56 protein-coding genes (1 of these 56 cut by a window edge) are annotated in these 57,523 nt (G+C 41.5%); 22 read left to right on the forward strand and 34 right to left on the reverse strand.

Annotated elements, in window-relative coordinates:
- Window positions 1–485: 485 nt before the first annotated feature.
- The 5 genes from artP (at window position 486) to ACTG7X_RS06165 (ending at window position 4,123) form a co-directional block, all read left to right on the forward strand.
- Window positions 486–1,214 carry an arginine ABC transporter ATP-binding protein ArtP gene (gene artP / locus ACTG7X_RS06145; protein WP_439257656.1) on the forward strand — a complete coding sequence of 243 codons (729 nt, stop codon included), beginning with the start codon at window positions 486–488 and terminating at the stop codon, window positions 1,212–1,214.
- A 30-nt stretch (window positions 1,215–1,244) separates the two neighbouring features.
- On the forward strand, window positions 1,245–1,961 hold the full coding sequence (locus ACTG7X_RS06150; protein WP_439257657.1) for a transporter substrate-binding domain-containing protein: 717 nt from the start codon (window positions 1,245–1,247) through the stop codon (window positions 1,959–1,961).
- Window positions 1,961–2,632: an arginine ABC transporter permease ArtQ gene (gene artQ / locus ACTG7X_RS06155; RefSeq protein ID WP_439242184.1), complete on the forward strand. Its 672-nt coding sequence runs from the start codon at window positions 1,961–1,963 to the stop codon at window positions 2,630–2,632. The genes ACTG7X_RS06150 and artQ overlap by 1 nt, the downstream gene beginning before the upstream one ends.
- Window positions 2,632–3,315 carry an arginine ABC transporter permease ArtM gene (artM, locus tag ACTG7X_RS06160; RefSeq protein ID WP_439257658.1) on the forward strand — a complete coding sequence of 228 codons (684 nt, stop codon included), beginning with the start codon at window positions 2,632–2,634 and terminating at the stop codon, window positions 3,313–3,315. The genes artQ and artM overlap by 1 nt, the downstream gene beginning before the upstream one ends.
- 382 nt (window positions 3,316–3,697) lie before the next feature.
- The gene (locus tag ACTG7X_RS06165) at window positions 3,698–4,123 is read left to right on the forward strand and encodes an EamA family transporter (protein WP_439242187.1); all 426 of its coding nucleotides are present in this window, start codon (window positions 3,698–3,700) and stop codon (window positions 4,121–4,123) included.
- Here ACTG7X_RS06165 and ACTG7X_RS06170 read toward each other — a convergent pair.
- The 3 genes from ACTG7X_RS06170 to ACTG7X_RS06180 are packed head-to-tail and all read right to left on the reverse strand — an operon-like array spanning window position 4,112 to window position 6,414.
- A complete protein-coding gene (locus ACTG7X_RS06170; RefSeq protein WP_439257659.1) occupies window positions 4,112–4,825 on the reverse strand; it encodes an HAD-IA family hydrolase in 714 nt (237 codons plus the stop codon). The genes ACTG7X_RS06165 and ACTG7X_RS06170 overlap by 12 nt on opposite strands.
- A 9-nt stretch (window positions 4,826–4,834) precedes the next feature.
- Entirely contained in the window at window positions 4,835–5,719 is an 885-nt protein-coding gene (gene xerC, locus ACTG7X_RS06175; protein ID WP_439257660.1) for a tyrosine recombinase XerC, read from the reverse strand.
- Window positions 5,719–6,414, reverse strand: a complete 696-nt coding sequence (locus tag ACTG7X_RS06180; RefSeq protein WP_439257661.1) for a DUF484 family protein — start codon at window positions 6,412–6,414, stop codon at window positions 5,719–5,721. Before ACTG7X_RS06180 ends, xerC begins: the two co-directional genes overlap by 1 nt.
- Before the next feature lie 211 nt (window positions 6,415–6,625).
- Here ACTG7X_RS06180 and ACTG7X_RS06185 point away from each other — a divergent pair, with 211 nt between their 5' ends.
- From ACTG7X_RS06185 to ACTG7X_RS06195, 3 genes are all read left to right on the forward strand, one after another.
- On the forward strand, window positions 6,626–6,922 hold the full coding sequence (locus ACTG7X_RS06185) for a 5-fold beta-flower protein (RefSeq protein WP_439242195.1): 297 nt from the start codon (window positions 6,626–6,628) through the stop codon (window positions 6,920–6,922).
- 63 nt (window positions 6,923–6,985) lie between these two features.
- Complete coding sequence (locus ACTG7X_RS06190; protein ID WP_439257662.1) at window positions 6,986–7,687, forward strand: hypothetical protein; 702 nt, start codon at window positions 6,986–6,988, stop codon at window positions 7,685–7,687.
- Window positions 7,680–8,456, forward strand: coding sequence for an ion transporter (locus tag ACTG7X_RS06195; protein ID WP_439242199.1), 777 nt, complete (start codon window positions 7,680–7,682; stop codon window positions 8,454–8,456). The genes ACTG7X_RS06190 and ACTG7X_RS06195 overlap by 8 nt, the downstream gene beginning before the upstream one ends.
- An 82-nt stretch (window positions 8,457–8,538) precedes the next feature.
- Here the strand turns inward: ACTG7X_RS06195 and dapF are convergent, their stop codons facing one another.
- On the reverse strand, window positions 8,539–9,363 hold the full coding sequence (gene dapF / locus ACTG7X_RS06200; protein ID WP_439257663.1) for a diaminopimelate epimerase: 825 nt from the start codon (window positions 9,361–9,363) through the stop codon (window positions 8,539–8,541).
- A 193-nt stretch (window positions 9,364–9,556) separates the two neighbouring features.
- On the opposite strand from dapF, the gene clpB reads away from it, so the two are divergent.
- From clpB to ACTG7X_RS06225, 5 genes are all read left to right on the forward strand, one after another.
- Window positions 9,557–12,127 (forward strand): ATP-dependent chaperone ClpB, encoded by a 2,571-nt coding sequence (gene clpB / locus ACTG7X_RS06205; RefSeq protein WP_439257664.1) that lies wholly within the window; start codon window positions 9,557–9,559, stop codon window positions 12,125–12,127.
- A gap of 494 nt (window positions 12,128–12,621) precedes the next feature.
- Window positions 12,622–13,077 carry a TonB-system energizer ExbB gene (gene exbB / locus ACTG7X_RS06210; RefSeq protein ID WP_439242205.1) on the forward strand — a complete coding sequence of 152 codons (456 nt, stop codon included), beginning with the start codon at window positions 12,622–12,624 and terminating at the stop codon, window positions 13,075–13,077.
- A gap of 18 nt (window positions 13,078–13,095) precedes the next feature.
- Window positions 13,096–13,482 (forward strand): TonB system transport protein ExbD, encoded by a 387-nt coding sequence (gene exbD / locus ACTG7X_RS06215; protein ID WP_439242207.1) that lies wholly within the window; start codon window positions 13,096–13,098, stop codon window positions 13,480–13,482.
- Between the two features lies 1 nt (window position 13,483).
- Window positions 13,484–14,272, forward strand: a complete 789-nt coding sequence (locus tag ACTG7X_RS06220) for a cell envelope integrity protein TolA (RefSeq protein ID WP_439257665.1) — start codon at window positions 13,484–13,486, stop codon at window positions 14,270–14,272.
- A gap of 109 nt (window positions 14,273–14,381) precedes the next feature.
- Window positions 14,382–15,005 carry a DUF1919 domain-containing protein gene (locus ACTG7X_RS06225; RefSeq protein WP_439257666.1) on the forward strand — a complete coding sequence of 208 codons (624 nt, stop codon included), beginning with the start codon at window positions 14,382–14,384 and terminating at the stop codon, window positions 15,003–15,005.
- A gap of 13 nt (window positions 15,006–15,018) precedes the next feature.
- Here ACTG7X_RS06225 and recR read toward each other — a convergent pair whose 3' ends face one another.
- The 5 genes from recR to serC form a co-directional block, all read right to left on the reverse strand.
- A complete protein-coding gene (gene recR / locus ACTG7X_RS06230) occupies window positions 15,019–15,618 on the reverse strand; it encodes a recombination mediator RecR (protein WP_439257667.1) in 600 nt (199 codons plus the stop codon).
- Between the two features lie 80 nt (window positions 15,619–15,698).
- Complete coding sequence (locus ACTG7X_RS06235) at window positions 15,699–16,028, reverse strand: YbaB/EbfC family nucleoid-associated protein (protein WP_439242215.1); 330 nt, start codon at window positions 16,026–16,028, stop codon at window positions 15,699–15,701.
- Between the two features lie 110 nt (window positions 16,029–16,138).
- Complete coding sequence (aroA, locus tag ACTG7X_RS06240; RefSeq protein WP_439257668.1) at window positions 16,139–17,443, reverse strand: 3-phosphoshikimate 1-carboxyvinyltransferase; 1,305 nt, start codon at window positions 17,441–17,443, stop codon at window positions 16,139–16,141.
- 125 nt (window positions 17,444–17,568) lie between these two features.
- Complete coding sequence (hisC, locus tag ACTG7X_RS06245; protein ID WP_439257669.1) at window positions 17,569–18,669, reverse strand: histidinol-phosphate transaminase; 1,101 nt, start codon at window positions 18,667–18,669, stop codon at window positions 17,569–17,571.
- Window positions 18,670–18,729: 60 nt separating this feature from the next.
- Window positions 18,730–19,812, reverse strand: a complete 1,083-nt coding sequence (gene serC, locus ACTG7X_RS06250; protein WP_439257670.1) for a 3-phosphoserine/phosphohydroxythreonine transaminase — start codon at window positions 19,810–19,812, stop codon at window positions 18,730–18,732.
- A gap of 200 nt (window positions 19,813–20,012) precedes the next feature.
- Between serC and ACTG7X_RS06255 the strand changes: the two genes are divergently transcribed.
- Window positions 20,013–20,357 carry a DUF496 family protein gene (locus ACTG7X_RS06255; protein ID WP_439257671.1) on the forward strand — a complete coding sequence of 115 codons (345 nt, stop codon included), beginning with the start codon at window positions 20,013–20,015 and terminating at the stop codon, window positions 20,355–20,357.
- A gap of 63 nt (window positions 20,358–20,420) precedes the next feature.
- On the opposite strand, the gene cobB is transcribed toward ACTG7X_RS06255, so the two are convergent.
- The 12 genes from cobB to metF all read right to left on the reverse strand — a co-directional run bounded on the left by cobB (window position 20,421) and on the right by metF (window position 34,098).
- On the reverse strand, window positions 20,421–21,125 hold the full coding sequence (cobB, locus tag ACTG7X_RS06260) for a Sir2 family NAD+-dependent deacetylase (RefSeq protein ID WP_439257672.1): 705 nt from the start codon (window positions 21,123–21,125) through the stop codon (window positions 20,421–20,423).
- Between the two features lie 35 nt (window positions 21,126–21,160).
- Window positions 21,161–22,570, reverse strand: coding sequence for a basic amino acid/polyamine antiporter (locus ACTG7X_RS06265; protein WP_439257673.1), 1,410 nt, complete (start codon window positions 22,568–22,570; stop codon window positions 21,161–21,163).
- Window positions 22,571–22,593: 23 nt separating this feature from the next.
- Window positions 22,594–23,139, reverse strand: a complete 546-nt coding sequence (gene fic, locus ACTG7X_RS06270) for a protein adenylyltransferase Fic (protein ID WP_439257674.1) — start codon at window positions 23,137–23,139, stop codon at window positions 22,594–22,596.
- A 12-nt stretch (window positions 23,140–23,151) separates the two neighbouring features.
- Complete coding sequence (locus tag ACTG7X_RS06275) at window positions 23,152–24,372, reverse strand: DUF711 family protein (protein ID WP_439257675.1); 1,221 nt, start codon at window positions 24,370–24,372, stop codon at window positions 23,152–23,154.
- 1 nt (window position 24,373) lies between these two features.
- Window positions 24,374–25,276 (reverse strand): homocysteine S-methyltransferase family protein, encoded by a 903-nt coding sequence (locus tag ACTG7X_RS06280; RefSeq protein WP_439257676.1) that lies wholly within the window; start codon window positions 25,274–25,276, stop codon window positions 24,374–24,376.
- Window positions 25,277–25,596: 320 nt separating this feature from the next.
- Window positions 25,597–26,688: a redox-regulated ATPase YchF gene (gene ychF, locus ACTG7X_RS06285; RefSeq protein ID WP_439257677.1), complete on the reverse strand. Its 1,092-nt coding sequence runs from the start codon at window positions 26,686–26,688 to the stop codon at window positions 25,597–25,599.
- Window positions 26,689–26,697: 9 nt separating this feature from the next.
- Window positions 26,698–27,285 (reverse strand): aminoacyl-tRNA hydrolase, encoded by a 588-nt coding sequence (gene pth, locus ACTG7X_RS06290; protein WP_439257678.1) that lies wholly within the window; start codon window positions 27,283–27,285, stop codon window positions 26,698–26,700.
- A 153-nt stretch (window positions 27,286–27,438) separates the two neighbouring features.
- Window positions 27,439–29,490: a TonB-dependent siderophore receptor gene (locus ACTG7X_RS06295; protein WP_439257679.1), complete on the reverse strand. Its 2,052-nt coding sequence runs from the start codon at window positions 29,488–29,490 to the stop codon at window positions 27,439–27,441.
- A 23-nt stretch (window positions 29,491–29,513) separates the two neighbouring features.
- On the reverse strand, window positions 29,514–31,436 hold the full coding sequence (fhuB, locus tag ACTG7X_RS06300) for a Fe(3+)-hydroxamate ABC transporter permease FhuB (RefSeq protein WP_439257680.1): 1,923 nt from the start codon (window positions 31,434–31,436) through the stop codon (window positions 29,514–29,516).
- The gene (locus ACTG7X_RS06305) at window positions 31,430–32,284 is read right to left on the reverse strand and encodes an iron-siderophore ABC transporter substrate-binding protein (RefSeq protein WP_439257681.1); all 855 of its coding nucleotides are present in this window, start codon (window positions 32,282–32,284) and stop codon (window positions 31,430–31,432) included. The genes fhuB and ACTG7X_RS06305 overlap by 7 nt, the downstream gene beginning before the upstream one ends.
- 11 nt (window positions 32,285–32,295) lie before the next feature.
- Window positions 32,296–33,072 (reverse strand): ABC transporter ATP-binding protein, encoded by a 777-nt coding sequence (locus tag ACTG7X_RS06310; protein WP_439257682.1) that lies wholly within the window; start codon window positions 33,070–33,072, stop codon window positions 32,296–32,298.
- 147 nt (window positions 33,073–33,219) lie between these two features.
- Window positions 33,220–34,098: a methylenetetrahydrofolate reductase gene (gene metF / locus ACTG7X_RS06315; RefSeq protein ID WP_439242239.1), complete on the reverse strand. Its 879-nt coding sequence runs from the start codon at window positions 34,096–34,098 to the stop codon at window positions 33,220–33,222.
- A 186-nt stretch (window positions 34,099–34,284) separates the two neighbouring features.
- Between metF and ACTG7X_RS06320 the strand changes: the two genes are divergently transcribed.
- Entirely contained in the window at window positions 34,285–36,207 is a 1,923-nt protein-coding gene (locus ACTG7X_RS06320) for a hypothetical protein (protein WP_439257683.1), read from the forward strand.
- 55 nt (window positions 36,208–36,262) lie between these two features.
- Here ACTG7X_RS06320 and ruvB read toward each other — a convergent pair whose 3' ends face one another.
- From ruvB to aspS, 8 genes are all read right to left on the reverse strand, one after another.
- Window positions 36,263–37,270, reverse strand: a complete 1,008-nt coding sequence (gene ruvB / locus ACTG7X_RS06325; protein ID WP_439242243.1) for a Holliday junction branch migration DNA helicase RuvB — start codon at window positions 37,268–37,270, stop codon at window positions 36,263–36,265.
- A gap of 12 nt (window positions 37,271–37,282) precedes the next feature.
- Window positions 37,283–37,897 (reverse strand): Holliday junction branch migration protein RuvA, encoded by a 615-nt coding sequence (ruvA, locus tag ACTG7X_RS06330; RefSeq protein ID WP_439257684.1) that lies wholly within the window; start codon window positions 37,895–37,897, stop codon window positions 37,283–37,285.
- Window positions 37,898–37,958: 61 nt separating this feature from the next.
- On the reverse strand, window positions 37,959–38,531 hold the full coding sequence (ruvC, locus tag ACTG7X_RS06335) for a crossover junction endodeoxyribonuclease RuvC (RefSeq protein ID WP_439257685.1): 573 nt from the start codon (window positions 38,529–38,531) through the stop codon (window positions 37,959–37,961).
- Between the two features lie 63 nt (window positions 38,532–38,594).
- On the reverse strand, window positions 38,595–39,137 hold the full coding sequence (locus tag ACTG7X_RS06340; protein ID WP_439242249.1) for an ACP-like domain-containing protein: 543 nt from the start codon (window positions 39,135–39,137) through the stop codon (window positions 38,595–38,597).
- Between the two features lie 88 nt (window positions 39,138–39,225).
- Window positions 39,226–39,966: a YebC/PmpR family DNA-binding transcriptional regulator gene (locus tag ACTG7X_RS06345; protein ID WP_439242251.1), complete on the reverse strand. Its 741-nt coding sequence runs from the start codon at window positions 39,964–39,966 to the stop codon at window positions 39,226–39,228.
- A gap of 319 nt (window positions 39,967–40,285) precedes the next feature.
- On the reverse strand, window positions 40,286–40,723 hold the full coding sequence (nudB, locus tag ACTG7X_RS06350) for a dihydroneopterin triphosphate diphosphatase (RefSeq protein ID WP_439257686.1): 438 nt from the start codon (window positions 40,721–40,723) through the stop codon (window positions 40,286–40,288).
- 7 nt (window positions 40,724–40,730) lie between these two features.
- Window positions 40,731–41,243, reverse strand: a complete 513-nt coding sequence (locus ACTG7X_RS06355) for a hypothetical protein (RefSeq protein WP_439257687.1) — start codon at window positions 41,241–41,243, stop codon at window positions 40,731–40,733.
- 67 nt (window positions 41,244–41,310) lie between these two features.
- Window positions 41,311–43,077: an aspartate--tRNA ligase gene (gene aspS, locus ACTG7X_RS06360; protein ID WP_439257688.1), complete on the reverse strand. Its 1,767-nt coding sequence runs from the start codon at window positions 43,075–43,077 to the stop codon at window positions 41,311–41,313.
- A gap of 231 nt (window positions 43,078–43,308) precedes the next feature.
- Here aspS and ACTG7X_RS06365 point away from each other — a divergent pair, with 231 nt between their 5' ends.
- Together ACTG7X_RS06365 and cmoA are read left to right on the forward strand one after the other, a co-directional pair.
- Window positions 43,309–43,548: a hypothetical protein gene (locus tag ACTG7X_RS06365; protein WP_439242259.1), complete on the forward strand. Its 240-nt coding sequence runs from the start codon at window positions 43,309–43,311 to the stop codon at window positions 43,546–43,548.
- Between the two features lie 111 nt (window positions 43,549–43,659).
- Entirely contained in the window at window positions 43,660–44,385 is a 726-nt protein-coding gene (gene cmoA / locus ACTG7X_RS06370) for a carboxy-S-adenosyl-L-methionine synthase CmoA (RefSeq protein WP_439257689.1), read from the forward strand.
- A gap of 272 nt (window positions 44,386–44,657) precedes the next feature.
- Here the strand turns inward: cmoA and cydB are convergent, their stop codons facing one another.
- Together cydB and ACTG7X_RS06380 are read right to left on the reverse strand one after the other, a co-directional pair.
- A complete protein-coding gene (gene cydB / locus ACTG7X_RS06375; protein WP_439242263.1) occupies window positions 44,658–45,794 on the reverse strand; it encodes a cytochrome d ubiquinol oxidase subunit II in 1,137 nt (378 codons plus the stop codon).
- Between the two features lie 14 nt (window positions 45,795–45,808).
- Window positions 45,809–47,371: a cytochrome ubiquinol oxidase subunit I gene (locus tag ACTG7X_RS06380; protein ID WP_439257690.1), complete on the reverse strand. Its 1,563-nt coding sequence runs from the start codon at window positions 47,369–47,371 to the stop codon at window positions 45,809–45,811.
- A 500-nt stretch (window positions 47,372–47,871) separates the two neighbouring features.
- Here ACTG7X_RS06380 and ACTG7X_RS06385 point away from each other — a divergent pair, with 500 nt between their 5' ends.
- From ACTG7X_RS06385 to ACTG7X_RS06405, 5 genes are all read left to right on the forward strand, one after another.
- On the forward strand, window positions 47,872–48,192 hold the full coding sequence (locus ACTG7X_RS06385) for a DUF5339 domain-containing protein (RefSeq protein ID WP_439257691.1): 321 nt from the start codon (window positions 47,872–47,874) through the stop codon (window positions 48,190–48,192).
- Window positions 48,193–48,312: 120 nt separating this feature from the next.
- Window positions 48,313–51,210, forward strand: coding sequence for a bifunctional [glutamate--ammonia ligase]-adenylyl-L-tyrosine phosphorylase/[glutamate--ammonia-ligase] adenylyltransferase (glnE, locus tag ACTG7X_RS06390; protein ID WP_439257692.1), 2,898 nt, complete (start codon window positions 48,313–48,315; stop codon window positions 51,208–51,210).
- The gene (locus ACTG7X_RS06395; protein WP_439257693.1) at window positions 51,197–51,529 is read left to right on the forward strand and encodes an RnfH family protein; all 333 of its coding nucleotides are present in this window, start codon (window positions 51,197–51,199) and stop codon (window positions 51,527–51,529) included. The genes glnE and ACTG7X_RS06395 overlap by 14 nt, the downstream gene beginning before the upstream one ends.
- A gap of 137 nt (window positions 51,530–51,666) precedes the next feature.
- A complete protein-coding gene (locus tag ACTG7X_RS06400) occupies window positions 51,667–52,596 on the forward strand; it encodes an Rpn family recombination-promoting nuclease/putative transposase (protein ID WP_439257694.1) in 930 nt (309 codons plus the stop codon).
- Window positions 52,597–52,698: 102 nt separating this feature from the next.
- Entirely contained in the window at window positions 52,699–53,889 is a 1,191-nt protein-coding gene (locus tag ACTG7X_RS06405; protein ID WP_439257695.1) for a ribosomal protein uL16 3-hydroxylase, read from the forward strand.
- A 56-nt stretch (window positions 53,890–53,945) separates the two neighbouring features.
- Here the strand turns inward: ACTG7X_RS06405 and guaA are convergent, their stop codons facing one another.
- The 3 genes from guaA to guaB all read right to left on the reverse strand — a co-directional run.
- Complete coding sequence (guaA, locus tag ACTG7X_RS06410) at window positions 53,946–55,517, reverse strand: glutamine-hydrolyzing GMP synthase (RefSeq protein ID WP_439257696.1); 1,572 nt, start codon at window positions 55,515–55,517, stop codon at window positions 53,946–53,948.
- Between the two features lie 24 nt (window positions 55,518–55,541).
- A complete protein-coding gene (locus ACTG7X_RS06415) occupies window positions 55,542–56,102 on the reverse strand; it encodes a hypothetical protein (protein WP_439257697.1) in 561 nt (186 codons plus the stop codon).
- Between the two features lie 66 nt (window positions 56,103–56,168).
- On the reverse strand, window positions 56,169–57,523 hold the 3' portion of the coding sequence (gene guaB / locus ACTG7X_RS06420; RefSeq protein ID WP_439257698.1) for an IMP dehydrogenase. 109 nt of this gene lie beyond the right edge of the window; the window shows 1,355 of its 1,464 coding nt (coding positions 110–1,464); its start codon lies off the right edge, out of view — the gene reads right to left on this strand; its stop codon occupies window positions 56,169–56,171.

The following is a 57,523-nucleotide window of genomic DNA, read 5'->3' on the forward strand; positions in this document are numbered from 1 at the left end:
ATGATTACACAGGAATGTAAACGATGTCTTTAGGGATTATGTAAACTATGTTATCAGGTTGTACCCTCACCCTAGCCCTCTCCCAAAGGGAGAGGGGACTTTTTTGTTATTATTATAGATTTAATTTTTTCCTCAATCTGCCCCCTCTCCCTTTGGGAGAGGGTTGGGGTGAGGGTAAAAATAAATTAGATTTCAGACAAACACATCATTCCTCCCCTACGCACCATCTAAATGGGGCCCCGTCTAAACCGCCTGAGTGTTTTGGTATTTTTAGCTAAATTTTGCCTGTCTGAGCGTAGCGAGTAAAGAAAAAGTAAGTCGCCCATCGGGCGAAACCCGCTCTCAATAAACCTTAAATTATCAATAAAACCACCACACTTCCCCCCAAACAATAAATTTTTATTCAAATTCAACATTTCATATTGCATACTTATGCAAAAATAAGTAATATATTTTCACTCAACCAATAAAGAGAATATCCACCAATGACCATTAGTGTTCAAAATCTCAATTTTTTCTACGGCTCAAGCCAAGCACTGTTCGACATAAACCTCAGTGCAGAAGATGGCGATACCGTGGTATTACTCGGCCCCAGTGGGGCGGGTAAAAGTACGTTAATTCGTACCTTGAATTTATTAGAAGCCCCAACATCGGGGCAATTAAGTATTGCCAATAATCAATTTGATTTATCCCAAAAAAGCGATCCAAAACAAATTTTACAATTACGTAAAAATGTCGGCATGGTGTTCCAACAATATAATTTATGGCCACACTTTACGGTATTAGAAAATTTAATCGAAGCCCCAATGAAGATCTTGGGGTTAGACAAGGAAACGGCAAAAAGCCAAGCACTCGAATTATTAACACGTTTACGTTTAGCAGAACATGCGGATCGCTTTCCATTACAGCTTTCAGGCGGTCAGCAACAACGTGTGGCCATTGCTCGGGCGTTGATGATGAAACCGCAAGTGTTGCTGTTTGATGAACCAACGGCAGCACTGGATCCTGAAATCACGGCTCAAATCGTGTCGATTATTCAGGAATTACAGGAAACAGGGATTACCCAAGTGATCGTCACCCACGAAGTGGCCATGGCTCGTAAAGTCGCCACCAAAGTGGTGTATATGGAACAAGGGCATATTGTGGAAATGGGCGACGCCAGTTGCTTTGAACATCCACAAACAGAACAGTTTAAACAGTATCTCTCTCACTAACTTTTATATTAATCACAAGGACATAACATTATGAAAAAATTACTTTTAACGGCAATTCTCGCTGGCACCGCATTTGCTGCACAAGCACAAGATATTAGTTTCGCCATGGAAGCGAGCTATCCTCCTTTTGAAATGACCAATGAAAAAGGTGAAATTATTGGTTTGGATGTGGATGTGGCCAATGCCATTTGTAAAGAAATTCAAGCCAACTGTACTTTCCAAAATCAAGCCTTTGATGCTCTAATTCAAGGGTTAAAACAAAAACGTTTTGATGCGGCGATTTCGGCTATTGATATTACGGAAGCTCGTGCTAAACAAGTGTTATTCAGTGATGCTTACTTTGCCAGTGCGGCGACCTTTATTGCCAAAAAAGGCGTGGATTTTAACACCATTAAAACAGTGGGCGTACAAAATGGTTCGACTTTCCAAAGCTATATTGTGAAAGAAACCCAATATACCCCGAAACCTTATGCCTCTTTGCAAGAAGCGGTATTAGACATTAAAAATGGTCGTATTGATGCGATCTTCGGCGATATGCCAGTGTTGTTAGATATGATTAACAACAACGAGGGCTTGGCCTTTTCTGGTGAAAAAGTGGAAAATTCAAGCTACTTCGGTAATGGCTTAGGCATTGCGGTGAATTTGAAAAACAAAGACTTAGTCGATCAACTCAACAAAGGTCTTGCTGCCGTGAAAGCCAGTGGCGAATATCAAAAAATCTATGATAAATGGATGACGGCGAAATAATGTTTTTCGATTACTTGCCCTTAATGTACGCCGCAACCCTAATGACCTTAGGGTTAGCGGTGTGTTCGCTGATTGTGGGGTTATTTTTTTCGCTGATTTTCACCGCACTTGAAATGAATAAAGCCAGTTGTGTGCGAAAACCCACCGCTGTATTCGTTAGTTTGTTGCGTGGGCTACCCGAAATTATTGTGGTCTTGCTGATTTATTTCGGCTCAACGGAATTAGTCGAGAAAATCACCGGTGAATATGTAGAATTTAGTGCCTTTAGTTGCGGTGTGTTAGCCCTTTCTCTGATTTTTGCCGCTTATGCCTCGCAATCCTTGCGTGGGGCTATTCAGGCGATTCCAGTGGGGCAATGGGAAAGTGGGGCCGCACTGGGGTTAAGCCGGCCTTATACCTTTATTCGCTTGGTGTTACCGCAAGTTTGGCGACATGCTTTACCGGGGTTAAGCAACCAATGGCTTGTGCTGTTAAAAGATACCGCCTTGGTGTCGTTAATTGGTGTCAGTGATTTAATGCGTCAGGCGGAATTAATTAATACTCGCACCCATCAGCCGTTTACATGGTATGCACTCGCTGGGTTAATTTATTTAGCAATTACCTTGATTAGCCAAGTGTTTATTCGCAAACTGGAAGTGCGTTTTACCCAATTTGAACGAGGGGTGAGATAATGTGGCAAGATTATTTATCGGTGATTGTACAAGGGATCCCAACCAGTTTGTTATTAACCGCCGTGTCGTTGACGATTGCTTTTTTATTGGCCGTGGTGCTGACATTTTTGCTTTCCTTGGGGAATAAATGGGTAAAAAGTGCGGTGAATTTTTACTTAGTTTTATTCACTGGCACACCATTATTGGTACAATTTTTTCTGATTTATTCGGGACCGGGGCAATTTCAATGGATTGTGGATAGCCCGTTATGGTTGTGTTTATCTGACGCTTGGTTTTGTGCCATGTTAACCTTGGCATTAAACAGTGCCGCCTATTCAACTCAACTGTTTCATGGTGCGGTGAAAGCGATTTCCAAAGGCCAATGGGAAAGCTGTTCTGCCTTGGGGTTAAGCCGTTGGCAAACGCTGAAAATTTTGGTACCTTATGGCTTAAAACGAGCTTTACCGTCTTATACTAATGAGATTATTTTAGTCTTTAAAGGGACATCACTGGCGTCCACGATTACGATTATGGATATTATGGGGTATGCGAAACAGTTGTATGGCACGGAATATGATGCGATTACCATTTATGGGTTGGCGGGGTTGATTTATCTTGTGATTACGGGGATTGCGACTTATTTTTTACGCCGTTTGGAAAGACGAGTGTTGCGGTTTGAGCGGTTGGAAGTGACAAAAGCGTAAATATTTTTTGTTGTTTTGTCATGATTTTGGCTGTTTATTAAGATCGGATTTCGCCGATGGCGACTTACTTTTTCTTTACTCGCTACGCTCGCCCTTCGGGCCGTTGGCATAGCCAACGTTCAAAATCCTTTGGATTTTGTGCTCGTGCAAAGCAAAAGTAAGCAAAAAGAAAGGTAACCCCGATTTTTCCTTGTTTCCTGAAAAGGATTCAATTTGCTTAACGGAAAAGTTGTAAACTCGCTACGCTCAGACAGTACAACTTTCCCTACAAATTAAATCCTTTTCAGGCGGCAAAGACGGGGACTTGCAGGGGCGGATCTCTGTATCCGCCCTTGTAACAATCCCCTCCCCCTTTGGGAGAGGGCTAGGGTGAGGGTAAAAAATGTTTCAAACAAATTGGCTTTGGTTCGCTATCGGTTCTGCTTTTTTCGCAGGATTAACGGCTATTTTCGGCAAGCTCGGTGTAGAGGGCATGAATAGCAATTTGGCGACGTTCATCCGTACTATCGTCATTTTCTTTGTAGTAGCTGGCATTATCACCATGCGAAACGAATGGCAACTGCCCCAACATATTGCGGCTCGTCCGTTCACCTTTCTTATTCTATCGGGTATTGCCACTGGGCTTTCATGGCTTTGTTATTATCGAGCCTTACAACTTGCCCCCGCCTCTTGGGTGGCACCTATTGATAAACTCAGCGTGGTAATTGCGATTATTTTAGGCATTGTGGTGCTTGGTGAACCCTTTAGCCTGAAACTTTTAATGGGATCGATTTTGATTTTATCTGGGGTATTAGTCTTAGCTTTGTAATAAAAGCAGCTCGGCTAAATCCGTTATTTCCACCGTTGGCAATAACGTTGCATCACTAAACTGAGTAATCCCTTTGCCCGATAAATTCAACCACGTTGCCTGACAGCCTGCTTGAATTGCCCCTTTTACGTCTGTATCCAAATTATCCCCCACGTGCAAAATCTCGCTCGGTTTTATACCGAAATGTTGAGCCGTTTGCTGAAATAACTCGGGTTCGGGTTTCGCTCGTCCTTGTACGCCAGCGGTTAAAACCAGATCAAATTGATTTAACCTAATGCGTTCAGGCACCACATTGCCGTTAGTAATGACAACCAAAGGAACCTGTTGTTTCAGTTGATTGAGAACATCAAGGCTTTGTTGTGACACATCAATTTGATGTCGCCAATGGAGAAAATGTGCAATACAATCTTGCGAAATTCGCTCAATTTCCACCGCACTTTTACCGTATTTTTGCAGTAACCTATGGATCGTTTTAATTCGCCATTGGGTCACATTTTCACAAAAAATGGGATCTTGTTGGAAAATCTGTTTTTTACAGTCAAACCACATTTCATTGCTAAATTCCGCAATTTGGCTGGCATTTCGCAGAAATTCAATACATTTTTGTTCAGCCTGATGAATCACTGGCACATTATCATAAAGCGTATCGTCAAGATCAAAACTGATCACTTTAAATGGGGTCAAAGTGCGGTAAAAAATCATGCTATTTTCCTATTTTCTTTTGGCTCGAGGATGTGCTTGATCATACACATCAGCTAAATGTTTAAAATCCAAATGGGTGTAAATTTGCGTGGTGGCTAAATTGCTATGCCCAAGTAATTCTTGCACCGCACGTAGATCGGAGCTGGCCTCCAACATGTGAGTGGCAAAAGAATGGCGTAGTTTGTGCGGATTTAAATGTGCGTTTAGTCCTTGCCGAATTCCCCAAATTTCCATGCGTTTTTGAATGGAGCGGTGCGACATGCGATTGCCGAGCGAACTCACAAACAAGGCATCGTCTTTCGGGTTAAATAATAACCGCACTTTGAGCCAATCTTGAATGGCGGTTGACGCATGACGACCAAAGGGCAAAATGCGTTCTTTGTTGCCTTTCCCCAACACTCGCACTTCTCGAGTGCGTAAATTCAAACTGCTTAAATCCAAACCTTGCAATTCCGATAAACGTAAGCCCGAACTGTACATCAATTCCAACATTGCCCGATCTCGCACATCAATGGGTTCTTTACTTTGATTATTCAACAGTTTAGCCACTTGCTCATTATCAATATTTTTCGGCAAATGCTTGCCTTGTTTCGGGGCAGAAATGCCGACCGCAGGATTGACTTTAAGTTGTTCTTGCACCACTAAATAACTTAAAAATTGACGCAAAGCGGAAAGACGGAGAGCGAGGCTTTTTTCATGTAAGCCTGCTTTTTTGCTACTGGCTAACACAAATCGCACCACACTTGGGGTGACCTGTTGCCATGTTTGAATGCCTTGTTCATTGAGCAACGTCAACACGGCAGTTAATTGCCGTTGGTAATTTTCCAAAGTATGCGGGCTAAGTTGGCGTTCAATCCGCAAAAAATCATAGTATTTTTGTAGCCATTGTTCCATTATTCTTTCTCACAAGCGAACAGCCAACGGTGTAAATGCAATTCCACGATATTGACTAAATGGGACAAAAAGGCGGTATCTTGCCCATTGTAAAAATGTTGTGTATCTCGTGCCGAAAACAGCAAAATGCCGTTGGCTTGATGTTGATTCGGTTTCACGCCCAATAAACAGCACGCCACCGATCCCACTGGCAATTCGTCTAGGAAAAACAGCAAGGATTTTTCCCGATTGCTTAATTCGCCCAAATAAAAACGGCGTAACCCAAAGCGTTCAAGGCGGATCCATTCAAAGCCTTTACGATCCAACCAATAATTTTCGCCGATCTGCTCCCCTTGCCATTTATCCCTAAATAACAATAACTTAACCTGTTGCAAATCAAATTTTTTCGCCCATTGATTTAGCACCTCCACCCCTTGTTCAAGGGTTTCCGTACAGGCTAATTTTTTCTGTAACGGCATTAAAGCAAAGAAAATATCCTGTTCTTGATGGGCTAAATTTTGAAAAATCGCCAACTCCGCTTGCAAAGTTTTAATCTGTTCACGCTGGCGTTCTAATTGCATTTCCACTAAGGACAGCGACCCTTTTTGAGCGTGGGGAATAACCAGATTGTCTAATAAATCCAAATGTTGGGCAAAAAAGTGCGGTGTTTTTTGCAGAAAGTTGACCACTTGTTGTTCCAATTCATTTTCGTTCACAACGGTATTCCTTAAGGTTTCAGCCCAAAATGCGATAGCAATAAAGATACATCATTCAACCATTATTGACAATCCCAATATCCACATCAAATAACCTAATTTTAATTTTTAAAAAAATTCCAATTGTGCAAAAAAAAAACGATTGTAGAATATTGTTTGTTCAATAGAACAAATTACTTAAATTTACATTTTCACATAATAGGAGTTAAAAATGGCAGGTGAATATTTTAAAGATGGTTATATTTTCGACTCTCGTCATACACGTTTAGGACGAATTAATGGGGATTATGTTGAAGATTCTCGCTTTTCTCGACTAGGGCGAATTAATGGTAACTATATTGAAGATGCTCGTTTTTCACGACTAGGGCGAGTTGATGGTCAATATGTACAAAATTCACGCTATTCTAATATTGGCAAAGTTTCAGATTTTACCATTAAAGGCATTGAGCGAGAAAAAGATGCAATGATTGCCGCCGTTTATCATTTTCTAATTAAAAAAATTTTCTAACCCTAACACGTCAATGTGTTGCACCTTTTAGCACATTGGCGTGTTTTTTAAGGATATATTAAAATGCCCAAGCAAGACGATTTTTTAAGCACCATCAATGCGTTAGTTGATGAAAGTACATTAATGACACATCGTTACTATTCTTTTGATTTTTGTTATGCCCATTTTCACCCAAGCAATACCACATCACGTCATGATGTAAAATTAGGCTGCTATATTTTATGGGGCTATTTATCCAGTTGGGGCATGTTGCGAGCCAGTTTTTTATTGCAAAAAAATCCACTTTATTTAAAAGAGTTGGTGGACTTTATTCTTAAACAAGATAACGCACTTTGGGATACAGAAATTAAACCCGAGAATTTTGAGCGTATTTTGCAACTATATAAAGAGGTGAAAAAACGGATTATTGAAAATAATGAACGTGATATTGTGTTAGTCACCAAAATCTTATTAGGCGTATTTGCCATTGCGCCTGCTTACGACTTTTATTTCAGTCAAACGTTCAAAAAACTTGCCAAAACTTATTCAGACAAAAATTGTAGTTTTGGCGCATTTAATCAACATTCTTTAGAAATTATCTATCAATTTTCCCTTGAACATCAGGAAGAAATTCAAGCCTTGAAAACAAAATTAAAGGTCAAGGATTTTGCAGGCACACAAACACCTTTGACTTATAGCACGGCTAAAATTGTTGATATGTATGGATTTTACCATTCATTTAAAGATAAATTAACCCCCAACAATAAGGAACATCATCATGAATAAGGTGAATGAAAAAATTGCTTCTTTCGTCTATGGAAAGGTATTTAATCAATTTATTTTGTTGATTATTATCATCAATGCCGTTGTTTTAGGCCTAGATACTAATCCTAAATTCAGTGCCATATTTTCCGATTTAATCTATTGGAGCAATGAAATTTGTTTGGGCATATTTACCGTTGAGCTTATTCTCAAACTCTATGTTAGCAAACTCAAATTTTTCAAAAATGGCTGGAATCTCTTTGATTTTCTGATTGTATCCGCCTCGTTATTTGCTGAATCTAGCATTCTTTCCGTATTCCGTATTTTCCGTTTATTGAGAGTGTTACGGATTATTTCCGTCGTACCCAAAATGCAACGTATTTCTACGGCATTGATTAATAGCATTAAACCCATGCTCGGCGTCGCCGTTTTATTAGGCATTGTTTACTATGTCTATGCGGTTTTAATTACCAATTTATACGGTGCTGATTTTCCAGAATGGTTTGGTTCATTTAGTGAAACTTGCTATACCCTATTCCAAATTATGACTTTTGAAAGTTGGTCAATGGGAATTGTACGCCCGATTATGGAAAAAGACCCTAATGCTTGGGCGGTATTTATTAGTTTTATTATTATTGCCACCTATGTGGTTTTAAATTTAGTGATTGGTATTATCGTTGATTCCCTGAATGAAATTAAATCTGACAACAGTGAAGAACAATTACATCATCAGATTCACAATTTAGAAAAACAACTTGCTGAAATCAAAGCATTGTTACTTAAGCAAAAATAAGTAGAGAACAAACAATAAAATGCGTGATGGGGTTAATTTCATCACGCATTTTTTACTTGGCAAAATTCAGAAAAAACGTCCCCTAAAGTTTAATCACGCCATCATAAATATGGGTTGCCGATCCTGTCATATACAGTGGCTGTCCCTCCCCTTGCCATTCAATTTGCAAACTGCCACCGGGTAAATCCACTTGCACATTGTTATCTAGCAAGCCTTGCATTATGCCGACAGCCGCTGCGGCACAAGCCCCACTGCCACAAGCCTGCGTTTCGCCAGCTCCCCGTTCATACACTCGCAATTTAATGTGTTGGCGATTCACCACTTGCATAAAGCCCACATTCACTCGTTCGGGAAAACGTTCGTGATTCTCGAGCAAGGGGCCGAGTTGTTCAACATTAGCGGTTTGTACATCGTCCACTTGCACCACGCAGTGCGGATTGCCCATAGATACGGCACCGGCAAACACGGTTTGAATATCGGTTCGCAGGATATAATTTTTCTCAAATTTATTGGCAATAAACGGAATTTTTGCAGGTTGCCAAATAGGTTCGCCCATATTGACTCGCACATTTTCATCGTCCAATACGGACAGAATCATTTTGCCTTTTGCCGTGCTGACCGCAATGTCTTTTTTATTGGTTAATCCCTTGAGCGTAACAAAACGAGCAAAACATCTTGCCCCATTGCCACATTGCGATACTTCGCTCCCATCGGCGTTGAAAATGCGATAATGAAAATCCAATTCTGGATCGTAAGGTGGCTCCACGATTAATAACTGATCAAAGCCAATCCCCCGATGGCGGTCGGCGAGTTTTTTAATCAATTCTTCGGGAAAATACGCATTTTGCGTGACCGCATCTACCACCACAAAATCATTACCCAAGCCGTGCATTTTTGAAAACTGCATTGTTTTCGTCCTTAAAATTCGTTTATGTTGTTAGGCATTATAATGGGCAATGGGCGTTGAGTAAATCTCGGTACTTGTTTTTAGTAGAAAGGCGATAAAAATCACAATTTAATTTAACATAATCCTTGAAATTGCCAAAATTGGGAGCATATTGATCTTGACAGTAACAACAACCTAATTTTAAGGAAATGCTATGAATATTGAAAAATTTACCACTAAATTCCAACAAGCCCTTGCCGATGCACAATCTTTGGCGTTGGGTAAAGATAATCAGTTTATTGAACCTGTGCATTTATTGACTGCACTGTTAAATCAGCAAGACGGTTCTATCGCGCCGATTTTAACTGCATCTGGGGTGAATTTGAGTTTATTACGCAATGAATTAAATAATGAACTCAATAAGTTACCTCGAGTATCAGGTAATGGCGGAGATGTGCAGATTTCTCGGCAGTTGGTGAATATCTTAAATCTTTGCGACAAAATCGCTCAACAGCAACAAGACAAATTTATTTCATCTGAAATTTTCTTGTTAGCCGCATTAGAAGATAACGGCAGCTTGAGCCAGATTTTACGCAAGTGCGGTGCAAAAAAAGAGAGTTTACAACAGGCGATTAAACAAATTCGTGGGGGGCAGAAAGTGGACGATCAAAATGCAGAAGAAAGCCGTCAAGCATTGCAAAAATACACCATTGATTTAACCGAACGGGCAGAGTCAGGCAAGCTCGATCCTGTGATTGGGCGTGATGAAGAAATTCGCCGTGCTATTCAGGTGTTGCAACGCCGTACCAAAAACAACCCAGTGTTAATTGGTGAACCAGGGGTGGGGAAAACTGCCATTGTGGAAGGCTTGGCACAACGCATTGTCAACGGCGAAGTGCCTGAGGGTTTGAAAAATAAACGGGTTTTGTCGCTCGATATGGGGGCGTTGATCGCCGGGGCGAAATACCGCGGTGAATTTGAAGAGCGTTTAAAAGCCGTGCTTAAAGAGTTGGCTGCCGAAGAAGGGCGAGTGATTTTATTTATTGATGAAATTCATACCATGGTCGGGGCTGGCAAAACAGACGGGGCGATGGACGCTGGCAATTTGCTCAAACCGTCCTTGGCTCGGGGTGAATTGCATTGCGTGGGGGCGACTACGTTGGACGAATATCGTCAATATATTGAAAAAGATGCTGCTTTGGAACGCCGTTTCCAAAAAGTGTTTGTGGACGAGCCGACTGTTGAAGATACCATTGCAATTTTGCGTGGTTTGAAAGAGCGTTATGAGTTGCATCACCACGTACAGATTACTGACCCTGCCATTGTGGCAGCGGCAACGCTTTCCCATCGTTATATATCGGATCGTCAGTTGCCTGACAAAGCCATTGATTTAATTGATGAAGCGGCAAGTTCCATTCGCATGGAAATTGATTCTAAACCGCAACCATTGGATAGACTCGATCGCCGTATTATCCAATTAAAATTGGAACAACAGGCGTTGAAAAAAGAAGAAGACGATGCCAGCCGTAAACGCTTGGCAACCTTGGAAACGGAATTAGCAGAAAAAGAACGGGAATATGCGGAGCTGGAAGAAGTCTGGAAAAGCGAAAAAGCCGCCCTTTCTGGCACACAACATATTAAAGCAGAGTTAGAAAATGCTCGTACCCAAATGGAGCAAGCTCGCCGTGCTGGCGATTTGAATAAAATGTCCGAATTGCAATATGGCGTGATCCCAAGCCTTGAAAAACAATTGAAAGATGCCGAATTGTCCGAAGGCAAAGAAATGACCTTGTTGCGTAATCGGGTCACAGACGAAGAAATTGCTGAAGTGCTTTCTCGTGCCACAGGGATTCCTGTTTCTCGCATGATGGAGGGCGAAAAAGAAAAATTGTTGCGAATGGAAGACGAGTTGCATAAACGGGTGATCGGGCAAGGTGAAGCGGTGGAAGCCGTGGCGAACGCCATTCGCCGTAGCCGAGCAGGGCTTTCTGACCCTAATCGTCCGATTGGCTCATTCTTGTTCCTAGGTCCAACTGGGGTGGGTAAAACTGAGCTTTGCAAGACCTTGGCGAACTTCTTATTTGATGATGAAGATGCGATGGTGCGGATCGATATGTCCGAATTTATGGAAAAACACAGCGTATCGCGTTTGGTTGGGGCTCCCCCTGGATACGTTGGCTATGAAGAAGGCGGTTATTTAACCGAAGCCGTTCGCCGCCGTCCGTATTCCGTCATTTTATTAGACGAAGTGGAAAAAGCACACCACGATGTGTTTAACATTTTATTGCAAGTATTGGACGATGGACGATTAACCGATGGACAAGGTCGTACTGTGGATTTCCGTAATACGGTGGTGATTATGACCTCTAATCTTGGTTCAGATTTAATTCAAGAGAACAAAGATTTGGGTTATGACGGCATGAAAGAAATTGTGATGTCCGTAGTGGGTTCACACTTCCGCCCTGAATTTATCAACCGTATTGATGAAACCGTGGTGTTCCATCCTCTTGCCAGAGAAAACATTAAAGCCATTGCTCAAATTCAATTAGTACGCTTAACTAAACGTATGGCTTATCACGGCTATCAATTACAATTTAGTGATGCCTTGTTAGATTTCATTGGTGAAGTGGGTTACGATCCAATTTATGGGGCAAGACCATTGAAACGGGCGATTCAACAAGAAATCGAAAATCCATTGGCACAACAAATCTTGTCGGGTAAATTGTTGCCTGATCAGGTGATTACGGTGGATTATGTGAATGGTCAAGTGGTGGCTGCTCAGTAAATGAAAAATCAAATGGTTGAAATTTGAAATGAAAGGCTTATAATTAGAAAAGGTCGTAGGCAGGTAGCGAACCTGCCTACTTCCTAGCCGTTTAGGCTAGTTTAGTGATCACATCAATCAGTATCTCTAGAATCGCTAAAACTTTGATACTGATTGCCACTGCTAGCAAGAAAACTAGCATTAGGATCAGAACGATTTCTGATGCTTTCACATAAATCACCTCCTTAGTGCTATATTGCTAAGGCGGTTCTTGGTAACAAATAGGGCAAAGTGCTATTGGCGTAGCACTTTGCTTGCCCCATAGCACGAAAGGAATTATACACAAACCCCTGTCTATATGTCTAGGGGTTTGTTATTTTCTTCTCATAATATCTTGTTATTTTCTTGAAAATAAAAAATATTCTTTATCTCATTGGATGAATTTGCTACAATTCGCCATTCAATTGAAATTAATTATCAATTAGTTTTTTATTATTTAGACAAGGAAAGTGGCTATGCCAGCATTATTTGATTTTTTAAAAAGTTACAGTGATTTTATTATCATCGGATTACTCTGCTTAATGAGCTTTGTTATGGTTTGGTTTGTGATTGAACGTTATATTTTCCTGAGCAAAATCAAAGTCAGCAGTTACAGCAATATTCATGCTTTAGATATCGATCTTAATCGTCATTTAACCATTATTTCTACCATTGGGGCCAACGCACCTTATATTGGTTTATTAGGGACAGTAATTGGTATTTTATTAACTTTCTATGACTTAGGTAATTCCGCTGGGGATATTGATGCGGCCGCCATTATGTTACATCTTTCTTTAGCCTTAAAAGCCACTGCTATCGGTATTTTAGTGGCGATTCCGTCCATGGTATTTTACAGTGCGTTAGGACGCAAAGTGGAAGTCAGCCGTTTAAAATGGAAAGCATTAAATAGCTCAAAACATATTGAACAATAATGACGGAGTTATGGTTAAATGAAAAAATTTGATGAAATTAACATTATTCCGTTCATTGATATTATGCTGGTCTTGCTGGCGATTGTATTGATTACTGCGTCTTTTATTTCACAAGGGAAAATTCAGGTTAACGTGCCTAAAGCCTCACAAACCGTGGCTTTTAAGTCTGATGATTTGGCCAAATTATTAACCGTCACAGAACAGGGTGAAATCTTTTTTAACGATAAGCCCATTACACAAGAGGCCTTAGAACAAGAAGTGGCCAGTTGGGATAAAACCCAAAAAGTGACGTTAAAAGTAGATGCCAATGCGGTATTCCAAGATTTTGTGTCGATTACCGATTTAATGGCCAAAAATCAAATCACCAATGTCGCCATTGTGACCATGAAAGACAAAGGCAAGTAAGATGAAAAAAGATTCATTACTGGGTTTTGTCGGTTCATTTTGCGTTCACGGTGGATTAGTGGCGGCGGTACTCTCTCTTGTGGTGAATCAAGATACGGCCAACAATCAAGTGGCTGGCGTGTTAGATACCAGTATCTCCATGCAAATGATGATGGCCACGACGGTTGAGGAACCCGTGCCGGAACCCGAAGTGGAACCGCAAAAAGAACCCGAGCCGGAAAAAGTGGAGATTGTTGCGGATCCAACATTAAAACCAAAACCAGAAAAGCCGAAAGAACCAGAGAAGAAAAAAGAAAAGCCAAAGGAAAAACCGAAAGAGAAACCTAAGGAAAAACCGAAAGAAAAACCCAAAGAACCCGTAAATAAAGTAATTGCTAAACCTGATCCTAATGCCGTAAAAGCAGACGCTGTCAGGGAGGGAAATGCGGCGGTAAACTCACAAGCGACGTCAACTTCCAATAAAGCAACAACCAACAACCCAAATTTAGCGGGAAGTGGTAACAATACGTCAGAAATTAGTGCTTATCAAAGTGCTTTAAGACGTGAAATTGAACGCCATAAAAAATATTCTCAACGTGCGAAAATGATGAGAAAGCAAGGCGTGGTGGTGATTGTGTTTAATCTGGCTGCAGACGGTTCCATTAGTGGTGCCAGAGTATCAAAATCATCTGGATCGGAAGATTTAGATAATTCTGCCTTGCAAGCAGTACAAAGTGCCAGATCCATTGGCCCTCGTCCTGCAGGCATGGGAAGTTCGGTTAGCGTGCCAGTACAATTTAAAATTCAATAGTCTATCATCTTAAAAGGCTGAATTCAGGTAAATTGAATTCAGCTTTTTTGTTGGGGTAAATATGATAACATAACCCCGATTAAATCAATTATTTTATGGGTATTTCACCATGTTCAAGAAAATACAAAATATCATCAATAAACCTTTCCGCCTTAGCATCAATCAGTCGAATCAAGTGCGGTTAAAAAATAGCAATTTTTCGGTTATCTCGAGTAATTGCAACGGTGCCTTAATTTTGCATGATCTTCATCAGCCCTTTAATTCGCCGTTCGTTAATCTTTATCTGGAACCTGATGATTTTATTCGTTATTTAAGCAATATTGAATACTATAACAATCAGGAATTAACCTTTGTAAAAAGCGAAAAACATTATCCTATCGGACAATTAGCAGATATTAAAATTCACTTTATGCACTATGCGACGGAGCAACAAGCCAAACAAAAATGGCAACAGCGTTCACAGCGGATAAATTGGGATAACCTGTTTATTATGATGACCGATCGTGATGGTTGCACTTATCAGCATTTGCAACAATTTGACGCACTCCCCTTTGCTAACAAAGTGGTATTTACCCACAAACCTTATCCAGAATTGAAATCTGCTTTTTATATCAAAGGATTTGAGCAACAAGGACAAGTCGGCGATCTGTTTGATTATGTGGGATGGAATGGTAAAAAATATTACGATCAGTTTGATTACGTGACTTGGTTTAATCAACAAGAAAGTGCATAACCATGCACTTTTGCTACAACTCTCGCCGGCCTAAAAAGGAGTGAGTTAATGTGGTGCCATCGACCATTTCCAACTCCCCCCCCACTGGAATACCATGTGCAATACGGCTCGCTTTAATGCCCTGTTGTTGGCAGATTTCAGCAATATAATTGGCCGTCGCATCTCCCTCAATGGTGGGGTTGGTGGCTAAAATCACTTCATTAAATTGTTCAGACTGCAAACGTTGTTGTAATAAATCTAACCCAATTTCTCGTGGGCCAATACCGTCCAAGGGAGATAAATGCCCCATTAACACAAAATAACGCCCTGAAAATTGCCCTGTTTGTTCAATGGCTTGAATATCTGCAGGCATTTCCACGACACAAAGCAAACCTGAATGTTGACGACGTGGGTTGTCGCAAATATTGCAAATTTCTTCTTCTGTAAAAGTACGACAATGAGTGCAATGCCCAATTTTTGACATGGCATCCGTTAAAGCTCGAGCCAAATTCATGCCACCACTACGATCACGTTGCAATAAATGATAAGCCATACGTTGAGCAGACTTTGGCCCGACGCCTGGCAAACAACGTAAATGTTCCACTAAATTTTCCAGTAGCGGACTACTTTGCATAGAAATTCCTTAGAAATACACCGCACTTTTAAAAAAGTACGATAAAAACGCCTCTCCCTCTGGGAGAGGTTGGGTGAGGGTTAGAACGGCATTTTAAAGCCAGCAGGTAAATTCATCCCTGCGGTTAAGCCTGCCATTTTTTCTTTTTGCAATTCTTCTGCACGACGAACCGCATCATTGAACGCTGCAGCAATTAAATCTTCCAACATTTCCTTGTCATCTTCCATTAAACTTGGATCGATTTCAATACGGCGACAATTATGTGCGCCATTGACAGTAATTTTCACTAGCCCTGCGCCAGATTCACCTGTCACTTCCAGTTGAGCCACTTCTTCTTGCATTTTTTGCATACGTTCTTGCATTTGTTGAGCTTGTTTCATCAAGCCACCAAGGCCGCCTTTTCCTAACATCTGTTGTTCCTTATTTATTGATAAAAAGTGAGCGTATTTTAGCGTATCAACCGACTTTCTACAAGCGAACCGCAAAAGTAAACCACATTTTACTTATGGTAACGTTACAGCTAATTCACTGTTGCCATGGCTAAAAATTCATCAAAAAAAGTGGGGAATGTTTTCGCCGTGCATTTTGGATCTAAAATAGTCACTTCCGTATTCGACAACGCAATCAAGGCAAAACACATGGCCATGCGGTGATCGTTGTAGGTTTCAATTTCAGCATGTTTAAATTGCACCAAAGCTAACGGCTGAATGCGAATAAAATCATCCCCCTCTTCTACGGTTGCCCCAACCTTTCTCAGTTCTGTTGCCATTGCGGTTAAACGGTCAGTTTCTTTCACTCGCCAGTTGTAAATATTGTGAATACAGGTTTCCCCTTTGGCAAAAAGTGCGGTAGTCGCAATGGTCATGGCCGCATCAGGAATATGGTTCATATCCATATCAATCCCCACTAAATCGCCTTGTTCCGCTTGAATAAAATCCTCACCCCAAGTGATTTTTGCCCCCATTTTTTCCAATACATCCGCAAATAAACGGTCGCCTTGAATGCTGTTTTTCCCTACACCGGTGACTTTCACTTTGCCTTTAATCGCCCCTGCGGCTAAAAAATAAGATGCAGACGACGCATCCCCCTCCACTAAAAAATGGCGTGGCGATTGATATTGCTGATTGCCTTTCACAATAAAACGTTGATATTGTTGATTTTCTACGTTGACACCAAAAATCTGCATCATATTTAAGGTAATATCAATATAAGGTTTAGACACTAACTCGCCGATAATTTCAATTTCCATGTCATCTGTTGCTAGCGGTGCAGCCATTAACAGTGCGGTTAAAAATTGCGAAGAAACCGAGCCATCAATCTTGACCTTTCCGCCTTTTAGACCCGTATTACGAATAGCAATGGGTGGATAGCCATCTTGTTCTAAATATTGAATATCTGCCCCCGCTTGCAATAATGCCTCCACTAAATGCTTAATCGGGCGTTCTTTCATGCGTGGTTCGCCAGTGAGCACAATCTCACTTGATGTCGCATTTGGACTGGCTAAACAAAGTGCTGCCGCAAGCGGTCGCATTGCCGTGCCTGCATTGCCTAAAAATAAGGCTAGCCCACTTTGCCATTGAAATGCACCGCCTAAACCTTGCACTTCACAAACGGATTTATCTTCGGATAATTGATAATTTACGCCTAATTGTTTCAGGGCATTCAACATATGGCGAACATCATCACTGTCTAATAAATTCGTGACTTTGGTCGTGCCGTTGGCTAAAGCAGCCAATAATAAGGCACGGTTAGATAGGCTTTTGGAACCGGGTAAATTGATGGTGCCTTCAATATGAGCAATAGGGTTTAGAGTGATTTTTTCCATTTTTATACCTATAAAATACAGCCTCTCCCTTTGGGAGAGGACGGAGAAAATTGCGTAGAAATTTTCGGGAGGTGTGGGTTGTTTACCCTCACCCTAGCCCTCTCCCAGAGGGAGAGGGGATTTATTTAGTTTATCGTTAATACTTTCTCAACTGCGGTGAAAAACCGTTGGTTTTCTTCCGGCAAACCAATGCTCACTCGCAAATGATTTGGCATACCATAACCTGCGATTGGGCGAACAATCACGCCCTCATGCAATAAGGCTTGATAAATTGGTGCCGCTGGTTGTTTAAAATCAATGGTAATAAAATTGCCTTTAGACGGAATATAATCCAAACCATGCTGTTGGCAAAAAGTTTCGTAACGTTGCATTTCTAAACGGTTATTTTCCGCCACCTGTTGCACAAAAACATCATCTTTTAACACCGCAATGGCTGCCGCTTGTGCCAAACTGTTGACATTAAATGGCTGACGTACACGATTAAACAAATCGGCAATTTCTGGATTAGACACCGCATAACCGATACGCAACCCTGCTAAACCATAGGCTTTTGATAGCGTGCGAGAAATCACTAAATTCGGGTATTTTTTCAACAATCCAAAAGAATCCACTCGTTCATGTTCTGCAGTAAATTCAGTGTAAGCCTCGTCTAACACCACAATAATGCGTTCAGGTATTTGACGTAAAAAATCGTCAATTTCAGTTTCAGTTAAAAAATTCCCTGTTGGATTATTCGGATTAGCAATATAAATTAATTTGGTTTTGTCATTTATCGCCGCTAAAAAACCGTCTAAATCATGTCCCCAATTTTTCGCCGGAATTTCACGAGCCACGGCATTAATGGCTTTGGTAATCAACGGATAAACAATAAACGCATATTGCGAATAAATAATTTCATCTTGTTCCGTAGCAAAGGTATGAGCCACTAATTCAATAAAATCATTGGAGCCGTTAGCCAAGGTAATTTGCTCTGGCTGCACCGCAAATTTTTCCGCAATACAATGCTTTAACGCAAAGCCATTACTGTCGGGATAACGAGTGAGTTCATCAAGTTGGTTAATAATCGCTTGTTTGGCACTTTCCGGAAAACCAAAAGGATTTTCATTGGATGCTAGTTTAATAATATTGGTAATGCCCAATTCTCGTTCTAATTCTTCAATGGGTTTGCCTGCTTGATAAGGAGACAGGGATTGCACCCCTTGATTGGCTAAAGGTAAAAATTTCATAAAAATTGACCGCAGTTTAAGTTAAAAATAGGGCGAATGAACGCCCTGACAGATTAAATATTAAGCATTTTCTTGTGCAAATTTCTGCATAAATGCAATTAAGGCTTGTACGCCCTCAATCGGCATGGCATTGTAAATAGACGCTCGCATACCGCCCAAGACTTTATGCCCTTTTAAGGCTTGTAAGCCGGCTTGAGTGGCCTCGGCAACAAATTTGGCATTCAGTTCGTCATTATCCGTGGTAAAGGTGACATTCATAATAGAACGGTTTTCTTCTGCCACATAATTACGATAAAAACTGTTATCCTTCAAATAACGATATAACAATTCTGCTTTGGCACGATTGCGTTGTTCAGCCGCCTCCAAACCGCCTGTGGCTAACAAATGTTTAAACACCAAACTACAAAGATACCAAGCAAAGGTTGGGGGCGTATTAATCATAGAATCGGATTTCGCTTGTACCGCATAATTCCAAATAGACGGCGTTTCCTTGCGAGCATGACCAATTAAATCTTCACGCACAATCACCAAAGTAATCCCCGACGGCCCCATATTCTTTTGAGCACCCGCATAAATCACACCAAATTTGCTAATATCAATATGACGAGAAAGAATATCCGACGACATATCCGCCACCAATACAGCATTGCCCACATTTGGCACATCAAAGATTTCCACCCCGCTAATGGTTTCATTGGTGCAATAATGTACATAATCATATTGTTCGGCAATATCGGTAAAATCCAAGCGTTCTACTCGCAAAGTGCGGTCAGAATTTAAGATATTTATTTCATCAACATGAGTAAAATTCGCTGCCTCTTTGGCTGCCACAGATGACCAATGCCCATCCACCAAATAAAGGGCTTTGCCTTTGTTATTGGCTAAATTCATTGGCACCGCCGCAAATTGCCCCCTTGCACCGCCTTGTAAAAACAAGACTTTATAATTATCTGGAATCCGAAATAATTCACGTAAATCTTTTTCACACTGCGTGATCATTTCCATAAAATACTTGCCACGATGGCTCACTTCCATCACGGACGTACCCTGTGCTTGCCAGTTTACTAATTCGGCTTGGGCTTGTTCTAATACAGCGGTCGGGATCATTGCGGGACCGGCACTAAAATTAAAGATTTGTGTCATGGCGACTTCCTGTGTTTAATGTTGCATTTTCTATTAAAATAATTGTTATGTTTTACCACCACAACCGCCGATAGGCAATGAATTTTTCACAAAATCCCCTGAAAAAATTGATCTTAACCATAAATTCTGCATTAACACTTTGACGAAACTGACAAAAAAGGATAAATTAAGCTATCTTTTTTAATAGTGAGTACAAAATTATGGAAAATGTGAATAAACAATCCTTCCAAGACGTTTTAGAATATGTGCGTTTATATCGTCAACGTAATAAGTTGTTACGTGAAATTGGCGATAATGACCGCAAAATTCGTGACAATAAAAAACGTTTGTTGTTATTGGATAATTTGAACGAGTACATTCGTGACGACATGAGTATTGCGGATGTGCGTGCGATTATCGAAAATATGCACGATGACTATGAGGGCCGTGTGGATGATTATATGATCAAAAACGCCGATCTTTCCAAACAACGCCGTGAAATCAAAGCGAAAATGAAAGAGCAAAATAAAGCGCATGCGGCTTTATTGGGTAAAGGCGAGAAATAATTTTGCTTTAATTATGACCTTTAAACACTGTTTCTCAGTGTCCTACTGAGAAACAAGTGTTTTCTACCCTACCAATATTTCATCCACAAACTGCGGTACTACTTCACTGGCTTTTCCCACTCTTACATCAATAAAATGTGAACGGATTTTGCTTGGTTCTAAATTAATTTCAATAGTCTTACATTGAGAACTGACTTCTTGCACAAAACCTGCGGCAGGATAAACATTGCCTGATGTGCCAATGGAAACAAAATAATCACATTCACTTAAAGCCTGATAAATCCGTTCCATTTGTAACGGCATTTCGCCAAACCACACAATATGCGGACGTAAACGGCGTGGTGGTTGGCAACAGGTACAACGATCCTGTTCGGTAACATCCCTTGTCCAATCATAAATTTTCCCTGACCAATTACACCGCACTTTTAATAATTCGCCGTGCATGTGAATCAGATTTTTTGTACCTGCACGTTCGTGCAAGTTATCCACATTTTGTGTAACAACTAACATATTATCCCCGAATTTCTGTTCTAATTTAGCCAAGGCAAAATGAGCCACATTAGGTTGAATTTCTGGATTAAATAGCTGACGGCGACGTTGATTATAAAACCGTTGCACCAATTCTGGATTACGTTCAAAGCCTTCGGGGGTTGCTACATCTTCAATACGATGTTCTTCCCACAAGCCATCACTGGCACGAAATGTCCGGATGCCTGATTCAGCGGAAATGCCTGCACCCGTTAAAATCACAATTTTAGGTTGTTTCATTTTCTTTCCTTATGGCTTTGTTTATAGTGAATAAATTATGCAGCCAATAACTCAGGTAAACGATACACTGCATACACAAAAATCGCTAAAATCACCACTAAAATGCCTTTTTCAGCCCCTGTTAAGGTGATTTTGCCGTGGAATTTGCGGTTGGAATACAGGAATAATAGAATCCCCGGTACATACAACACCACGGACAATAACAAATATTCCAAGCCTGCGGCATAGACGATCCAGAGTCCGTAAACTGATGCCATAAAGCCCGTGAGTTTAATATACCAAGCGGCGTTAGTTTGTATGGCGAGTTTGAACAAATAGGCTCCAATTAAGAAATAGGGGATTAAAATCATGGAGGTGGAGATCATCAATAAATTGGTGTAGCTTTGTTCAAATGCCAACACCAAAATCAAGCAAAATTGCACCACAAAGCCTGTAAACCAGAGTGAGTTAATCGGCGTGCCGTTTTGGTTGAGTTTGTCTAAAATTTTCGGAAATGCGCCATTTTTTGCACCGCAGTATGGCACTTCGGCGGAGTACATGGTCCAGCTGATATAAGAGGCTAACACCGACACAATCAAACACGCTGTGATAATAATTTTGCCTGTTTGCCCTACCATCACATCAAGCAACGGGCCCATGGACGGGTTCGGCATATTGGCGATAACCTCACGGGGTAAAATCCCCAAAGATAAAATGGTGATCGCCACATAGAGAATTAATGCAATCACAATGCCTAACACGGTTGCCAAGCCCACATCTGAGCGTCTTTTAGCATGAGCAGAAAGCACCGCTGCTCCTTCAACCCCCGTGAACACCCAAAGGGTGATCAACATGGTGTCTTTCACCTGATCGCTGACGCTGTTATTTAAACTGGTGGCTTGCACGTCTGTGTTAAATAATTCCACATCAAAATACCACAAGCCCAAGGCAATAAACAAAATTAACGGGGCGACTTTCACAAAAGTGGCGACCAAATTCACTAAGGCGGCTTCTTTCACCCCGCCTGCAATCAAGACGTGAACCAGCCACACGATAATTGATGAACCAATAAAGGCGGCAATGGTGTTGCCCTGCCCGAACAGTACAAAATTTTCACTGTCGGTAAACACGCCCAATCCCTCAAATGCCACGGTTAAATAGCCCACAATGCCAATAGTCGCACAGAGCCAATAACCCCAAGCGGACATAAAGCCCATGAGTTCACCAAAGCCTTCACGGGCGTAAGTATAAATGCCACCATCCAATTCAGGACGTAGGCGAGAGATAAAAAAGAACGACAGCCCGAGAAAAATAATCCCCACGCCTGTAATCAGCCAGCCGATAGAAATGGCTTCTGCGCCTGCGACCGCTGCCATATTTTGCGGAAGACTAAAAATCCCCGAGCCAATCATAGAGCTTAGTACCAATGCCGTTAGCGACACTAAGCCGATTTTTTTGTTTGACATAATTGCTTTCCTTTTAGGTTAAATTAGGCTTTTTGATAGCCTTCGTAATAATAAGATTGTTCAATCCCTTTGAAAATCATTTCACGGTTATCCACATCATCAGTTAAATTGGTTTGCAATAAATAACGCAGTTCTAAATCATTCACAGGGCTACGTTCCATCGCTTGTAAATACAAGGTTTTATCCACATTTTGCCAATTTACCACCTTGCCTAAATTTTTCCGCAAGATCAAATCCAACCAAATTCTTGTGCTGCGTCCATTGCCTTCCATAAAGGGGTGAGCAATATTCATTTCCACATATTTTTCAATGATTTGCTCAAAAGTGCTTTCAGGCATTTGCTCAATTTTTGCCAACACTTCTTTTAAATAAAGCACATTGGCAAACCGAAAATAGCCTTTGGAAATATTATATTGACGAATTTCCCCAGCAAAATCATACAGCCCCGTAAATAAGGCGTGATGAATTTGTTGCAAACCTTTGACTGTGCCGACTTCAAATTGATAGACTTCGCCCGTTTCAAAAATTCGGTAGGCATTTTCGAGGCTTTGTTGATCGATAGGTTTCATTGCATTTCCTTTTTATACTGCCAAAATACGGCAATTACATAAATCAACGCTGTCAAATTCGGTTAATTCGCCAGCTTGTTTATGCGGAATTGGGAACAGACGCACGGTCAATGGTTTGTTTAAACGAAATGCCATGGTTCCCGTATCTCGCATTAACGCCGCAATTTGTTCAGCCGTCACATCGCCAGCCACAGGCACGGTGTCTAAACCAATTCCGCAGACGGAACTATAAGTGAGCAATGCTCGAATATCAAATTGCTGTTTTTGTGTGCCGTCAGCTAGCCCTAAATCTTCCGTAACCGCCAGCATTAAGCCCGAAAAGCCGACTAACGGCACATTTTGCACAGACTTAAATACTCGAGTTAATAAGGAAGAGGCTTCCACGGTGCCTGCTGCCCCAAAATACGGCACGCCCATTAATTCATAAACTTCCGTCATTGATGCACAATTTTTAGACGGAGCGGCGGAGCTATCCATACCCGCAAAATGGAAATGGAGAGAATCTTGTACGGAATTGACCGCACTTAAGACTTCATCAACGTGATATTGCAGGGCTTGCGACATTGCTTCATAACATTGTTGGAAGAACGCATTGTGATGCGTTGGCGATAATGCTTTTAACACGGCGACTAACAAATCAGGGGTTTCTAGCCCAATCACAAAACTGTTCGGCAACTGGCTGGAATGATAACTGGCTGGAAAATAAGGAATAAACGGCTTACAGTTAAAATTCACGGTAAAATTGAAATTACCTTCGCCTCGGGGCGTAATGTCGGCAATGCGTTTGACCGCTTGAGCAGATTGCAAAATCAGATCGTTGTCTAAGATACCGTTTTGATCTAATCCCACATTGACACAAGCATTACATAAATCGCCATAATCCGCAATAAGTTCAGGCAACAGAGCGATTTCTTCCGCCGTTTTGGCTTCACCAATGGCAAAACGGATCCGCAATCCACTGTCGTTAAGCTGTAATAACAGATCTTTCAAATAAGCTAAATCTTGTTTTGCCGTGGCTAAACTGGTGAGATCCAAATATTCGCCAAAGCTATTGGTGACAATGCGAATAGATTGTACGGTATAGCCTTTTTGTTGAATGGCAGGCACGAGAACATCAAATTCCGCTTTGGCTTGATTTAACGCATTGAGCCACTGGCTTTTATCCTTGGTTAGGGTTAAAAAAAGCGTCACGGCACGGACACGACAAAGGGCTTTATTTTGATAGGTTTGCATATTAACTTCCTTTTAAATTCTTCGCCAAGACGTTAATATATTCCACCCCAATGCCACAGCAACCGCCAATAATGCTCGCCCCTTGAGCCGTCCATTTTTTTGCCCATTGCAAATAGGCTTGCGGATCGAGATCCTTGCGTACTTCATCTAGTCCGTCATTGGCGGTGGCATCTTCGGGTTGCGGTGCAAAAGCGTTGGCATAGGCCCCTGTTTGGATATGAAGTGCGGTGTGTTTTTCTAGGGTTTTTCGGGTCACGATTAACGCCTGTTCAATCACTTCGGGTTGGCAACAGTTAAACAAAATCGCTTGTACGCCAATTTCGATCATTTTTTCCACCGCACTTTGCACGGATTCGCCTGAACGCAATTGCGGTTCGGATGTCGGTTTGTCGTCTGTTAAGGTGAAAGACACCCATAGCGGACGTTCATCTTTTGGCAACAATTTTGCCACGGAAACCGGCTCAATAATGGCACTTTGGGTTTCGCATAGCCACACATCTACATAAGGGGACAGCCCGTCAATAATGGGTTGAGCAATTTCCGCAAAGCGATTAGGTTGGATTAAATCTGCCCGATACGAGCCGAACATTGGGGGGAGCGATCCTGCAATTTTAGTGGTCAAAACACCTGAATTTTGCACCGCATTTTGTGCCAGTCGTCCAGCCCGTTCAGCAAGCATTTTGCCATTGGCGTGAAAACGTTGTTCGCCAATATGAAACGGTACCACGGCATAGCTGTTGGTGGTGATCACTTCCGCCCCTGCCTTGATAAATTCTTCATGCACCTGTTGCACAGCGGACGGCTTTTCAATTAACGATAACGCTGACCATTCGGGTTGGCGGAATGGTGCGTTTAATCGCATAAGTTCACGGCTCATACCGCCGTCTAGGATAGTGATTGACATAAAGTTCCTTGCAGTTTAATTACCCTCACCCTAGCCCTCTCCCAGAGGGAGAGGGGACGATTTGGATGAGAGTGTAGAAAAATAAAATTTATTAGAATACTCCCTCTCCCTTTTGGGGACGATTTGGATGAGAGTATAGAAAAATAAAATTTATCAGAATACTCCCTCTCCCTTTTGGGGACGATTTGGATGAGAGTATAGAAAAATAAAATTTATCGGAATACTCCCTCTCCCTTTTGGGGACGATTTGGATGAGAGTGTAGAAAAATAAAATTTATCAGAATACTCCCTCTCCCTTTGGGAGAGGGTTGGGGTGAGGGTTACACATTAAAACGGAAGTGCATAACATCCCCATCTTGCACAATGTAATCCTTGCCCTCAAGTCGCCATTTGCCCGCCTCTTTTGCGCCATTTTCGCCTTTGAATTGGATAAAATCATCATAGGCGATCACTTCGGCACGAATAAAGCCTTTTTCAAAATCGGTGTGAATTACGGCGGCGGCTTTCGGTGCGGTTGCCCCCACAGAAACCGTCCATGCACGTACTTCTTTCACGCCTGCGGTGAAATAGGTTTGTAAATTTAACAAAGCATAACCAGCACGAATGACACGGTTTAAACCAGGTTCTTCAATGCCTAAGTCTTGTAAAAATTCGACTTTTTCATCATCTTCTAATTCCGCAATTTCTGCTTCAATCGCCGCACACACAGGCACAACAACCGCCCCCTCTTTTTCCGCAATGGCACGCACTTGATCTAAATACGGGTTATTTTCAAAACCGTCTTCATTCACATTGGCAATGTACATTGTCGGTTTTAAGGTTAAAAAATTATAGCCTTTAATCGCAAAGAGTTCGTCTTTGTCTAAATCCACTTCACGAATCATGCCTGCATTTTCTAACACAGGCAGGATTTTTTCCATAATGGAAAGCTCAAATTTAGCCTCTTTATCACCGCCTTTGGCTCGTTTTTGCAAGCGTTGGATCGCCCGTTCGCAGCTGTCTAAATCCGCTAATGCCAATTCCGTATTGATAATGTCAATGTCGTCCGCAGGATTAATTTTGCCTGCCACATGCACAATGTCATCATTTTCAAAACAACGTACCACGTGTCCGATAGCATCGGTTTCACGAATATTGGCTAAAAATTTGTTGCCTAAGCCTTCGCCTTTGCTTGCCCCTGCCACTAAGCCTGCAATATCCACAAATTCCATTGTGGTTGGTAATACCCGTTCAGGTTTGACAATTTCTGCCAACGCATCTAAGCGTGGATCAGGCATTGGCACCACGCCTGTGTTTGGCTCAATGGTACAAAACGGATAGTTCGCCGCTTCGATCCCTGCTTTGGTTAAGGCGTTGAAAAGCGTGGATTTGCCCACATTTGGCAAGCCTACAATACCACATTTAAATCCCATAATTTTTCCTTATTCTGCTTTAAAACTGTTTAATCGGTTAGTGGCTTTTACCACGCCGTCTTTGAATAATACGTCCACACAACGACTGGCTTCGTCAATGGCGGCGTTGATTTTTTCCTGATCTTTTGGAGCAGCTTTGCTTAATACATAACCCGCCACCAATTCTTTACTGCCAGGGTGATCAATGCCAATACGAATCCGATAGAAATTTTTGTTATTACCTAATACCGCAATAATATCTTTCAGCCCGTTATGCCCACCATGTCCGCCACCTTGCTTGATTTTGGCGACACCACAAGGCAAATCTAATTCATCATGCGCCACTAAAATTTGTTCAGGTTGAATACGAAAAAAATTGGCTAATGCACCCACCGCTTTACCGCTTAAATTCATAAACGTGGTTGGCACAAGCAACCAGACATCACCAAGTGCGGTGGAAATCTTGGCAGTTTTACCAAAATATTTGTTGTCGTCTTTCAGGCTGACATTATGACGGCAAGCAATTTCCATAACCAAATCTTCGCCAGCATTATGACGAGTTCCAGCATATTTCGCCCCAGGATTGCCTAATCCGACAATTAATTTGATTTCAGACATAGATGATTCCGTTAGTCAAAAATAAGGGGATATTATAGCGGAAAATTTGCGTTTTTACACGGTATTCCGATATGATGTTTTCGTATCCCAAAAAAACAAAAGGACTAAATCCTGTTCAATGACAGATTTAGTCCTTACCTTATGGAAGATTAATTAGAATTTATAACTTAAATTCCCTGTAATACGGCGTTCTGCACCGTAATAGCACCACCAATAACAGCTTGCAACGTAACGGCGATCAGCGACATTATCTACATTAACTTGCGCAGACCAATTTTTTGTAATGTTATAACGAGCCATTAAATCAATAATCGTTGCTTTAGGTAATTGGATCTGATTCTCGTTGACGCTATGTGTGATATAACGCACACCAGCACCAACGGTTAAACCATTTAAGAAACCACTATCAAAGCTATAAGCTGTTTTAGCGGCTAACACATTGGTAGGAATCATTGCATTACGCGTTTTTTCCCCCGTAGTATTGCTTTTTTCTTCTGATTTTGTATAGGTATAAGCCAAGGTTGCATTCCAATTTTGAGTTAAATTGACATCAGCTTGGATTTCCAACCCTTTACGATAAGTCGGGTTTGGGTTACTTGCGGTCATATTTCCCCAATAATCAGGGCCAAATGTCAATGCGCCTAAATCTTTCGCTCTGAATCCAGCAACAGAAATCGTTCCATCCAACCAAGTTGGTAAATATTTCAAACCTAATTCATATTGACGAGTAATTTGTGGATCATATAATTCTGTGTTTCCGCTTAAACCAAGTGGCACACTGAACGATTCGCTATAACTGAAATAAGGGTTTAAACCAAATGGCGATTCATACATAAAAGAGGCATTGTATGAAGTATGGTTATTTTTAACCGCTTTGATACTCGCATATTGTTCTGAACGATCGTGTCGAATGCCAAAACCTAAAATATAATGTTCCGCAAAACGAGCGGTATCTTGTAAATAGAAACCTAGCTGACGTGATTTAATCTTAATGTGGTCTGAACTCAGATTTTGAGGCTGATTCCAACCCACTGATGGATTGAAAATATTAGTTGGGGTTGTTGAATCATAACCATATATCGCATCCAGTTTATTATGATTATAATCGGTACCCACAACTAAGGTATTTTTTAGCCAATCATTATCATAATTCCAAGTGATGTAGTTATTGGTTGTGTGAGAAATGATTTTTCCATCATTAAATGTCGTGCCACGACCAATAGAATAATCCGCTGCAGGATTACCAGGATAGATATATGCACTACGGTGGAAATTATCAATATGACGATAAACATAGCTTGAATTAAAGTTCAAACCGTTGCCAAAGTCGTGGCTAAATTCATAACCAATGCTATATTGACGGTTGGTTTCTGTATCATTAACAGGGTCGCCTAGGTTGGTATTGCGATCAATATAGCCATTCGCCGTTGGTTTTACTGTACCCAACAATGGGAAGTAATTATTACTCGGCACGCCATGATCACGTTGATAGCTAGTTAATAAAGTGAAATGGGTTTTATCGCTCATATCCCAAGTCAAGGTTGGAGCAATATAAAGCGTGCCATTGTCTGTTCCTTCTAAGTCACCCTCACGGTGTAAATAGCTCGCCACCACTCGATAACGCAGGCTTTCATCTTCGCTGATTTTACCTGTGTAATCCGCACCAAAGCCGTATTGGTTATGGCTACCTAACGTGGTTTTAAATTCGCCGTGACCGATATTTTCTTTGTGAGCCCGTTTAGTCACATAGTTAATTAAACCGCCCGCATAGGCTGAACCAAAGGTTTGGGAATCTGCCCCTTTAGTGATTTCAATGGCTTCTAAACCGAAACTGTCCACATAAGGAGTGAAGAATCCATAGCTAAAGGTTGGCAAGCCGTTGACTGCTTGGGAGACTTCCGCACCACGCACTCTAAACCAGTTGGTATTGGTGTCGTTACCATAAACTTGGTTGGCGAAGCCTGCTTGATAGCGAGCGATTTCATCGACTTTGTCCACATTTTGGCTGTCAAGTTCATTGCGAGTGACTGCCACAGCCGATTTTGCTTGGTGGAATGGCACTTCGCCCATACGGAACATTGAGCCGTCTGTGACTACATCAATTTGATCCAGTTGATCGGTTTTTTGATCCGCCGCTATGGCAGTACCTGCCATACCAATTAGTACTAATTGGGCTGCTGCTGAATAAACAAAGGTTTTTTTCATTTTACTTTCCTTTTAAAGTTAGGTTACATTTTACGCATCATCACTAAGAAATAACTGCCGCCCAGTAGGGTTGCCATCAGACCGGCAGGAATTTCATAAGGGAATAAGATTTGACGACCGAGCCAATCGGCAACAATCATCACCGTTGCCCCCAATAACACCGCACCACTTAGTTGCGCTTTGGGTTTGTGCCAACCGAAGAAGTGAGCCAGATGAGGGGCGAGCAAGCCCACGAAACTCAGCGTCCCAATGAGCAAGGTTGAAGCAGCGATTAACACCGCAGAAAATAGCATTAAAATCCACCGCACTTTGGCTAAATTTAAGCCTAGGGCTTGAGCGGTCGGGTCTTGCAACGCCAGCAAAGATAGCCAGCGGTGCAAAGGTAAACTGAATAAAAATAACAGCAACGCCAACAATAGCGAGCCAATGGCTAAGGCGGGCGTAGCTTGATAGGTGGATCCTGATGTCCACGCCAATAATTGTTGCCATTTGTAATCGCCCGATGCTAGCACTAAACGTTGTACCGCATCAAACAAGGCGGCAATGCTAATCCCTGTTAATAGCACTTTTTCGGGCAATAATTGGTGGCGTAAATTCAGCCCAATAATCAAGCTCAACACCAACAATGCCCCGATCACGCCAGCCAGCCAAAATTGCCCTTGGGTTGGGGCAGCAACGAAAAAGATCACTAATAAAATACCAAACGCCGTTCCCGAGGTAATGCCCAATAATTCAGGGCTTGCCATTGGGTTATGGCTTAAACGTTGTAATAACGTGCCAGCCACAGCGAGCATAATGCCAGCGGAAATAGCGACCACTACGCGTGGATAACGCAAGGATAAAAGTGCCGTATTCCATTGCCAACCTTGCGAAGATTTGCCAAAGAGTAACGCCACAAAAATGGCGAATAACATCAAGCTCAACAGCAAAACTGCGGTGAATTTTGCGGCAGTTTTGTGGCGAGCGATTGCGTCATTTTGTCCTTGCAAACGTCCGTTATGTTTCATATTAAACATTAACCACAGCAATAACGGCGTGCCAAGTAAGGCAGTGAAAGCCCCCGTTGGCAGTTGGGTATGCCAATAATAGTCAATCAGTTGCAAAATGAGATCGGTGATTAACAGCAACATCGCCGCTAAATAAGCAGAAAGCACTAAGCGAGAACGCAAATTGGTCAGAGCAAATTGTCGCACGAGGCTCGAGGCTGCCAAGCCAATAAACCCTAACATACCCACACGGCTGACCACGATGGCAACTAAAAAAGCAGAAATCACCACACCTGCAAAACGAATCAGATTGACGGGTACGCCCAAACTTTGGGCATTGCTGTCATTTAAGGTCAGAATTTGCAATGGGCGGAGTAATAACGCCGTGCAGACAACGGCTAACCCTAATTGCCACAGCAACTGCAAGCTATCATACCAACTTTCTTGCACTAAGGATCCCGCTCCCCACAACAATAAACCACGGCTTTCTTCGGGGTAAAATAACATTAACACAGCGGAAAATGAGCCTAAATACAGGTTGACCACAAGCCCTGCCAAAATCATTAATAACGGGGATAAGGTTTGTCGCCACGCCAACAGGAAAACTAACGCCAAGGCGGATAATGCCCCAATCAGTGCGATAAGCACCGATCCGAGCGAGAGAAACTGCGGTGCAAAAATGGCGAGAATAAATAAGGCAAATTGCGATCCTGAGCTAACCGCAAGGGTATTATCCGATGCCAGCGGATTGTTAATCACTTGCTGTAATAAGGTGCTGGCTAAACCCAATGCCGCCCCAGCTAAGATTGCCATTGCCAATCGGGGCAAGGTGTAGTTGCGATAAAGCAGTGTCGCAAATTCCTCTGAGTTTAATTGCAATAGGGAAAGCCAACTGAGCAATAAAAGTGCCATGAAAAAAAGTACGATGGAAAAAAGGGCGATATTCAGTGTTTTTACCATGATTCACCGCCTTGTTTTAATCCTTGGGCTAAACGTTCGGCAAAAATACGAGCCGATGGCAATGCACCAAATGTCCAAGTGGCAGGCAAAATTAACGGATCTTTTGACAAACTCAACTGTTGCCACAGGGAATTATATTGCAATGCTTTTTCTACATTCGCAGGGTGGGGCTTCACCACAATTAATCGGGTGTTGGCAGGCAATTTGGCGAGTTCGGTAATCGCCAAATTTTCCGATCCCCATAGACCACCAGTCTGTTGCCAAGCATTGCTAAACCCCAATTTTTCAATTACCGCACCAAATAAACTACGGCGACCATAAAAGCGTAAATGGCGAGCGTCAATAAATTGCACGATCGCTAATGGGCGTTGTTGATAGGATTCAAGCTCGGTTTTAAGCTGTTCAAAATAAGCAAAAGTTTGTTCAATCAATTTTTCGGCGTTTTCCGATTGCGAAATTAACGCACCGATTTGTCGGGTGGCATATTGCATATTTTGCCAAATATCGCCGTCTTGATAAAAATTGACTAAATGGGTGGGGGAGAGCGGTTGTAGGCTTTCGCTTAAATTGGCAAAGAAATTGCTGTTGATAAACATCTCCACCTTGATTTGCGACAGCATTTCTTTATTCGGTTGCATCCGCAAACCCAAATCAAGGGTGCTTGCAGGCAGTTTTGGCTCACCGACCCAACGTTGATAACTCGGTTTATCGCCAATCGCCACAGGGGGATTATCCAAGGCGATCAGGGTTTCTGCTACCGTCCAATCTAATGTGGCAACAGGTATTTGAGCAAAAACCTTTAAGCTCAATAAGGAAATAAACAGGCTTTTTAATAAGATTTTTAGCATTGCATTTCGCCTTAATAAAAAACCACAGGGGCTTGCGTATTAGGGTGAGCGATAACATTTAATTGCAAACCATAAATTTGTTGTAAAGAATCAGGGGTAATGAGTTGTTCAGGCGTGCCTTGAGCCAACAGTTTGCCTGAATGTAAGGCGATCAATTCATCACAAAATGCCGCCGCTAAATTCACATCGTGGATCACGATTACCACGCCTAAACCCAACTCTCGGCTGAGTTTTTTGATAAGCTGCATCACTTCCACTTGATGAGCAATATCTAACGCTGCCAAGGGTTCATCAAGCAATAAAAAACGGCTTTGTTGAGCCAACAACATCGCCAGCCAAATGCGGGAACGTTCGCCACCTGATAGCACATCAATTTGTTGATCGGCGAATTTTTCCGTATGAGTTAAAACTAAGGCATTTTGCACCGCAGTTTGATCCTGCTGTGGATTGCTTTTTAACAAACCATTCCACGCATAACGTCCAAGAGCGATTAATTCTCTGGCGGTGAGTTGGGTGTTGGTGGGCAAATGTTGTGGCAAATACGCCACTTCACGGGCAAATTCACGACTGCCCCAATGTTCAATAGCCTGATTATTAAGTAGAATTTTCCCTGATGAAGATTTTTGTTGGCGAGCCATTAATTTGATTAAGGTGGATTTTCCAGACCCATTGTGTCCAATTAAGCCATACACTTTGCCGAGCTCAAATTGTAAGGAAATCGGGGAAAGCAGTTGACGAATGCCCGTGGCAGTGGGAATGGCGAATGATACCTGATCTAATTGAAACACAAAAATCCTAACAGAAAAACCCGAAATAAAGGTTGAGCATTTTAGTTGGGTTTTGTATGAAATGCAAACGATTTTTATTAGATATTTTATTATGTCTATAAGAAAATCCTAAGAAAGCATTTTTACCGCTTTCTTAGGATAAATACATTACGGTCGCACACCCAACGTATGGCAAATCGCATAAGTCAATTCGCTACGATTTAAGGTATAAAAATGGAAATCGTTCACGCCCTCACGAGAAAGCACACGCACCATGTCTATTGCCACACTGGCAGCAACTAGATTACGAGTAGTTTGATCTTCATCTAAGCCCTCATACATCTTAGCCAACCAACTTGGGATTCTCACATTGGTGACACTCGACATTTTTTGTAACTGTTTGAAATTCGTCACCGGCAAAATACCCGGTACAATTTCGGCATCAATCCCAATGGAGGCGCAACGATCACGGAAACGTAAATAGCTTTCCACATCAAAGAAAAATTGGGTAATCACATGATTTGCCCCTGCGTCAATTTTGCGTTTTAAATTAATCAAATCTGCTTGCGCAGATTTTGCCTCTGGGTGTACTTCAGGATAGGCTGCCACGGAAATATCAAAATCGGCCACATCACGCAATAACGCCACTAAATCTGAGGCATAAAATGGCTTTTTCTCGTAGCCTTTGGGTTCATCACCACGCAATGCCACAATGCGGCGAATACCACTGTCCCAGTAGTCTTTGGCAATTTGGCGCAGTTGTTCAGGCGTGGCATCAATGCCTGTTAAATGGGGCGCCGCCTCTAAGCCCGTTTGTTGTTTGATACTTTTCACAATGCTGTGTGTGCGGTCTCGCTCGCCTGAATTGGCCCCATAAGTGACTGAGACAAATTTCGGGTTGAGGGTTTTCAAACGGTGAATAGATGCCCACAAAGTTTCTTCCATTTTTTCGGTTTTCGGGGGGAAAAACTCAAAGGAAACGTTAATTTTGCCGTCTAAATCAGCGATATGTTGGTTTAATGTATCAATTTCTTTGGCGTAGCTCATGATTTCACTCCTGTTATCCACATTCCATTAATGTGTTTCATGAGATATAAAGTAAAGCAATCATAAACATGCGTCAATTTCAAAAAATTCACTTTTTTTATGAATTGAATTCATATAAGTGTTATTTGTAGTCACCTCACAAATTCGCTATACTTTCACCAGATAAATGCACTCATTGGGAACCTCATGAATAAAAAAATTAAATTCTTACTCCGCTTTTCTACGGTCGCCCTCGTGGTAGGGATTGCGGCGCAATTTTATACCAATTATCAAATCGATCAGACCATTAGCAAATTTCCTTACCAGTTAAAAGATCAATTTAATATTAACATCACTGAAAGTAACAGCGATTTTTTCACTCGGGATTTGACCTTTAGTCTTGAGCAAGCGGAGCAAAAAACCGATTTTATGCACACAAAATTAACCGCACTTCCGTTGATGATTAGTGCGGAATCGGAATTTAATCCAACCTTGATTAAAAAATTAAATGAGCAATTAAATATCACCATTGATAAAAACACCATTACCAGTCAATTTTCGGTGTTTAGTGATGGGTTAAGCTCTCGTATGCTGACCGAATTTCGTGATGGCACCAATAAATCACAAACCTTAGACACGGAACTTTCCTACGATATTCAATCTAAATCCATTGCGTTACAAACGGAATTGTCTGGTTTCAACTATGATAAATTGTTGAAAATCACGGAGTTGAAAGGCAATTTTTTATTAACCACGCTTAGCGATAATTTATATGATTTAATCAGTGCGGACGTCAAAACCAAAAAAATTGATATCAATTTATTAGACGGGGATAATACCCATATTGGTCTGGTCAAAGGGCATTATATTATTCATAAAAAGATCGCCGAACAGGGCTATGATTTAAATCAGCAGCTCAATCAACAGGGGATTTATCTGTCGAACAGAAACACAAAATCTGATGACGATAAAGTGCGGGCCGAAAATGTGGCATTTTCCATTAATCGTCAAGGGATCCCCTCGCATATTTCGCTACCTGAGCAGTTAAAACAGCTACAATCTGAGCAATTTAATTTAACCGAATTAACCAAACAATTTTTTGATTTTGTTTATAATAATCAAAAAATGGACAGCAAACTTTCAGTAGAACGGTTTATTTTGCCTGAAAATGAAAAGGCGATTTTGGATGCCAAAGAAAGCCAGTTTGTTTTTGCCTCTGACCATCAAAATAAACAAGATGCTACATTAACCTTTAATGCCAATGTGAAAAATCTGACACTCAATCAAGACGAGGATTTTGCCTTGTCTAGCACAAATTTTGCCACGGAAAACAAAATTGCCCATTTTAATGTGGACGATTATGTGGCATTTTTAATCCAATATTTGCCTACCAGTTTACAAAACAAACAAGCGCCACAAAAAGATCACCCGAAATTTTTGGCGGATTTAACCAAACTGGCGGAAAATACCCATTTCCAATTAGAAAGTGCGGTGAAAACGCAGGCTATTTCGGTAAAAGATCAGGGAACCGCTGACAATGTGCAATTAACCTATCGTACTGATGTCAAAAAAGATCTGTTGGCGACGCAATATCATGTGTCGTTGGATAAACTGGCATTGAATGAAGAACAGTTACAGTTCAGTAAATTGCGCTTAGATCTCCCCACAGAAGAATTACTGACGCCTCATTTTAAGCAAGCCTATTTGTGCCAATTCTACGCTGCTATCTGTGTCACGCATTTATCCATGGAGAGCTATCTAAAAACCGCCACACCTTATTGGGAAACGCCAATCAAAGTGTCCAACGCTACGATTTCCGCCAACCTTGACACCTATCCGACAGCGAGCAAAGCCATGCCAGTCAATGCCAATCTCAGCGCAGAGTTGCCACAAGGTTATTTAGGGATCTTGCTTGGTAATCGAGAAAACAGCCGAGTGAAATTGGATATGACCGTGGCGGAAGATATGGCAAAAGGCGAAAAACCACAAACCGACTTTTGGCAGTATGCAGTGCCTGCCGTACAAGAACTTTTTGAATTAAAAGATGGTAAATATCATCTTGATTTTCAATTAGATAATGGCAATATGCTATTTAATGGCAAACCGTTTGATGCGGATCTGGTGGATTAAGAAAACCGTAAAACAGGCGATCAAACAGGAAACGCTCTCCCCCGTTTCCTGTTTTTTATTCCGTCAATTTTTCTAAGCCAAAATGTCGATAAGTATGGCTTGTAGCAATGCGTCCCCTTGGCGTACGTTGCAAAAAGCCTTGTTGGATTAAATACGGCTCCAAGACATCTTCAATGGTATCCCGTTCCTCTCCAATGGCGGCGGCAATATTGTCCAACCCCACGGGACCGCCGTCAAAACGTTCAATAATCGAGGTTAAGAATTTGCGATCCAAATAATCAAAACCGGCCTGATCAATATCTAACATAGACAATGCTGCATGGGCAATATCCGCAGAAATCACACCGCGGTTTTTGACATCTGCATAATCACGCACACGACGTAATAGACGGTTGGCAATCCGTGGCGTCCCTCTCGAACGGCGAGCAATTTCAAGGGCGGCGGATTCGGATAATTCCAGATTTAAATACTTCGCACTGCGTGACACGATAAAGGTTAAATCCTCCACCGAATAAAATTCCAAGCGTTGCACAATACCAAAACGATCACGCAATGGCGACGTGAGCGATCCTGCTCTTGTGGTTGCCCCAATCAAAGTAAAGGGTGGTAAATCCAATTTAATAGAACGTGCAGCGGGGCCCTCGCCAATCATAATATCCAGTTGATAATCTTCCATGGCAGGATATAACACTTCTTCAATGGCGGGCGACAGTCGGTGAATTTCATCAATAAACAACACATCATGGGGTTCAAGATTGGTGAGCATGGCCGCCAAATCCCCCGCTTTTTCTAGCACAGGGCCGGATGTGGTGCGGATATTGACGCCTAATTCATTGGCGACAATATTTGCTAGCGTGGTTTTGCCCAACCCTGGTGGACCAAACACCAACAGGTGATCCAAGGCATCTTGGCGTAATTTTGCCGCTTGAATAAAAATCTCCATTTGCGACCGTACTTGCGGCTGCCCCACGTAATCTGCCAACAATTTAGGGCGAATAGCACGATCCACCGCTTCGTCATCTAATTTTGCTACGCCACTGATCAGGCGATCTGCTTCAATCATGTTCTATCTCACTTACAACGCTGCTTTTAAGGCTTCACGAATTAATTGTTCAGAAGAAAGATCGGATTTTGCCACTTTTTTCACCATTTTTTCTGCGTCCGTTGGTTTATAACCCAATGCAATAAGTGCAGAAACGGCATCTTCAGCAGCAACATTTTCCGCTGAAGAACCTCGTTCAACGGCAGGTAAATGCGAGCTTTCCACAAAGAAATCCCCTTGCCCCACGCCTTTAAATTTACCTTTCAATTCCACCAACAGGCGCTCTGCCGTTTTCTTACCTACACCGGGGATTTTCACCAATTTAGATAATTCTTCATATTCAATGGCATACGCAAAATCCGCCACTGACATCGCGGATAAAATCGCCAAGGCTAATTTCGGCCCGACGCCATTGGTTTTAATTAATTCACGGAATAAACTGCGGTCAGATTTATGCGAAAATCCAAACAACAAATGCGCATCTTCACGTACCACAAAATGGGTAAACAAAGTGCAATCTTGCCCCAATTCAGGTAAGTCATAAAAACTGGTCATGGGCAACAGCAATTCATAGCCTACCCCTTGCACGTCTAGCAAAATTTCAGGGGGATGTTTTTCAATAAGTTTACCTTGTAAGCGACCGATCATTGTTGTTTCCGTTGTTGAAAAAATTTTGGGTTATTATACTAAAAACTGAATAAAAGAACAGTTAAATTTTCAACCGAAATCGCCCACGGCTATAACGAGTGCGTAAAAGTGCGGTGTATTTTTCACGAGTTTCGGTGGGTTGAGCGGTTTGGGAGATGTGCAAACTATGTTGAATGGTGTGCGCATGGGTAATTGCAATAGCTAAGGCGTCAGCCGCATCCGCTTGAGGTTTGTCGGAAAGTTTTAATAAACGGGTAACCATATCTTGCACTTGCACTTTATCAGCGGAGCCAATACCCGTCACGGTTTGCTTGACTAAACGAGCGGCATATTCAAATACCGGTAAATCTTGATTAACCGCAGCCACAATGGCGGTACCACGAGCTTGACCGAGTTTTAACGCAGAATTGGGATTTTTCGCCAAAAAGACTTCTTCAATAGCAAACATATCAGGCTGGAATTGGGTAATAATTTCCGTCACGCCCGCATAAATACGTTTTAAGCGGGTCGGCATATCGTCCACTTGGGTACGAATAGCGCCAGAACCAAGATATTCTAATGTGCGTCCAGTTTGTCGAATTACCCCATATCCGGTCACTCTGGAACCGGGGTCAATGCCTAATATAATTGCCATATTGTCCTACAAAATAAAATGGGTGGAGTTTAATCCCCACCCAATTATCATAACCGATTTCAATTATTTATTTAATCGTTTTGTTGCTGTTTTATTCACATTACAAAGTTTCGCTAAGATTTGATCGGATTCGGCGCCTTTTTTGAGGAAATGAATCGCATCAACCCCGTTGAAATTATCTAAAGTTAAACCCGTATCCACATTCCATTCATACTTATCTGAAACGAATGAAACCGTATCTTTGCTGTTATCATCACGTGCTAATGATACTTTTAATGCTTTTTTGCCTTTACCTAAACGTACGCTAACTGCACGAGGATCGTTATTTTCAAAGGCATAAGTGGCCGTAACGACTTTACCGGATTGGCAACGATACACCACCGATTTATTTACCGTTGGTACTTTTTGTACTTTGACTTGTGCGGTACCATCAATATTTTTTGCAATTTCAGCGGCTTGTGTATTGGCCGTATTTGCGGCTTGCTCCATGGCTTGCGCTTGTTTTTCTGCTTGTGCAACGGCCATTTCCTGTTCAGTTGGGCCAGAAGAACAAGCGGCTAACACCGCAGCAGCACAGATTGCAGGAATAAATTTAATTAATTTCATAAAATCTCCTTAAATAAAATAAAAGCAAAGTCTTGTTCAAAAAGACAGCTTTATCCTAGCATATCAAACCTGATAAGACAAATTTATCTTAAAGTAAGGCGGCGACTTCATCACTGATTTCGGCATTGTGATACACGTTTTGTACATCATCACAATCTTCTAACATATCAATTAAACGCAATAATTTCGGGGCATTTTCCGCATCAAGATCCACCGTGGTTGATGGAATCATGGTCACTTCCGCATTCTCAATTTTAAAGCCTGCTTTTTCAATGCCATCACGCACATCACCGAGATCTTCCCATGCCGTATAGATTTCAAAAGAACCATCCTCTTGCGCTTGAATATCGTCCGCACCGGCCTCAATCGCCGCCTCAGTTAGCGCATCTTCATCCCCTGAAGCAATTAAGATCAAGCCTTTTTTGCTGAATAAATAACCGACTGAACCCTCAGTTCCTAAGTTACCACCACATTTAGTAAAACTTGGGCGAACTTGGGAAATGGTGCGGTTGGCGTTATCGCTCAAACATTCGACCATCACTGCTGTGCCACCCGGTCCATAGCCCTCATACACTTTGGTTTCCATATTGGTGTCATCACCACCGCCCACGCCACGTTCAATGGCACGGTTAATGGTGTCACGGGTCATATTGCTAGAAAGTGCTTTATCCACTGCTGCACGTAAACGAGGATTCGTGCCGACATCTCCGCCACCAATTTTTGCAGCGGTGACTAATTCACGGATTAATTTAGTAAATACTTTACCACGTTGTGCATCTTGTGCGGCTTTGCGGTGTTTGATGTTAGCCCACTTACTGTGTCCTGCCATTTGTATGTTTCCTTTTTATTTTTTAAGTTGTCTATTTTATTCGTTATATCGGATTTCGCCGATGGCGACTTACTTTTCTTTGCTTGTACAAAGAAAAGTAAGCAAAAGAAAGTACACCCCGACTTCAGCGCTTTTCCTTGCTTATGGGGATTTTGCTTAACGGAAAGTTTTGAACTCGCTTCGCTCAAACATGCAAAACTTTCCTACAAAATACCCCAACGCAAGGGCGGTTCAGACGGGGCCCCATTACTGATCTTTTTAAAATCAGTTTCCCTATATTCTTCCCCTCTCCCTTTGGGAGAGGGCTAGGGTGAGGGTTCTATGTTATTAAATATTTTTCTATTGCCTGCCGATTATTCGGTGATTTAGTGAGTTCGGCAGCTTGTTTAGGTTCTAACCATTGATAAGCAAGATGTTCCGTTAATTGGGGAACTCGCTCATCTGGTAGCGCCAACAAAAACCAATGCTCTTTGCAATGGGTCACATTCGGGGCATATTTATACCGAAAATGCGGGAAAATTTCAAATGTTATCCATTCGTTGCAGTCAAAAAGTGCTAAATTTTCCGCTTTGATGTCAATGCCTGTTTCTTCTAATACTTCTCGAATAGCCGTTTGTTCGGGCGTTTCGTTCTCTGCTAAAGATCCTGTTACCGATTGCCAAAAATCAGGATCGTCTTGGCGTTGGAGCATTAAGACCTTGCCTGTATTTTGGGCGTAGATGACTACTAAAACGGAAATAGGATTTTTGTATGGCATAAAAAAATTAATTACCCAACCAATAACCAAACAAACCAGCCGCTAAAATCCACCCACAGGATGATTTATTAGATTTATTTGTAGTTTGAGTAGTTTCTAGCCATTCATTAAAAGCATCTACTTCTTTCTCTGCATCAATATTAATCAGGGGATTATTATCATCTATTTCTAAATTTCTAAGAATCTTTTTTAAATTCCGAGATAATTCTCTCATCGGCTTTTCTAAAATGGCAGAGAACAAGATCTGTCCCGTTTCTAACCCAATAGGGAAAGGGGATTCCCAAAATTCTTTATAACCATTTGCCATACTTTGAGCCAGATGCTGTAAATCCCAAGCATCCAATTGAATATTGGGATCAGAAAGTTCATCAATCGCATCTGAATATTCTCTTGCACTCGCAATTGCACTGTCAATATCGTAATGAGGAATACCAATAGGTTCTGGACGGTTAAGCAATGCTTCATCCAAAATATCTATCACTGGTTGTAAATCATCAGAATTTAAATTAAATGTTGGCATATTCTTACCTATAACCAAATATCCAAAAACAATCCCACTCTATTTGTGGGATTGTTTTAATTAAAATCTACTCCGCTTTCACCACACTCACAGCCAATTCCGCCAACGCCTGCGGATTCGCAAAACTCGGGGCATCCGTCATCAAGCACGCTGCTGCGGTGGTTTTCGGGAATGCAATCACATCACGGATATTTTCGGTTCCTGTCAACAACATCGTTAAACGGTCTAAACCGAATGCTAATCCTGCGTGTGGTGGGGTGCCAAATTTTAACGCATCTAATAAGAAACCAAATTTTTCACGTTGATCTTGTTCGTTAATGCCCAAAATACGGAATACGGTTTGTTGCATTTTCGGGTCGAAAATACGCACCGAGCCACCGCCTACTTCGTAACCGTTGATCACCATATCATAGGCGTTTGCTACGGCACTGGTTGGATCGGCCTCAAGTTGTTCTGGGCTGAAATCTTTTGGTGAGGTGAATGGATGGTGCATGGCGGCTAAATTGCCCTCTTCATCCCGTTCAAACATTGGGAAATCAATCACCCAAAGCGGTTGCCATTCGTTTAGGCGAGTTAAGCCGAGATCACGACCGAGTTTTAAGCGTAATGCACCCAATGCGTCGGTGGTAGTTTGCCATTTGTCGGCACCGAAGAAGATAATATCACCCGTTTCGGCTTTCACACGATCTAAAATCGCTTTTAATACCTCTTCCGATAAGAATTTCGCAATCGGGCTTTGCACGCCGTCTAGTCCTGCGTTAATGTCATTGACTTTTAACCACGCCAAGCCTTTCGCACCATAAATACCGACAAATTGAGTATATTCATCAATTTGTTTGCGAGTAATGGTTGAGCCGTTTGGTACACGAATCGCTGCCACTCGTCCGCCTTTATCGTTGGCTGGGGTTTTAAATACGCTAAATTCCACATCACGCACAAGGTCGGAAATAGTGACCATTTCTAACGGGTTACGCAAATCAGGTTTGTCTGAACCGAAACGTTCCATAGCCTCCTGCCACGTCATCACAGGGAATTTGCCTAAATCCACATTGATGGTGTTGAGCCATAAACCATGGATCAATTCTTCCATAATCGCACGCACTTCAGGGGCAGTTAAGAAACTGGTTTCCACATCGATTTGGGTAAATTCAGGTTGACGATCCGCACGCAAATCTTCATCACGGAAACATTTCACAATTTGATAATAGCGGTCAAAACCTGACATCATCAGTAACTGTTTGAATAATTGCGGTGATTGTGGCAACGCATAGAATTTGCCTTTATGCACACGGCTTGGTACGAGATAGTCTCTTGCACCCTCTGGCGTGGCTTTGGTCAACATTGGAGTTTCAATATCTAAGAAACCGTGTTCGTCCATAAAACGACGCACGAAACTGGTGATCTTGGCACGAGTTTTTAAACGTTCCGCCATTTCAGGTCGGCGTAAATCTAAATAACGGTATTTTAAGCGTTGTTCTTCGGTGTTATTTTGGTTGAAGTCTAACGGCAATACGTCTGATGCGTTATAAATAGACAACTCGTGAGCCAAAATTTCCACTTCGCCCGTTGCCATATTTTTGTTAATTTGATTATCAGGGCGAGCAATCACTTCACCTTTGATTTGAATACAAAATTCGTTACGCAGGCTGGCAGCTTGCTCTAAGGCTTGTGGATATTTCGGGTCAAAACAGACTTGCACAACGCCTTTCACATCACGCATATCAATAAAAATCAATCCACCTAAATCACGGCGTTTATTCACCCAACCGCTTAATGTCACTTGTTGTCCGATATTGTCACGGTTTAATGCACCGCAATAATGTGTACGCATCATATTCTGTTTTCCTTAAAATTATTTTTTAAACATAATCGGTAAATTATAGCTGAAAAAAAATAAAACTTCTTCTAAAAAATGAGAGTTTGTTGAGGTTTCATTTTACCCCCTATTTTGCCCCTCAAAAAACCAAATTTTGTGATCTTGATTCCAAAATTGAAATCAAACGCTTGTCGTCATTCTCGTTCATACATAATATCCAATGACGATAAACAACTAAATGGAGATAAGATGATTGAGCTATTAAATTTATTCAAACTACCCATCGAAAAAGAAACCCTAGAGTCTTGGATAAAGATTATAGAAGATATTGCAAAAGTTGCTATATTGGCTCTGCCTGTGGTAATATTCGGGCAAGGTGATAGCATATTTAAAGTATCTAGCAGTATTGGATTAGTAGTTATCATTTACTTTCTATTGCTAGCTGGGCGCTATATTCGCCAATATAAATTTCGTTTACAGGGGGAGTAATCTATGTGGCTAACGATTGGTATTTGGGTTCTCGCTTTTATGTCAATGGCGATATGTGGTTTTGCGATTTATGCCTTGAAATCATTGCCTGAGCAAAAAAATAAATAACATATGAATAAAGACCGAATTTTCTCCGCCCCCATTGAAAAACTAGGCGATTTTACCTTTGATGAAAACGTGGCGGAAGTGTTTCCTGATATGATTCAACGCTCCGTGCCGGGCTATTCTAATATCATTACAGCTATCGGCATGTTGGCAAATCGTTTTGTCACGGCGAATAGCCATGTCTATGATTTAGGTTGTTCTCGTGGCGCAGCGACACTTTCTGCTCGCCGAAATATTCAACAGCCAAACGTGAAAATTATCGGTGTGGATAATTCACAGCCGATGGTGGAACGTTGCCGTCAGCATATTCAAGCCTATCATAGCGAGATTCCAGTAGAAATTTTGTGTGATGATATTCGCAATATCAAGATTGAAAATGCTTCTATGGTGATTTTAAATTTCACCTTGCAATTTTTACCACCTGAAGATCGTCAAACCTTGTTGGAAAAAATCTATCAAGGCTTAAACCCAAATGGCGTGTTGGTGTTGTCAGAAAAATTTCGCTTTGAAGATGAAAACGTGGATAATTTGCTAATTGATTTACATCATCAATTTAAACGTGCCAACGGTTATAGCGAATTAGAAGTGAGCCAAAAACGCACCGCACTTGAAAATGTTATGCGACCTGATACGGTTAGCACCCATAAAGTGCGGTTAAAAAATATTGGATTTTCACAGGTGGAATTGTGGTTCCAGTGTTTTAATTTTGGTTCTATGGTGGCGGTGAAATAGTCCGCATACCAATAACCCCGTACTTACGTATGGGGCTAAGCATGGTTACGCCACGCCGTGGCTAATGCTAGAAAAATCGTAGCCTTGTACGTCACTGCAAGGCAAACAAAAACGCTGAATAATAACTTATTCAGCGTTTTTCTTCTTTATCGGCATTGACTATTTGTCAAATGAACCTTTGTCCTCGAGTTTTGTCACCACTTTGACACTAAGCCAAACGGTGGCTAAAACACCAATTACCCAAGCTGCATATACCATTGTAATTCTCCTTTTTAGTATGCTGTCGTTTTGTTTTCTTCGATGTATTTCGCATCGATACGACCGAACATTTTGTAGTATGACCAAATGGTGTAAGACAAGGCAATTACCACAAACACTAATGCAAAGTAGAACATTAAGGTTAAGGTTAAGTGACTTGATGTTGAATCCCACATCAATAAGCTCATATCAGGATGCGTAATGGATGGCATCACAAATGGGAACATAGACACACCACAGCTCACGATCACACCCAACATGGTTAATGATGAGAAGAAGAACGCAAAGCCAGAGCGGTTCGCTTTAGAGGCGGCGATATTTAATAACGCTCCAATCACTGCAATGGCAGGGAAAATATACAATACTGGTAAGTCATTGTAATTTCTGAACCATGCACCGGTTTCAAGCACCACGGTTTTGCCTAATGGTGAAGACACCGCATTGTGGTCAATCACGCTCGTTACAATGAAACCATCTTTGAATAATAACCATACACCTGCAAGCACGAATGTCACTAAGGTGGCGAAAGCCCCCACTTGTGATACGGCTCTTGCACGGTTGCGTAATTCGGCAGTGGTTTTCATTTGTAACCAAGCCGCCCCTTGTGTGGTTAACATAGATAAGCTAATTAAGCCACAAAGTAACGCAAATGGATTTAATAATTCAAAGAATCCGCCGGTGTATTTGATTTGCATAATGTCGTTGAATTCAAATGGCACGCCTTGTAATAAGTTACCAAAGGCCACACCGAACACTAATGACGGCACAAAACCACCAATGAATAACCCTGCATCCCATGCTTTACGCCACGTTGGATTATCGATTTTCGCACGATATTCTAAGCCCACAGGACGGAAGAATAAGGCAGCTAGAACCAAAATCATAGCAATATAAAAGCCTGAGAAAGACACGGCATAAACGATTGGCCATGCGGCGAACATTGCGCCCCCTGCGGTTAATAACCAGACTTGGTTACCGTCCCAGTGCGGTGCAATGGTGTTCAACATAACACGTTTTTCAACTTCTTTTTTACCGGTGAATGGTAATAAGGTTAATACGCCCATATCGAAACCGTCTGTGACACAGAAACCGATTAACAATACGAGGATAAGAATCCACCAAATAAAGCGTAGAATTTCATAATCAATCATCGTCTAACTCCTACTTATTTAGTTGATTGCTCAAAATAATAGCGACCTGTTTTTAATGCACTTGGGCCAAGACGACCATATTTGAACATTAAATACATTTCTGCGACTAAGAAAATAGTATAAAGCGCACAGATCAAGCCAATGGAGAACCAAAGATCACCCGTACCTAATGATGAGTTGGCCACACCAACAGGTAACACATCTTGAATCGCCCAAGGTTGACGACCATATTCGGCTAAGAACCAACCACATTCAATGGCAACCCATGGCAATGGTAAGCCCCATAATAAACCACGGAGCAATAAGCCACTTTTCTCGGTTTTATTACGCCATGCTTGAACAAAGGCACCTAAGATTAATAAACCAATCACACCCGCAAGACCTGACATCACACGGAATGACCAGAATAATGGGGTGACATTTGGAATACTGTCGGCAGCGGCTGCTCGGATTTGGCTTTCAGTGGCATCCACCACTTTATCGGTATAACGTTTTAATAATAAACCGAAACCTAAATCTTTACGCGCTTCTAAGAATTGTGCTTTGGTTGCTTCGTCAATTTGACCCGCTTTTTTCTGAGCACGCAATTCTTCTAATAAACCATAGGCAACAATACCGTTACGAACACGTTGTGTATTGGCTGCTTCTAAGTCAATTAAACCCGGATAAGTACCATCAAGTGAACGTGTTGCAATCATACCACCCATAAATGGAATTTTAATTTCGGCATCATTTTTACGTTCTGCTTGATTTGGAATCGCAAACAATGTCCAAGAGGCTGGCGCAGGTTGTGTATGCCATTCCCCTTCCATTGCCGCAAATTTTACCGGTTGATCGGTTACTGTTTGATAAGCGGATTCATCACCCATAATAATGGTGCTACCTGTGGCCACTAAACCAAAGGTCGCCGCAATCGCAAAAGAACGTTTAGCGAAGGCTAAATCACGGCCTTTTAAGATATAGAATGCGCTGATCGCTAACACAAACATGGCACCCGCTACATAACCAGATGATAAGGTATGTAACAATTTATGTTGTGCTGCTGGGTTTAACCATAAATCTAAGAAACTGGTCATTTCCATCCGCATGGTTTCAAAATTAAATTCTGAACCTGCAGGGAATTGCATCCAGCCATTTGCCACTAAAATCCACATAGCAGAAAGGTTTGAACCAAATGCGACGCAGTAAGTAGAAATTAAATGTTGTTTTTTAGATAAGCGATCCCAACCAAAGAGGAACAAGCCCACAAATGTTGACTCTAGGAAGAAAGCTAACAAGGCTTCGATAGCTAAAGGAGCCCCGAAGATGTCACCTACATAATGAGAATAATATGACCAGTTAGTACCAAATTGGAATTCCATGGTGATACCAGTTGTTACCCCTAAGGCGAAGTTAATGGCAAATAACTTACCCCAGAATTTAGTCATATCTTTATAAACTTCTTTGCCTGTCGCCACATAAGCGGTTTCCATAATTACAAGAATAAAGGAAAGGCCCAATGTTAACGGAACAAACAAGAAGTGATATAACGCAGTTAACGCAAACTGCAAACGAGATAGTTCAACAACGTCTAACATCTCACAACTCCTTGTAAATATGCTACAAGATTATATTTCGATTATCGTCCAAAAACGTAATCACCCCGATTTTCTCTTAATGCACTACACATCAAAAGTAACCTTTTATACAAATTATTTAACAATCTTTATTCATTTAATAAATAATAGATTAGCCAAATAATCCAAGATCGGGGCTATTCTACTACTTTTTATGCGGATAAAAAACAGAAAAAATGTTAACTAGATCACATTTCTAGATCTAAATCAAAAAAATCGTAAATTTATTTGCTTTGTCACATTTGATCTGTCGCAAAATTAAATATTTATTAACAAACATTTAACATTTCAACGTTATTCTCCCCCTTTATTCATATTCAAGATTGCCCCTAAAGAAATATCACTCATGACAAAAAAATATAGACATTTAATTTAATCTCTGGTATTTTCTCCAAAATCGTGGGAATTGTGTACTAAATTTACTCCCATTCTACGCAATGAATCTAAGGATAAAAAATAGTATGATGAAAACAACAACCAAATTCACAACGCTGTGCTTAACCGTGGCACTCTCGTTACTTGCCAGTTTGTCTGTCGCTGCCACAGACAGCGTAAAAATGCCTGAACAATGTGAAAAATTGTTCAACGAGGCCGAAAAATTATTTGTTGAGGCGCAAAATAGCCCCGGCACGCACACACAACTGAACAACATTCAAAACAAGTTAAATCAAAGTAAAAAACAAATTCTAGAAATGGAAGTGGCAACCCAAATTAAAAGTTGCGATCAAGGTTTAGCCAAACTGAGCCAACTACACAAACCAACTGAAGATCAAGCAAACTAATCTGATCAATTCCCTCTCCCTTTGGGAGAGGGCTAGGGTGAGGGTAAAAAATGTAATAGAACCCCCTCACCCCAACCCTCTCCCAAAGGGAGAGGGAGCAAATCGTGGAAAAATACCATTATGCTCTCGACCACCACAACTCAAACCAAACTTCAAGACCTTATCCAAACCCACTTCCCTGAAAAAACGCTCGCAAAAAATACCGCACTTTTAGACAAATTAAACCATGCAGTCGCCATGTCAGACTTCGTCTTTGAAGTCTTTAAAAAACAACCGCACTTTTTAGCAAAATGTTTAGACGTCTTACCCGAACTACCTGATGGGGAACAGTATTTTACTCGATTACATCATGAGTTAAATCAAATAGATAACGAAGAACAATTTTACAAAACGCTGCGCCAATTCCGCAACCGAGAAATGTCCATTTTGAGCATTTGTCAAAGCCTAAATGTAGGCACCGTAGAACAAGTTTTTATCCGTTTATCACAATTAGCCGAAAGCCTGATTATTGGGGCAAGAGATTGGCTGTATCAACAAGCCTGTCAAGAAATGGGCACGCCTTGTGATGAACAAGGCAATCCGCAGCAACTGTATATTTTAGGCATGGGCAAGTTGGGCGGATTTGAGCTGAATTTTTCCTCTGATATTGATTTAATTTTTACTTATCCCGCCGTAGGTGAAACCGTCGGCGGACGCAAATCCATTGATAATCAAAAATTTTTCGTGCGACTGGGACAACGTTTAGTCAATGCCTTAGATCAATTTACCGCCGACGGTTTTGTGTATCGCACCGATATGCGACTTCGCCCTTTTGGCGACAGTGGAGCCTTAGCGTTAAGTTTTGCCGCCATGGAAACCTATTATCAAGAACAAGGGCGAGATTGGGAACGTTATGCCATGATTAAAGGGCGAATTTTGGGTTATGATCCACAAGATCCGAACGTAATAGCCCTACGCCAACTGCTCCGCCCTTTTGTCTATCGCCGTTATATTGATTTCAGCGTAATTCAATCTTTGCGTGACATGAAAGGCAAGATTGAGCGAGAAGTCCGCCGTCGTGGTTTAGTGGATAATATTAAATTGGGGGCCGGTGGCATTCGTGAAGTGGAATTTATTGTGCAAGTATTCCAATTAATTCGGGGCGGACGAGAAATCAGCTTGCAACAACATTCGCTGCTTAACCTGTTGCCAGAGTTAGAAAAATTAGGCTTATTACCACCTGAACAACGCCACGATCTGACGCAAGCCTATTTGTTTTTACGCCGTGCGGAAAATGTGTTACAGGCCATTAATGACAAGCAAACCCAACTATTGCCGACGGATCCACAGGATCAAGCACGTTTAGTGACCGCTTGTGCCGAATTTACCCAGTTGAACGCCGAACATCATCCCGAAACTGTGCGTTATCCAATTCAAGATTGGGACAGTTTTTATGCCGTATTACAACAACATCAACAAAAAGTGCGGTGCGTTTTTGATGAATTAATTGGCGATGAAAAAGAAAAAAGTGAACGTCAGATGGATAACGGCTGGCAAGATTTGCTGGAAATGAATGAGGCGGAAATAGAACAATTCCTCACTGAACAGCACATTTCCGAAACCCATTTTGATGAAATCTTAGATCATTTACACAAATTCCGTCACGAGCTAGAACACCGTGTCATTGGCCATCGTGGGCAAGAAACCCTAAATCAATTACTGCCCCAATTATTCAGCCAAATTTTTAGCCATTCCGCTTATTTAACCCTGTTGCCACGCATGTTAAATATCGTGCAACAAATACTCTCTCGCACCACCTATTTAGAGCTGTTAGTAGAAAATCCGCAGGTACTGACCCAATTACTATCGCTCTGTTCACAATCCAAAATGATCGCCGAACAAGTGGCTCGTCACCCGATTTTGTTGGATGAACTATTAGATCAAAAAAGCCTACAAAATCCACCGCACTTTGAGCAATATCCTGCGGAATTGCAACAATATTTGTTGCGTTTACCGCCTGATGACGAAGAACAAATTTTATACGCTTTACGTCAATTTAAACAAATTACCCTACTCCGCATTGCTGCTGCCGATATCCTTGGCGTGTTGCCGATTATGAAAGTCAGCGATCACCTCACCTATTTAGCCGAAGCCATTATTGCCGCCGTGGTGAATTTAGCCTGGCAACAAGTCACCGCTCGCTTTGGCACGCCTCCCAATTTAACCGACAACGAAAAAGGCTTTGTGGTGGTGGGTTACGGCAAACTCGGGGGCATTGAGTTAGGCTACAAATCTGATTTAGATTTGGTATTCCTATATGACGGCGTGCAAGGGCAAACGGAGGGCGGTAAAAAATCTGTGGATAATTTTCAATTTTATCTTCGCCTTGCGCAAAAAATCGTCAGTATTTTTAGTATGAACACCAGTGCTGGCGTGCTGTATGAGGTGGATTTACGCTTGCGACCATCAGGCGAGGCGGGCTTATTGTGCAATTCTTTTGAGGCCTTTAAACAGTACCAACAAAATGAGGCGTGGACGTGGGAACATCAATCGCTCGTACGCACCCGAGCCGTGTATGGTGAGCCGAAATTACGCCAACAATTTGAACAAATTCGCACAGAAATTTTATCCACACCACGAGATTTAGCAAAATTAAAAACAGACGTCTTGGCAATGCGTGATAAAATGTACCAACATTTGGCCAATGCGGATCCCGAAAAATTTAGCATTAAAACCGATCAAGGTGGCATTACGGACATTGAATTTATCGCCCAATATTTGGTGCTTGCCAATGCCCCAAACAACGCCAAGTTAGCCTATTGGTCAGATAATGTGCGAATTTTTGACAACATGGCAGAATTTCAAGTGATAAATGTAGATACTGCCGAACAGCTTAAAGATTGCTACACGAGCTTACGCAACCGTATTCATCAACTTAATTTACTGGGTGAAAAAACCATTGTAGATACCTGTGAATTTAGTGAAGTGCGGTTATTTATTCAGCAAATTTGGAAAGAACTTTTTAATGACAACCATTGATATTGAAATCGCCTACGCCTACCCCAAATCCTATTTCTTAAAAAAATTACAGGTAGAACAAGGCACTACGGTACAAGCCGCCATTTTGCAATCGGGTATTTTGCAACAATACACCGACATTGATTTGCGTGAAAACAAAGTCGGCGTATTCGCTCGCCCCGTGAAACTCACCGATCCTGTTAACAGCGGAGATCGCATTGAAATCTACCGCCCGTTACTCGCCGACCCGAAAGAAATTCGTCGTAAACGGGCGGAAGAACAGGAGAGAGAGGCGGCGGAGAAGAAAAAGTTAGAGAAAATAAAAAACGAGGGCTGTTAACATGTTAGTTAACCCTCAGTTTTGCCCCATCAAAAACGAATTTTTGTGATCTTGATTCCAAAATTGAACTCAACATCTTGAGCAATATTAACCATGCAGTAATATTCAAGTGTTATCAATAACAAAAGGATATTATTATGCAAGCACATTCTCGTTACATTGATCTGACCACCGATTACGGCTTTAAACGTATTTTTGGTAGAGAAACTGACAAAGATCTATTGATTGATTTTTTGAATGATTTATTCCAAGGGCGGAAAGTCATTAAAGATTTGGTTTACAACAAAAACGAACACCAAGGTGATACGGACAAATTCGGTACCGTCATTTTCGATTTAACCTGTACAGCAGATGACGATAGCCAATTTATTATTGAAGTACAACGTAGCCATCAAGACAACTTCAAACAACGAACCATTTATTACGGCAGTAAACTTATCGCCGACCAAGCCCCCAAAGGCGATAGAAATACGTGGGGCTACGCCATTACAGAAACCTATGTTATCGCCATTATGGACGGTTTTCGTTTTTCTGATACACAAAATTATTTGCACGATATTTGCCTTTGTCACAGGCAGACAGGCGAGATCTTTTATGATAGACTAGGTTTCATCTATATTGAATTATTGAATTTCAACAAGAGTGAGAAAGCGCTAGAAAGTGATTTAGATAAATGGTTATATATATTAAAAAACATGGCCAAACTAGACAAACTGTCGCCATTTTTACGCAAACCCATTTTTGAAAAATTATTTAAAATCGCCGAATACACCAAACTCAATAAAGAGGAAAAAGAAATGTATGATGTCAGCTTAAAACGTAAATGGGACGAACATGCCGTACATGAGTACTGGAAAAAACAGGGATTACAAGAAGGCCGCTTGGAGGGACGCCTAGAAGGCCGCCTAGAAGGTCGCCTAGAAGGTCGCCTAGAAGGCCGCCTAGAGGGACGTTTGGAAACCTTAAAAGAAAGCGCCTTAAACATGCTTGAACGTGGTTTTGATATACAAACTATTTCCGACGTTATTCATCTGCCCATTGATGAAATCAAGAAACTACGCAATTAAATATAAACTCAAAAAAGACCGCAGTCGTGACTGTGGTTTTTGTCCATTTTAGCTAATCATATAGAACTGTGAAAACCTTAAAGAATCACATAAGGATAAAAAATGACGCATTACTGCTTACCCGAACATATCACCCCTGAAATTTTCCTACGAGATTATTGGCAGAAAAAACCGTTGATTATTCGTCATGGTTTGCCGCAAATTGTGGGGCAATTTGAACCCGACGATATTATTGAATTGGCTCAAAACGAAGATGTGACGGCTCGTTTGGTGAAAACTTATGCGGATGATGATTGGAAAGTGAGTTTTAGCCCGTTAAGCGAACAAGATTTTGAAGACTTGCCAGAACGTTGGTCAGTGTTGGTACAAAATTTAGAGCAATGGTCTACGGAACTGGGCGATCTTTGGCATGCCTTTGGGTTTATTCCACAATGGCAACGGGATGATATTATGGTATCTTACGCCCCGAAAGGTGGTTCGGTGGGTAAACATTATGATGAATATGATGTATTTCTGGTGCAAGGCTACGGGCAACGCCGTTGGCAGTTGGGCAAATGGTGTGATCCGAGCACCGAATTTAAGCCGAATCAGCCGATCCGTATTTTTGATGATATGGGTGAATTGGTGATTGATGAAGTCATGAATCCGGGCGATATTCTTTATGTTCCCGCCAGAATGTCCCATTACGGCGTGGCAGAAAGTGATTGCTTAACCTTTTCTTTTGGGCTACGTTACCCGAATTTGAGCGATATTTTAGAGAATGTGAACAAAGGATTTTGCCATAAAAATCCTGATATTGATTTGTCTGCGTTTTTATTGCCATTACGTTTAGAACAAACCCCACAAGCTACAGGCAAACTGGGGCAACCCGAAATTCAAGCCATTAAAAACCAGTTAATTGAAAAATTAGCGCAATCTTCGGAATTTGATCGCCTATTCCAACAGGCGCTCGCTCAAACCGTCACATCACGCCGTTATGAAATGTTGGTGTCTGATGATATGGCTGATCCTGATGAAATTCTAGAATTATTGCAACAAGAAAGTGCGGTGATTTCTCAAGATAATAATTGCAAATTGGCGTATTTGGAACAACCTGAATTAGAAATTTACGCCAATGGCGAATGGTTAGATGAATTAAATCCGTTGGAAAAAGCCATTTTAAAAGCCCTTGCAGATGGTGAACACCTTGATTTATCCGCCATTCAGCAATTAACCAGTGGCGATATTGATATGGATTTGTTGATAGACAGTATTTGTAACTGGGTGGATGATGGCTGGGTCGTCATTGAGTAAGATAAACAGAACCCCGATATATATCGGGGGTCTTTGTCTTTATTGATAGAAACTGGTTATTCCCATTCTATCGTAGCAGGTGGCTTGCCACTCACATCATACACCACCCTTGAAATTCCACTCACTTCATTAATAATCCGATTGGAGATTTTGCCAAGTAAATCATAAGGTAAATGCGCCCAATGTGCGGTCATAAAATCAATCGTTTCGACGGCACGCAAGGAAACAACCCAATCATATTTACGTCCATCCCCCATCACGCCGACGGATTTCACCGGCAAGAATACGGTAAAGGCTTGGCTGACTTTGTAATACCAGCCTGAATTGTAAAGTTCTTCAATAAAGATTGCGTCGGCTTTACGTAACAAATCGCAGTATTCTTTTTTGATTTCGCCTAGCACACGCACGCCTAAACCGGGACCTGGGAATGGGTGGCGATTTAACATTTCGGCCGGCAAGCCTAAGGCTAAACCGATTTTACGCACTTCGTCTTTAAATAATTCACGCAATGGCTCCACTAAACCAAGTTTCATATAATCCGGTAAACCGCCTACATTATGGTGAGATTTGATGACATGGGCTTTGCCTGTTTTGCTGGCTGCCGATTCAATTACATCAGGGTAGATTGTGCCTTGTGCCAACCATTTCACGTTGGTTTGTTTGTGGGATTCTTCATCAAACACGTCCACAAACACTTTACCGATAATTTTGCGTTTTTTCTCGGGATCATTTTCACCTTTTAAGGCGTCTAAAAAACGATCTTCGGCATTAACACGGATAATATTTAAGCCGAATTTATCGCCAAACATTTCCATCACTTGATCGCCCTCATTTAGGCGTAACAAACCATTATCCACAAATACGCAATGTAAATTTTTACCAATGGCACGGTGTAATAACAAGGCAGTAACGGAAGAATCCACCCCACCAGACAAGCCTAAAATAACTTCATCATCCCCCACTTGGGCTTTAATGCGAGCCACGGCATCTTCAATAATATTTTCCGCCGTCCATTTGGTTTCGCAACCACAAATATTCACCACAAAATTGGTTAATAATGCCAATCCGCTTTTCGTGTGGGTAACTTCGGGGTGAAATTGCACGCCATAGAAATGGCGTTTTTCGTCGGACATAGCCGCAATCGGACAAGTTGGCGTGGTGCCAGTCACTTGGAAATCGGTGGGTAAACGAGTCACTTTGTCGCCATGACTCATCCATACATCTAATTTAGGTTGCGAGGCATTGACATCATCATTTAATTGAGCGAATAATTGGCAAGTTGCCTGTAAATCCACTTGCGCATAACCAAATTCACGGTGATCGGAATTTTCGGTTAAACCGCCTAATTGCATTGCCATGGTTTGCATGCCGTAGCAAATGCCCAGTACTGGCACGCCTGCGGTAAACACATATTCTGGCGCACGGGGGCTGTTGTCCTCCGTGGTGCTTTCAGGACCACCTGATAAAATAATCCCCGTTGGGTTAAATTCACGGATTTGTGCTTCTGTGACATCCCACGCCCAAAGTTCGCAGTATACCCCAATTTCACGCACACGACGTGCGATTAATTGGGTATATTGTGAACCGAAATCTAAAATTAAAATTTTATGTTGGTGAATGTTGTTCATTTATATATTCCTAATAAATATAAATCATTTTCTAGAGCTTAAATAATTTCTTCTATATAATTGATAGTTTATTTTATGTAAAATTCTGAAAGATTCTATAATATTATTTGGTAAATTATCCCGAGATTTATTTAAATCAAAAATAACTTCAATAAGACCAAAATCAACAGAATAATTGTTATATTCGTCCATCAATACTATTTCTCTTATAACGTCATAGATAGCACTTTTAGATGAATTTTGATTGATTTCATTTTTGCCACTTACACAATGAGGACTAAATTTTACTTTACCTAAGGATTCAAGCTCAAAAAATAAATTCCAAAAGGAACTGGGCATTTTCTTTAATTCTTTTGGATCAAATATATCAACGCTTATATATATTTCATTCAAAAAGCGTCTTAAGTCATACTTAATATTTTGCTTTTTTGACAAGAAAGCAGTATTAGGATAAGGGCTACTATCACCTCGTCTATCTCCTGATGAAGGCAACAAAAAAGAATCTTTTCCTTTAAAGCTATCTAAAAACTCATCCACACAATACACTAAAAATTCTTGGCTACCCTCATATGTGAAATCTAACATATCACACTCTCCAATATAATATCAGTAAAATCTATCAAATCTCATAAAATTTCACCGCACTTTGGATTACCCCATGCGATAATTCGGCGCTTCTTTCGTAATCGTCACATCATGCACATGACTTTCTTTAATTCCTGCGCCACTGATTCGTACAAATTGTGCTTTGGTGCGAAGATCTTCAATGGTGGCAGAACCCGTTAAGCCCATGCAAGAACGTAATCCGCCCATTTGTTGATGGACAATTTCACGTAAATAACCTTTGTAAGGAATACGCCCCTCAATACCCTCTGGCACAAGTTTATCCGCGGCATTATCGGATTGGAAATAACGGTCTGAAGAGCCTTTTGCCATGGCGCCTAAGGATCCCATACCTCGATAAGATTTAAAAGAACGTCCTTGATAAAGTTCAATTTCGCCCGGTGCCTCTTCGGTTCCCGCAAACATGGACCCCACCATCACGCAGTTTGCCCCTGCTGCAATGGCTTTGGCAATGTCACCTGAAAAACGAATCCCCCCGTCAGCAATCACTGGAATACCACGTTCAGCCAGCGCAGCTGCGGCCTCGGCAATGGCGGTAATTTGCGGTACACCCACGCCAGTGACGATACGAGTGGTACAAATGGAACCGGGGCCAATCCCGACTTTTACGGCACTGGCGCCCGCGTCTGCTAAGGCTATGGCTCCCTCAGCCGTTGCAATATTGCCAGCCACAATTTGTAAATCGGGATATTTGGCTCGAGTTTCACGCACTCGTTGCAATACACCCTCAGAATGGCCATGGGAAGAATCAATTAATAACACATCTACGCCCGCTTGCACTAACGCCTCAATGCGTTCTTCATTGCCTGCACCGGCTCCGACAGCGGCTCCGACACGTAAACGACCAAATTCATCTTTACAAGCATTAGGGGTATTTTGCGCTTTTTGATAGTCTTTTAAGGTAATCATCCCTTTTAACTTCTCATTCGCATCTAATACCAACACTTTTTCCACACGATGTTGGTGCATTAAACCAAAGATTTCTTCACGTTTGGCGTTTTCTTTCACGGTAACAAGACGTTCTCTTGGCGTCATAAATTCTGCAATGGTTTTGCTATGATCTGAGACAAAACGTACATCACGGCCGGTGATAATACCGACCAATTCGCCGGCATGATCCACCACAGGGAAACTGGCAAAGCCATTTTTCTGGGTAATGTCGGCTAATTGTGCCAAGGTCATATCGGGTTGCACACAAACAGGTTCGGATACAATCCCGCTTTCAAATTTTTTCACTTTACGCACACGTTCCGCTTGGCGTTCAATAGACATATTTTTATGAATAAAACCAATTCCGCCCTCTTGCGCTAAGGAAATCGCTAATTTGGTTTCCGTCACGGTATCCATTGCCGCAGACAGCATTGGGATATTTAAGCGAATGG

Source organism: Lonepinella sp. BR2271 (genome assembly GCF_051851515.1).
Lineage (GTDB): Bacteria > Pseudomonadota > Gammaproteobacteria > Enterobacterales > Pasteurellaceae > Lonepinella.

What these genes read in the sequence shown, in the direction of transcription:
- artP (WP_439257656.1), top strand. Translation starts at nt 486, where the DNA reads ATGACCATTAGTGTTCAAAATCTCAATTTTTTCTACGGCTCAAGCCAA.
- ACTG7X_RS06150 (WP_439257657.1), top strand. Translation starts at nt 1,245, where the DNA reads ATGAAAAAATTACTTTTAACGGCAATTCTCGCTGGCACCGCATTTGCT.
- artQ (WP_439242184.1), top strand. Translation starts at nt 1,961, where the DNA reads ATGTTTTTCGATTACTTGCCCTTAATGTACGCCGCAACCCTAATGACC.
- artM (WP_439257658.1), top strand. Translation starts at nt 2,632, where the DNA reads ATGTGGCAAGATTATTTATCGGTGATTGTACAAGGGATCCCAACCAGT.
- ACTG7X_RS06165 (WP_439242187.1), top strand. Translation starts at nt 3,698, where the DNA reads ATGTTTCAAACAAATTGGCTTTGGTTCGCTATCGGTTCTGCTTTTTTC.
- ACTG7X_RS06170 (WP_439257659.1), bottom strand. Translation starts at nt 4,825, where the DNA reads ATGATTTTTTACCGCACTTTGACCCCATTTAAAGTGATCAGTTTTGAT.
- xerC (WP_439257660.1), bottom strand. Translation starts at nt 5,719, where the DNA reads ATGGAACAATGGCTACAAAAATACTATGATTTTTTGCGGATTGAACGC.
- ACTG7X_RS06185 (WP_439242195.1), top strand. Translation starts at nt 6,626, where the DNA reads ATGGCAGGTGAATATTTTAAAGATGGTTATATTTTCGACTCTCGTCAT.
- ACTG7X_RS06190 (WP_439257662.1), top strand. Translation starts at nt 6,986, where the DNA reads ATGCCCAAGCAAGACGATTTTTTAAGCACCATCAATGCGTTAGTTGAT.
- ACTG7X_RS06195 (WP_439242199.1), top strand. Translation starts at nt 7,680, where the DNA reads ATGAATAAGGTGAATGAAAAAATTGCTTCTTTCGTCTATGGAAAGGTA.
- dapF (WP_439257663.1), bottom strand. Translation starts at nt 9,363, where the DNA reads ATGCAGTTTTCAAAAATGCACGGCTTGGGTAATGATTTTGTGGTGGTA.
- clpB (WP_439257664.1), top strand. Translation starts at nt 9,557, where the DNA reads ATGAATATTGAAAAATTTACCACTAAATTCCAACAAGCCCTTGCCGAT.
- exbB (WP_439242205.1), top strand. Translation starts at nt 12,622, where the DNA reads ATGCCAGCATTATTTGATTTTTTAAAAAGTTACAGTGATTTTATTATC.
- exbD (WP_439242207.1), top strand. Translation starts at nt 13,096, where the DNA reads ATGAAAAAATTTGATGAAATTAACATTATTCCGTTCATTGATATTATG.
- ACTG7X_RS06220 (WP_439257665.1), top strand. Translation starts at nt 13,484, where the DNA reads ATGAAAAAAGATTCATTACTGGGTTTTGTCGGTTCATTTTGCGTTCAC.
- ACTG7X_RS06225 (WP_439257666.1), top strand. Translation starts at nt 14,382, where the DNA reads ATGTTCAAGAAAATACAAAATATCATCAATAAACCTTTCCGCCTTAGC.
- recR (WP_439257667.1), bottom strand. Translation starts at nt 15,618, where the DNA reads ATGCAAAGTAGTCCGCTACTGGAAAATTTAGTGGAACATTTACGTTGT.
- ACTG7X_RS06235 (WP_439242215.1), bottom strand. Translation starts at nt 16,028, where the DNA reads ATGTTAGGAAAAGGCGGCCTTGGTGGCTTGATGAAACAAGCTCAACAA.
- aroA (WP_439257668.1), bottom strand. Translation starts at nt 17,443, where the DNA reads ATGGAAAAAATCACTCTAAACCCTATTGCTCATATTGAAGGCACCATC.
- hisC (WP_439257669.1), bottom strand. Translation starts at nt 18,669, where the DNA reads ATGAAATTTTTACCTTTAGCCAATCAAGGGGTGCAATCCCTGTCTCCT.
- serC (WP_439257670.1), bottom strand. Translation starts at nt 19,812, where the DNA reads ATGACACAAATCTTTAATTTTAGTGCCGGTCCCGCAATGATCCCGACC.
- ACTG7X_RS06255 (WP_439257671.1), top strand. Translation starts at nt 20,013, where the DNA reads ATGGAAAATGTGAATAAACAATCCTTCCAAGACGTTTTAGAATATGTG.
- cobB (WP_439257672.1), bottom strand. Translation starts at nt 21,125, where the DNA reads ATGAAACAACCTAAAATTGTGATTTTAACGGGTGCAGGCATTTCCGCT.
- ACTG7X_RS06265 (WP_439257673.1), bottom strand. Translation starts at nt 22,570, where the DNA reads ATGTCAAACAAAAAAATCGGCTTAGTGTCGCTAACGGCATTGGTACTA.
- fic (WP_439257674.1), bottom strand. Translation starts at nt 23,139, where the DNA reads ATGAAACCTATCGATCAACAAAGCCTCGAAAATGCCTACCGAATTTTT.
- ACTG7X_RS06275 (WP_439257675.1), bottom strand. Translation starts at nt 24,372, where the DNA reads ATGCAAACCTATCAAAATAAAGCCCTTTGTCGTGTCCGTGCCGTGACG.
- ACTG7X_RS06280 (WP_439257676.1), bottom strand. Translation starts at nt 25,276, where the DNA reads ATGTCAATCACTATCCTAGACGGCGGTATGAGCCGTGAACTTATGCGA.
- ychF (WP_439257677.1), bottom strand. Translation starts at nt 26,688, where the DNA reads ATGGGATTTAAATGTGGTATTGTAGGCTTGCCAAATGTGGGCAAATCC.
- pth (WP_439257678.1), bottom strand. Translation starts at nt 27,285, where the DNA reads ATGTCTGAAATCAAATTAATTGTCGGATTAGGCAATCCTGGGGCGAAA.
- ACTG7X_RS06295 (WP_439257679.1), bottom strand. Translation starts at nt 29,490, where the DNA reads ATGAAAAAAACCTTTGTTTATTCAGCAGCAGCCCAATTAGTACTAATT.
- fhuB (WP_439257680.1), bottom strand. Translation starts at nt 31,436, where the DNA reads ATGGTAAAAACACTGAATATCGCCCTTTTTTCCATCGTACTTTTTTTC.
- ACTG7X_RS06305 (WP_439257681.1), bottom strand. Translation starts at nt 32,284, where the DNA reads ATGCTAAAAATCTTATTAAAAAGCCTGTTTATTTCCTTATTGAGCTTA.
- metF (WP_439242239.1), bottom strand. Translation starts at nt 34,098, where the DNA reads ATGAGCTACGCCAAAGAAATTGATACATTAAACCAACATATCGCTGAT.
- ACTG7X_RS06320 (WP_439257683.1), top strand. Translation starts at nt 34,285, where the DNA reads ATGAATAAAAAAATTAAATTCTTACTCCGCTTTTCTACGGTCGCCCTC.
- ruvB (WP_439242243.1), bottom strand. Translation starts at nt 37,270, where the DNA reads ATGATTGAAGCAGATCGCCTGATCAGTGGCGTAGCAAAATTAGATGAC.
- ruvA (WP_439257684.1), bottom strand. Translation starts at nt 37,897, where the DNA reads ATGATCGGTCGCTTACAAGGTAAACTTATTGAAAAACATCCCCCTGAA.
- ruvC (WP_439257685.1), bottom strand. Translation starts at nt 38,531, where the DNA reads ATGGCAATTATATTAGGCATTGACCCCGGTTCCAGAGTGACCGGATAT.
- ACTG7X_RS06340 (WP_439242249.1), bottom strand. Translation starts at nt 39,137, where the DNA reads ATGAAATTAATTAAATTTATTCCTGCAATCTGTGCTGCTGCGGTGTTA.
- ACTG7X_RS06345 (WP_439242251.1), bottom strand. Translation starts at nt 39,966, where the DNA reads ATGGCAGGACACAGTAAGTGGGCTAACATCAAACACCGCAAAGCCGCA.
- nudB (WP_439257686.1), bottom strand. Translation starts at nt 40,723, where the DNA reads ATGCCATACAAAAATCCTATTTCCGTTTTAGTAGTCATCTACGCCCAA.
- ACTG7X_RS06355 (WP_439257687.1), bottom strand. Translation starts at nt 41,243, where the DNA reads ATGCCAACATTTAATTTAAATTCTGATGATTTACAACCAGTGATAGAT.
- aspS (WP_439257688.1), bottom strand. Translation starts at nt 43,077, where the DNA reads ATGATGCGTACACATTATTGCGGTGCATTAAACCGTGACAATATCGGA.
- ACTG7X_RS06365 (WP_439242259.1), top strand. Translation starts at nt 43,309, where the DNA reads ATGATTGAGCTATTAAATTTATTCAAACTACCCATCGAAAAAGAAACC.
- cmoA (WP_439257689.1), top strand. Translation starts at nt 43,660, where the DNA reads ATGAATAAAGACCGAATTTTCTCCGCCCCCATTGAAAAACTAGGCGAT.
- cydB (WP_439242263.1), bottom strand. Translation starts at nt 45,794, where the DNA reads ATGATTGATTATGAAATTCTACGCTTTATTTGGTGGATTCTTATCCTC.
- ACTG7X_RS06380 (WP_439257690.1), bottom strand. Translation starts at nt 47,371, where the DNA reads ATGTTAGACGTTGTTGAACTATCTCGTTTGCAGTTTGCGTTAACTGCG.
- ACTG7X_RS06385 (WP_439257691.1), top strand. Translation starts at nt 47,872, where the DNA reads ATGATGAAAACAACAACCAAATTCACAACGCTGTGCTTAACCGTGGCA.
- glnE (WP_439257692.1), top strand. Translation starts at nt 48,313, where the DNA reads ATGCTCTCGACCACCACAACTCAAACCAAACTTCAAGACCTTATCCAA.
- ACTG7X_RS06395 (WP_439257693.1), top strand. Translation starts at nt 51,197, where the DNA reads ATGACAACCATTGATATTGAAATCGCCTACGCCTACCCCAAATCCTAT.
- ACTG7X_RS06400 (WP_439257694.1), top strand. Translation starts at nt 51,667, where the DNA reads ATGCAAGCACATTCTCGTTACATTGATCTGACCACCGATTACGGCTTT.
- ACTG7X_RS06405 (WP_439257695.1), top strand. Translation starts at nt 52,699, where the DNA reads ATGACGCATTACTGCTTACCCGAACATATCACCCCTGAAATTTTCCTA.
- guaA (WP_439257696.1), bottom strand. Translation starts at nt 55,517, where the DNA reads ATGAACAACATTCACCAACATAAAATTTTAATTTTAGATTTCGGTTCA.
- ACTG7X_RS06415 (WP_439257697.1), bottom strand. Translation starts at nt 56,102, where the DNA reads ATGTTAGATTTCACATATGAGGGTAGCCAAGAATTTTTAGTGTATTGT.